The organism is Bacillus sp. 22190 (assembly GCF_052045575.1).
Lineage (GTDB): Bacteria > Bacillota > Bacilli > Bacillales > Bacillaceae > Bacillus > Bacillus altitudinis.
Genome location: NZ_JBQEPF010000001.1, coordinates 344,406 through 402,076, shown reverse-complemented (window position 1 = coordinate 402,076; position 57,671 = coordinate 344,406). Strand labels below are relative to the sequence as shown.

The 57,671-nt window shown below is 41.2% G+C and carries 53 protein-coding genes and 1 other annotated feature (1 of these 54 only partly in view); of the genes, 16 read left to right on the top strand and 37 right to left on the bottom strand.

Annotation, left to right across the window (positions count from 1 at the left end):
* The 8 genes in view from hisIE to ACTJKA_RS02000 are tightly spaced (each overlapping or abutting the next) and all read right to left on the bottom strand, a layout consistent with a single transcriptional unit that may run on beyond the window.
* Window positions 1–34, bottom strand: partial view of a bifunctional phosphoribosyl-AMP cyclohydrolase/phosphoribosyl-ATP diphosphatase HisIE gene (gene hisIE / locus ACTJKA_RS02035; protein WP_079919149.1) — the 5' portion only. Its footprint begins 596 nt before the window's first position; 34 of the gene's 630 nt are visible here — the first part of the coding sequence; it begins with the start codon at window positions 32–34; its stop codon lies off the left edge, out of view.
* Entirely contained in the window at window positions 31–789 is a 759-nt protein-coding gene (hisF, locus tag ACTJKA_RS02030) for an imidazole glycerol phosphate synthase subunit HisF (RefSeq protein ID WP_440607594.1), read from the bottom strand. The genes hisIE and hisF overlap by 4 nt, the downstream gene beginning before the upstream one ends.
* On the bottom strand, window positions 786–1,523 hold the full coding sequence (gene hisA / locus ACTJKA_RS02025) for a 1-(5-phosphoribosyl)-5-[(5-phosphoribosylamino)methylideneamino]imidazole-4-carboxamide isomerase (RefSeq protein WP_017357903.1): 738 nt from the start codon (window positions 1,521–1,523) through the stop codon (window positions 786–788). Before hisA ends, hisF begins: the two co-directional genes overlap by 4 nt.
* Window positions 1,520–2,158: an imidazole glycerol phosphate synthase subunit HisH gene (gene hisH / locus ACTJKA_RS02020; RefSeq protein ID WP_007500077.1), complete on the bottom strand. Its 639-nt coding sequence runs from the start codon at window positions 2,156–2,158 to the stop codon at window positions 1,520–1,522. The genes hisA and hisH overlap by 4 nt, the downstream gene beginning before the upstream one ends.
* Window positions 2,158–2,742, bottom strand: a complete 585-nt coding sequence (hisB, locus tag ACTJKA_RS02015) for an imidazoleglycerol-phosphate dehydratase HisB (RefSeq protein WP_017357901.1) — start codon at window positions 2,740–2,742, stop codon at window positions 2,158–2,160. Before hisB ends, hisH begins: the two co-directional genes overlap by 1 nt.
* Window positions 2,739–4,028 (bottom strand): histidinol dehydrogenase, encoded by a 1,290-nt coding sequence (gene hisD, locus ACTJKA_RS02010; RefSeq protein ID WP_322536046.1) that lies wholly within the window; start codon window positions 4,026–4,028, stop codon window positions 2,739–2,741. The genes hisB and hisD overlap by 4 nt, the downstream gene beginning before the upstream one ends.
* Window positions 4,025–4,672, bottom strand: a complete 648-nt coding sequence (gene hisG, locus ACTJKA_RS02005; protein ID WP_007500071.1) for an ATP phosphoribosyltransferase — start codon at window positions 4,670–4,672, stop codon at window positions 4,025–4,027. The genes hisD and hisG overlap by 4 nt, the downstream gene beginning before the upstream one ends.
* Complete coding sequence (locus tag ACTJKA_RS02000; protein ID WP_017368113.1) at window positions 4,665–5,840, bottom strand: ATP phosphoribosyltransferase regulatory subunit; 1,176 nt, start codon at window positions 5,838–5,840, stop codon at window positions 4,665–4,667. The genes hisG and ACTJKA_RS02000 overlap by 8 nt, the downstream gene beginning before the upstream one ends.
* A 233-nt stretch (window positions 5,841–6,073) precedes the next feature.
* On the opposite strand from ACTJKA_RS02000, the gene ACTJKA_RS01995 reads away from it, so the two are divergent.
* Window positions 6,074–6,865, top strand: coding sequence for a C39 family peptidase (locus ACTJKA_RS01995; protein ID WP_057079009.1), 792 nt, complete (start codon window positions 6,074–6,076; stop codon window positions 6,863–6,865).
* A 31-nt stretch (window positions 6,866–6,896) separates the two neighbouring features.
* Here the strand turns inward: ACTJKA_RS01995 and ACTJKA_RS01990 are convergent, their stop codons facing one another.
* The 7 genes from ACTJKA_RS01990 to hprK form a co-directional block, all read right to left on the bottom strand.
* Window positions 6,897–7,538: an NAD(P)-dependent oxidoreductase gene (locus tag ACTJKA_RS01990; protein WP_045033996.1), complete on the bottom strand. Its 642-nt coding sequence runs from the start codon at window positions 7,536–7,538 to the stop codon at window positions 6,897–6,899.
* Between the two features lie 87 nt (window positions 7,539–7,625).
* On the bottom strand, window positions 7,626–8,054 hold the full coding sequence (locus tag ACTJKA_RS01985) for an Rrf2 family transcriptional regulator (RefSeq protein ID WP_003213266.1): 429 nt from the start codon (window positions 8,052–8,054) through the stop codon (window positions 7,626–7,628).
* A gap of 69 nt (window positions 8,055–8,123) precedes the next feature.
* Window positions 8,124–8,642 (bottom strand): acyltransferase, encoded by a 519-nt coding sequence (locus tag ACTJKA_RS01980; protein WP_440607593.1) that lies wholly within the window; start codon window positions 8,640–8,642, stop codon window positions 8,124–8,126.
* Window position 8,643: 1 nt separating this feature from the next.
* A complete protein-coding gene (gene ppaX, locus ACTJKA_RS01975; RefSeq protein WP_007500058.1) occupies window positions 8,644–9,294 on the bottom strand; it encodes a pyrophosphatase PpaX in 651 nt (216 codons plus the stop codon).
* Window positions 9,291–10,235 carry a nucleoside recognition domain-containing protein gene (locus tag ACTJKA_RS01970; protein WP_007500055.1) on the bottom strand — a complete coding sequence of 315 codons (945 nt, stop codon included), beginning with the start codon at window positions 10,233–10,235 and terminating at the stop codon, window positions 9,291–9,293. The genes ppaX and ACTJKA_RS01970 overlap by 4 nt, the downstream gene beginning before the upstream one ends.
* Window positions 10,236–10,251: 16 nt before the next feature.
* Window positions 10,252–11,076, bottom strand: coding sequence for a prolipoprotein diacylglyceryl transferase (gene lgt / locus ACTJKA_RS01965; protein WP_148779749.1), 825 nt, complete (start codon window positions 11,074–11,076; stop codon window positions 10,252–10,254).
* Between the two features lie 11 nt (window positions 11,077–11,087).
* Window positions 11,088–12,020, bottom strand: coding sequence for an HPr(Ser) kinase/phosphatase (hprK, locus tag ACTJKA_RS01960; protein ID WP_003212943.1), 933 nt, complete (start codon window positions 12,018–12,020; stop codon window positions 11,088–11,090).
* 176 nt (window positions 12,021–12,196) lie between these two features.
* Between hprK and nagA the strand changes: the two genes are divergently transcribed.
* Genes nagA through ACTJKA_RS01945 form a run of 3 tightly spaced genes read left to right on the top strand, consistent with a single transcriptional unit; the run spans window position 12,197 to window position 14,856 of the window.
* Window positions 12,197–13,387 (top strand): N-acetylglucosamine-6-phosphate deacetylase, encoded by a 1,191-nt coding sequence (gene nagA / locus ACTJKA_RS01955; protein WP_035701539.1) that lies wholly within the window; start codon window positions 12,197–12,199, stop codon window positions 13,385–13,387.
* Window positions 13,387–14,112, top strand: a complete 726-nt coding sequence (nagB, locus tag ACTJKA_RS01950; RefSeq protein ID WP_046527618.1) for a glucosamine-6-phosphate deaminase — start codon at window positions 13,387–13,389, stop codon at window positions 14,110–14,112. The genes nagA and nagB overlap by 1 nt, the downstream gene beginning before the upstream one ends.
* A gap of 18 nt (window positions 14,113–14,130) precedes the next feature.
* Complete coding sequence (locus ACTJKA_RS01945; RefSeq protein WP_056702884.1) at window positions 14,131–14,856, top strand: GntR family transcriptional regulator; 726 nt, start codon at window positions 14,131–14,133, stop codon at window positions 14,854–14,856.
* Window positions 14,857–14,882: 26 nt separating this feature from the next.
* Here the strand turns inward: ACTJKA_RS01945 and ACTJKA_RS01940 are convergent, their stop codons facing one another.
* From ACTJKA_RS01940 to ACTJKA_RS01920, 5 genes are all read right to left on the bottom strand, one after another.
* Window positions 14,883–18,737 carry a metallophosphoesterase gene (locus ACTJKA_RS01940; RefSeq protein WP_265153779.1) on the bottom strand — a complete coding sequence of 1,285 codons (3,855 nt, stop codon included), beginning with the start codon at window positions 18,735–18,737 and terminating at the stop codon, window positions 14,883–14,885.
* Between the two features lie 94 nt (window positions 18,738–18,831).
* Window positions 18,832–19,218, bottom strand: coding sequence for a phage holin family protein (locus ACTJKA_RS01935; RefSeq protein ID WP_007500042.1), 387 nt, complete (start codon window positions 19,216–19,218; stop codon window positions 18,832–18,834).
* Window positions 19,219–19,413, bottom strand: coding sequence for a PspC domain-containing protein (locus tag ACTJKA_RS01930; RefSeq protein WP_008348183.1), 195 nt, complete (start codon window positions 19,411–19,413; stop codon window positions 19,219–19,221). It abuts the gene before it with no gap.
* Between the two features lie 6 nt (window positions 19,414–19,419).
* On the bottom strand, window positions 19,420–20,511 hold the full coding sequence (locus ACTJKA_RS01925) for a DUF4097 family beta strand repeat-containing protein (RefSeq protein WP_076821163.1): 1,092 nt from the start codon (window positions 20,509–20,511) through the stop codon (window positions 19,420–19,422).
* Between the two features lie 11 nt (window positions 20,512–20,522).
* Window positions 20,523–20,858, bottom strand: a complete 336-nt coding sequence (locus ACTJKA_RS01920; RefSeq protein ID WP_008348186.1) for a hypothetical protein — start codon at window positions 20,856–20,858, stop codon at window positions 20,523–20,525.
* A gap of 197 nt (window positions 20,859–21,055) precedes the next feature.
* On the opposite strand from ACTJKA_RS01920, the gene ACTJKA_RS01915 reads away from it, so the two are divergent.
* Window positions 21,056–21,286 (top strand): hypothetical protein, encoded by a 231-nt coding sequence (locus tag ACTJKA_RS01915; RefSeq protein ID WP_008348188.1) that lies wholly within the window; start codon window positions 21,056–21,058, stop codon window positions 21,284–21,286.
* Between the two features lie 32 nt (window positions 21,287–21,318).
* Here the strand turns inward: ACTJKA_RS01915 and uvrA are convergent, their stop codons facing one another.
* The 3 genes from uvrA to ACTJKA_RS01900 all read right to left on the bottom strand — a co-directional run bounded on the left by uvrA (window position 21,319) and on the right by ACTJKA_RS01900 (window position 26,724).
* Window positions 21,319–24,195, bottom strand: coding sequence for an excinuclease ABC subunit UvrA (uvrA, locus tag ACTJKA_RS01910; RefSeq protein WP_017357887.1), 2,877 nt, complete (start codon window positions 24,193–24,195; stop codon window positions 21,319–21,321).
* A gap of 7 nt (window positions 24,196–24,202) precedes the next feature.
* Complete coding sequence (gene uvrB / locus ACTJKA_RS01905; RefSeq protein WP_113746940.1) at window positions 24,203–26,188, bottom strand: excinuclease ABC subunit UvrB; 1,986 nt, start codon at window positions 26,186–26,188, stop codon at window positions 24,203–24,205.
* Window positions 26,189–26,478: 290 nt separating this feature from the next.
* Entirely contained in the window at window positions 26,479–26,724 is a 246-nt protein-coding gene (locus ACTJKA_RS01900) for a CsbA family protein (RefSeq protein ID WP_008348197.1), read from the bottom strand.
* A gap of 284 nt (window positions 26,725–27,008) precedes the next feature.
* On the opposite strand from ACTJKA_RS01900, the gene ACTJKA_RS01895 reads away from it, so the two are divergent.
* The 8 genes from ACTJKA_RS01895 to ACTJKA_RS01860 all read left to right on the top strand — a co-directional run bounded on the left by ACTJKA_RS01895 (window position 27,009) and on the right by ACTJKA_RS01860 (window position 38,220).
* On the top strand, window positions 27,009–29,534 hold the full coding sequence (locus ACTJKA_RS01895; RefSeq protein WP_265153777.1) for a PEP/pyruvate-binding domain-containing protein: 2,526 nt from the start codon (window positions 27,009–27,011) through the stop codon (window positions 29,532–29,534).
* A 90-nt stretch (window positions 29,535–29,624) separates the two neighbouring features.
* Window positions 29,625–30,197, top strand: a complete 573-nt coding sequence (locus ACTJKA_RS01890; protein WP_008348201.1) for a TetR/AcrR family transcriptional regulator — start codon at window positions 29,625–29,627, stop codon at window positions 30,195–30,197.
* A gap of 40 nt (window positions 30,198–30,237) precedes the next feature.
* Window positions 30,238–31,572 carry an MFS transporter gene (locus ACTJKA_RS01885; protein ID WP_017357883.1) on the top strand — a complete coding sequence of 445 codons (1,335 nt, stop codon included), beginning with the start codon at window positions 30,238–30,240 and terminating at the stop codon, window positions 31,570–31,572.
* A gap of 268 nt (window positions 31,573–31,840) precedes the next feature.
* The gene (locus tag ACTJKA_RS01880) at window positions 31,841–32,824 is read left to right on the top strand and encodes a YncE family protein (RefSeq protein ID WP_045033991.1); all 984 of its coding nucleotides are present in this window, start codon (window positions 31,841–31,843) and stop codon (window positions 32,822–32,824) included.
* On the top strand, window positions 32,821–33,507 hold the full coding sequence (locus ACTJKA_RS01875) for a response regulator transcription factor (RefSeq protein ID WP_025208049.1): 687 nt from the start codon (window positions 32,821–32,823) through the stop codon (window positions 33,505–33,507). Before ACTJKA_RS01880 ends, ACTJKA_RS01875 begins: the two co-directional genes overlap by 4 nt.
* Entirely contained in the window at window positions 33,504–34,922 is a 1,419-nt protein-coding gene (locus tag ACTJKA_RS01870) for a HAMP domain-containing sensor histidine kinase (RefSeq protein ID WP_108611019.1), read from the top strand. Before ACTJKA_RS01875 ends, ACTJKA_RS01870 begins: the two co-directional genes overlap by 4 nt.
* A 150-nt stretch (window positions 34,923–35,072) precedes the next feature.
* The gene (locus tag ACTJKA_RS01865; protein ID WP_268359070.1) at window positions 35,073–37,196 is read left to right on the top strand and encodes an ArnT family glycosyltransferase; all 2,124 of its coding nucleotides are present in this window, start codon (window positions 35,073–35,075) and stop codon (window positions 37,194–37,196) included.
* A gap of 31 nt (window positions 37,197–37,227) precedes the next feature.
* On the top strand, window positions 37,228–38,220 hold the full coding sequence (locus tag ACTJKA_RS01860) for a glycosyltransferase family 2 protein (protein WP_017368127.1): 993 nt from the start codon (window positions 37,228–37,230) through the stop codon (window positions 38,218–38,220).
* Between the two features lie 48 nt (window positions 38,221–38,268).
* Here ACTJKA_RS01860 and ACTJKA_RS01855 read toward each other — a convergent pair whose 3' ends face one another.
* Window positions 38,269–39,618, bottom strand: coding sequence for an amino acid permease (locus ACTJKA_RS01855; RefSeq protein ID WP_322536050.1), 1,350 nt, complete (start codon window positions 39,616–39,618; stop codon window positions 38,269–38,271).
* 75 nt (window positions 39,619–39,693) lie between these two features.
* Window positions 39,694–39,918 (bottom strand) — a binding site (T-box leader).
* Window positions 39,919–40,009: 91 nt separating this feature from the next.
* Window positions 40,010–40,684, bottom strand: a complete 675-nt coding sequence (locus tag ACTJKA_RS01850; RefSeq protein WP_025208053.1) for an NAD(P)H-dependent oxidoreductase — start codon at window positions 40,682–40,684, stop codon at window positions 40,010–40,012.
* A 221-nt stretch (window positions 40,685–40,905) separates the two neighbouring features.
* Between ACTJKA_RS01850 and ACTJKA_RS01845 the strand changes: the two genes are divergently transcribed.
* Entirely contained in the window at window positions 40,906–41,271 is a 366-nt protein-coding gene (locus tag ACTJKA_RS01845; protein ID WP_017357877.1) for a winged helix-turn-helix transcriptional regulator, read from the top strand.
* A gap of 9 nt (window positions 41,272–41,280) precedes the next feature.
* On the opposite strand, the gene ACTJKA_RS01840 is transcribed toward ACTJKA_RS01845, so the two are convergent.
* From ACTJKA_RS01840 to ctpB, 3 genes are all read right to left on the bottom strand, one after another.
* On the bottom strand, window positions 41,281–42,468 hold the full coding sequence (locus ACTJKA_RS01840) for a PDZ domain-containing protein (RefSeq protein WP_240688361.1): 1,188 nt from the start codon (window positions 42,466–42,468) through the stop codon (window positions 41,281–41,283).
* A gap of 68 nt (window positions 42,469–42,536) precedes the next feature.
* Entirely contained in the window at window positions 42,537–42,890 is a 354-nt protein-coding gene (locus tag ACTJKA_RS01835) for a swarming motility protein SwrAA (protein WP_007500014.1), read from the bottom strand.
* Between the two features lie 344 nt (window positions 42,891–43,234).
* A complete protein-coding gene (gene ctpB / locus ACTJKA_RS01830) occupies window positions 43,235–44,680 on the bottom strand; it encodes a carboxy-terminal processing protease CtpB (protein ID WP_099496867.1) in 1,446 nt (481 codons plus the stop codon).
* Between the two features lie 153 nt (window positions 44,681–44,833).
* Between ctpB and ACTJKA_RS01825 the strand changes: the two genes are divergently transcribed.
* On the top strand, window positions 44,834–45,574 hold the full coding sequence (locus ACTJKA_RS01825; protein ID WP_017368130.1) for a sulfite exporter TauE/SafE family protein: 741 nt from the start codon (window positions 44,834–44,836) through the stop codon (window positions 45,572–45,574).
* 48 nt (window positions 45,575–45,622) lie between these two features.
* Here the strand turns inward: ACTJKA_RS01825 and ACTJKA_RS01820 are convergent, their stop codons facing one another.
* From ACTJKA_RS01820 to ACTJKA_RS01800, 5 genes are all read right to left on the bottom strand, one after another.
* Window positions 45,623–46,885 carry a murein hydrolase activator EnvC family protein gene (locus tag ACTJKA_RS01820; RefSeq protein WP_079919135.1) on the bottom strand — a complete coding sequence of 421 codons (1,263 nt, stop codon included), beginning with the start codon at window positions 46,883–46,885 and terminating at the stop codon, window positions 45,623–45,625.
* 114 nt (window positions 46,886–46,999) lie between these two features.
* Window positions 47,000–47,890, bottom strand: coding sequence for a permease-like cell division protein FtsX (gene ftsX / locus ACTJKA_RS01815; protein WP_017368131.1), 891 nt, complete (start codon window positions 47,888–47,890; stop codon window positions 47,000–47,002).
* On the bottom strand, window positions 47,883–48,569 hold the full coding sequence (gene ftsE, locus ACTJKA_RS01810; protein WP_008348229.1) for a cell division ATP-binding protein FtsE: 687 nt from the start codon (window positions 48,567–48,569) through the stop codon (window positions 47,883–47,885). The genes ftsX and ftsE overlap by 8 nt, the downstream gene beginning before the upstream one ends.
* Before the next feature lie 383 nt (window positions 48,570–48,952).
* Window positions 48,953–49,282, bottom strand: a complete 330-nt coding sequence (gene cccB / locus ACTJKA_RS01805; RefSeq protein WP_007500002.1) for a cytochrome c551 — start codon at window positions 49,280–49,282, stop codon at window positions 48,953–48,955.
* Between the two features lie 48 nt (window positions 49,283–49,330).
* Complete coding sequence (locus tag ACTJKA_RS01800; protein WP_060781471.1) at window positions 49,331–50,179, bottom strand: YitT family protein; 849 nt, start codon at window positions 50,177–50,179, stop codon at window positions 49,331–49,333.
* A 189-nt stretch (window positions 50,180–50,368) separates the two neighbouring features.
* Here ACTJKA_RS01800 and ACTJKA_RS01795 point away from each other — a divergent pair, with 189 nt between their 5' ends.
* Window positions 50,369–51,103 carry an alpha/beta family hydrolase gene (locus ACTJKA_RS01795; RefSeq protein ID WP_072367406.1) on the top strand — a complete coding sequence of 245 codons (735 nt, stop codon included), beginning with the start codon at window positions 50,369–50,371 and terminating at the stop codon, window positions 51,101–51,103.
* Between the two features lie 17 nt (window positions 51,104–51,120).
* Here ACTJKA_RS01795 and ACTJKA_RS01790 read toward each other — a convergent pair whose 3' ends face one another.
* The 4 genes from ACTJKA_RS01790 to hpf all read right to left on the bottom strand — a co-directional run bounded on the left by ACTJKA_RS01790 (window position 51,121) and on the right by hpf (window position 57,495).
* Window positions 51,121–52,914, bottom strand: a complete 1,794-nt coding sequence (locus ACTJKA_RS01790; RefSeq protein ID WP_336750194.1) for a M3 family oligoendopeptidase — start codon at window positions 52,912–52,914, stop codon at window positions 51,121–51,123.
* 124 nt (window positions 52,915–53,038) lie between these two features.
* Window positions 53,039–54,140, bottom strand: a protein-coding gene (gene prfB / locus ACTJKA_RS01785; protein ID WP_098680723.1) for a peptide chain release factor 2 whose coding sequence is annotated in 2 segments (ribosomal slippage) — window positions 53,039–54,067 and window positions 54,069–54,140 — 1,101 coding nt in all. Because the reading frame shifts where the segments join, the coding sequence is not laid out codon by codon here.
* Between the two features lie 67 nt (window positions 54,141–54,207).
* A complete protein-coding gene (gene secA, locus ACTJKA_RS01780; protein ID WP_440607592.1) occupies window positions 54,208–56,733 on the bottom strand; it encodes a preprotein translocase subunit SecA in 2,526 nt (841 codons plus the stop codon).
* Window positions 56,734–56,931: 198 nt separating this feature from the next.
* Complete coding sequence (gene hpf / locus ACTJKA_RS01775; protein WP_268357959.1) at window positions 56,932–57,495, bottom strand: ribosome hibernation-promoting factor, HPF/YfiA family; 564 nt, start codon at window positions 57,493–57,495, stop codon at window positions 56,932–56,934.
* Between the last annotated feature and the right edge of the window lie 176 nt (window positions 57,496–57,671).

Below are 57,671 nucleotides of genomic sequence, written 5' to 3'. Positions count from 1 at the left end.
CATCATTAAAGGTTAATTCGTTTGCCTGTTTCATCTTACCTTCACCCCGTGTTCTCTCAAATATGTCTTCACTTCTTGAACGGAGGTTTCTTTATAATGGAAAATAGAGGCTGCGAGTGCGGCATCAGCTTCACCTTTTGTAAAAGCCTCCAGCATATGCTGCGCATTGCCAGCACCTCCTGAAGCAATAACTGGCACTGTGACTGCTTCTGATACAAGCCTCGTCAAACGATGCTCAAAGCCCGTTTTCTCACCATCGGCATCCATGCTAGTCAGCAAGATCTCGCCTGCTCCTCTTCGCACGGCTTCTTTCGCCCAGTCACTCACTTCTATATCCGTTTGACGGCGTCCTCCGTGCGTATAGACCATGTATGCTTGTTTCTCTTCATCGTATTTCGCATCAATCGCAACAACGATGCACTGTGAACCAAAAAAGTCGGCTCCTTCTGTTATTAGCTCCGGTCTTAAAACAGCCGCTGTGTTCACAGACACCTTGTCTGCCCCCGCTCTTAATATACGCTTCATGTCATCAAGGTGGTTAATCCCGCCGCCCACCGTGAACGGGATAGCGAGAGTGGCTGCCACTTGTTTGACCACATCCACCATCGTTTTTCGGCCTTCATGAGAGGCAGATATATCAAGAAAGACGAGTTCATCCGCACCTTCCTCGTCATAGATCTGCGCTAATTCGACCGGATCACCAGCATCCTTCAAACCTAGAAATTGGATCCCTTTGACAACACGCCCTTCCTTTACATCAAGACATGGAATGATTCGTTTTGTCATCATATGCTGTCAAGCCCTTCAAACGCTTCTGCTAAAGTAAATTGCTTTGTGTACAGCGCCTTGCCAATGATTGCACCAGACACACCTGTCTGCTTTTGTGCTGACAGCTTTTGCAGATCACTCACTGCACTGACACCACCTGAGGCAATGACTTGTTTGCCAGTTGCTTCTGCTAATCGAACCGTACTTTCCACATTTGGACCAGACAGCATGCCATCCATTTGAATATCCGTGAAAATGAAGACCTCTGCGCCTTCCTTTGCCAGTTCCTGACCAAGTTCCTCCGCCTTCACTTCCGACGTTTCAAGCCAACCTTCAGTCGATACAAAACCGTTTCGTGCATCAATGCCAATGGCGATTTTCTCCCCATATTGCGCCAGCATTTTTTTCACAAAAACCGGGTTTGACACCGCTGAACTGCCAAGAATGACTCTTGATACGCCATTGTTTAAATAAAATGCAACATCTTCTTCTGTCCGAATGCCGCCGCCAATTTGGACATTCACATCTAATGAGGAAGCAATCGATAGCACATGCTCGTGATTCACGCGTTTTCCTGCTTTTGCGCCATCTAAATCAACGAGATGTATCCATTTCGCTCCTTCATTTGCAAACCGTCTCGCCATGTCTAACGGTGAATCTCCATAAATGGTTTCTTGGTCATAGTCTCCTTGCACAAGTCGTACACATTTGCCATTTCTCATATCAATTGCTGGATATAATGTAAAATCACTCATTTGCTCACCCTCTGTTCGTTTGCTAATTGAATAAACTGTTTCAACAGTGCCATTCCTGTTGTACTGCTTTTTTCAGGGTGAAACTGCGTTCCAAACACATTCCCCTTCCCAACAACGGCAGGTACTTGAACACCATAGGGCGCACTTGCCAATAGGTCTTCTGGATTCATGCCGCTCACATAATAAGAGTGAACAAAGTATGCAAATCCTTCCGGCACACCGTCAAATAATGGTGACGGCTGGTGAAATGTGAGCTCGTTCCAGCCCATATGAGGCACCTTCAGCCTTTGTCCATCCTGATCACGATCCTTCAAAAGAACGACACGTCCTTTTAAAAGGCCTAGCCCTTTTGTTTTTCCTGCTTCTTCACTTTCTTCAAACAACAACTGCATGCCAAGGCAAATGCCAAATAACAGCTTTCCTTCCTGCACGACTTGGTGGATAAACGCCTCAAGTCCTGTCTGTCTTAACAGCTGCATCGCATCACGAAATGAACCGACTCCTGGCAAAATGTACGCATCTGCCTTTTTCAGCTCCTCTGCTTCAGAAGACACGATATAAGACGCTCCTGCTCGTTCCAGTGCTTTTGATACGCTAAACAAATTTCCCATTCCATAGTCAATGACGCCAATCATTAGAGCATCCCCTTTGTCGACGGAATCCCTTTCACACGCGGATCAATGGTTGTTGCTTCATCTAAGGCGCGTGCCATCGCTTTAAAAATGGCTTCAATCATATGGTGGGTATTGGTTCCATAGTGAACGATCACATGCAGATTGATTCGTGCTTCAAGGGCAAATTTCCAAAGAAACTCATGAACCAGCTCCGTATCAAAGGTGCCGACCTTCTGACTCGGGAAATCCGCTCTCATTTCCAAATGAGGACGATTACTTAAATCCACGACGACTTGGGCGAGAGTTTCATCCATTGGAACAAAACTAGAGCCGTAGCGCTTAATTCCTTTCTTATCACCGAGCGCTTCTTTCAACATCTGCCCAAGCACAATGCCAATATCTTCTGTTGTGTGGTGATCATCGACATCTGTGTCTCCTTTTGCATCTACAGTTAAGTTAAAGTGTCCGTGCTTCGTGAATAAGTCGAGCATGTGCGTCATAAAAGGGACATCTGTCTGAATATCCGCTTTTCCTTCACCATCAATCTCTAGCGCTAACGAAATGTTCGTTTCATTTGTCTGTCTCGCTGTTTCCGCCTGTCTCATTTTGATTCCTCCCGCTTTCTCGCTTCAATCGATCTGGCATGTGCTTCAAGCCCTTCTAATCTTGCAAAAGCCGCAATGCTTTCCCTATGTGTTTCGAAGGCTTCTTTGCTATATGAAATGATACTCGTTTTCTTTTGGAAATCCGTGACACCAAGCGGACTGGAGAATCTTGCCGTCCCGTTTGTTGGCAACACATGGTTTGGTCCTGCGAAGTAATCCCCTACCGGCTCTGGGCTGTAACGCCCTAAGAAAATTGCTCCAGCATGCTTGATTTGACCAAGTAGTGATGCTGGATACGCCGTCAGCACTTCTAAATGCTCTGGGGCTAACTGGTTCACGATATCAACTGCACGATCCAAAGATTCTGTTACGTAAATATAACCATGGTCTTGAATAGATTGTGCTGCAATTGATTTCCTTGGCAAAGTATCAAGCTGCGCTTGCACCTCCGCTTGCACTGCTTCAGCCAATCCTTTAGATGGTGTCACCAAAATACTAGATGCCAATGCATCATGCTCTGCCTGTGAAAGCAAATCAGCTGCCACCTCATGTGCAGCTGCCGTTTCATCTGCTAAAACAGCAATTTCACTTGGGCCCGCAATCATATCAATGTCTACTTGACCAAATACTTCCCGTTTGGCAAGTGCTACATAAATGTTTCCTGGACCGGTGATTTTATCAACAGGCTGGATACTGTCCGTTCCATATGCAAGAGCAGCTATCGCCTGAGCACCACCCATTTTGTACATTTCTGAAATGCCTAGCTCCTTCGCTGCTACTAGTACAGCGTCAGACAGACGACCGTCTTTTCCTGGCGGTGTCACAAGGACAATTCGCTCAACGCCGGCAACAAGTGCCGGGATCACATTCATTAAAACAGATGATGGATAGGCGGCCGTTCCGCCTGGGACATATACACCCACCGCATCGAGCGGCGTTACTTTCTGACCTAGCATTGAGCCGTCCTTTTGGTGATAAAACCAAGAGGAGGTTAGCTGACGCTCGTGGTATGTTCGAATATTCCGGATCGCTTTTTGGATGATCTGGATCATCTCCGGTTCCAAACGTTCGTAGGCTTTTGTCTTTTCCTCCTCCGTCACAAGTGGTTGTTCAATAGAGACACCGTCAAATTGCTTCGTGAAAGACCGTACGGCTTCGTCACCATTTTTTCTCACTTCTTCGATTATTCGCTGAACAGCCAGTCGCTGCTCTTCCGTTCCTGTATCTAGAGAACGCTTGAGTGAGAGAGTGTCTGTCTCACCTTCTTGTATGTAGGTGATGTTCATGATGTTTCCTCCCCTTCTCCTTCGATGATTCTTGCCAGACGCTGCGCCATTTCATCGATTACCGCATCCTTCATTCGATAGCTCACAGGATTGACAATAAAACGTGACGTAATGTCACAAATATGTTCCGTTTCGACAAGTCCATTTTCCTTAAGTGTTTGACCGGTGGAGACAATGTCAACAATTCGATCGGCAAGTCCGATGAGCGGTGCTAATTCAATGGAACCATTTAGCTTAATGATCTCCACCTGCTCACCTTGTTCTCTAAAATAAGAAGAAGCGACATTTGGGTACTTTGTGGCCACACGCGGTGCGACACCGCCCCAGCTGGCTCCCGGCAAGCCCGCTACAGCTAAATGACATTTGCTAATGTTTAAATCGAGCACTTCGTACACATCCCGTGCTTCTTCAAGCATGACGTCTTTCCCTGCAATGCCCACATCTGCTACACCGTGCTCTACATATGTCGTCACATCCATTGGCTTCGCTAAAATAAAGCGAAGATTTTCTTCCGGTACATCAATGATTAATTTTCTTGAATCTTCGAATTCCTCCGGCAGCTGATATCCAGCCTGTCTTAATAGCCCTGCTGCTTCTTCAAATATCCGCCCCTTTGGCATTGCCATTGTCAACACTTTACCCATTTTGCTCTTCCTTTCTAGCGCCGATAAAATAAGTCACTTGCTCAAATGCCTTGGTCATGGCATCGATATTTTCAATACCTGCTAAGTCTTGGAGAACAATCCTTTTGCCCTTTGTCCGCTCTTTTTCTGCAAAATCAAATGCTTCAAGCCGCTGTTCTTTACTAAAAATCACAGCCTCTTGGGGCTCATTTATTTCTTTTGCGTCGAGCGCTTCAAGAAGACGGTCTAATCGAAGTCCGAAGCCTGTAGCGGGTGCGGGTGCATCAAAGTGAGCAAGCAATTGATCATACCTTCCTCCACTTCCGATCACAGACCCAACATGATCTGCAAATACTTCAAACAAAATCCCCGTATAGTAGCTCATATGACTGACCATGCTTAAATCCAAACGGATATATTCTGTACAGCCGTAATCTTCAAGTGTCTCCCACAGCGCCTTTAACTCCGCCAGCACTTCTTTGCCCTCTTGTGAGACCACAATTTCTTCAGCCTGCTGGGTCACTTCTTGACCGCCGCGCAGCTCTAAAAGCTGGAGCAGCCTTGTTTTATCGATGGATGAGAGCGGCAATTGTTTGACATGCTGCCTGTACCCCACATAATTCTTTTCATATAAAAATCGGCGCAATACGTTCGCCCGCTCCGTATTCCCTAGTACATCTAAAAACAAGGTCTCAGCTAAAGCCACATGCCCGATCGCAATTTTGAAGGATTGAAGTCCAGCATTTTTTAATGCAAACACGACAAGCGCTATGACCTCAGCATCTGCACTAATCGAACCATCACCGATCAATTCAATACCGACCTGCTCAAATTCAGAAGGTCTTCCGCCTTCTCTTTCCTGTGCCCGAAACACATTGGCCGCATACCCAACGCGAAGTGGATACGCCTGTTCATGGAGCTTTGATGCCGCTACTCTCGCAATTGGTCCCGTCATATCAGGTCTAAGCACAAGGGTTTGACCATTTTGATCAAGAAGCTTAAACAGCTGCGTATCTGTAATCGCAGATTGAACACCGACTGTATCGTAAAATTCAAGCGTTGGCGTTTCCATTAAACGATAACCCCAACCATTCATGACCTCTGTTAAAGAATGCCTAACTCTTTTCTTCGTCTCATACAATCCTGGTAATGAATCTCGCATACCATATGGTTTTTCAAACATGAACATGTTCTTCCGCACCTCCAACACATTAAAACAAAAAATTCCGAATCCTTTAGTTCGCTAATATGATAATATGCTAACAAAATAAAGTGATTAAATCAATCATTTTTATTTTCCCCTTTTTTTCCTTAATCATTTGTTCATATATTACATTAAAATGACACCTAATCCTTTTTGATCTCTTTGCTTTAGGAACATGCTATAATACTTAAAAATATTGAATAACACAGGAGATTACAGTGAAATTCATCCAGACATTAATCTTAACTTTGTTGTGCGCATGTCTTGTTTATTTCGGCTTTATTTACGTTTCACAATTCGACCAAGTCAAGAAAACAACGTCACCGCAAGAAGCCAAAGAAAAAGAAAATGATACCGCACTAGCAGCAGAAGAAACACGTTCTACGAAGAAAACAGAAACGACACATTCTAGTTTAAAAGGAAATAAAAAAGCCATGGACGTCATCCTCTTTAATCAAATGGATGCACCAAAGCTTTATAACGGATGCGAAGTCACGAGCTTAGCCATGCTTCTTCATTACAGCGGCTATGAGCATATAACGAAAAACGCATTGGCAAACGAGATGAAGCGTATCCCACTCAATTATGAGAATGGCTTAAAAGGAGACCCTCATGACGGGTTTGTAGGCGATATGGAGAATGGGCCAGGTCTTGGTGTGTACCATGAACCCATTTATCAGCTTGCGAAAAAATATGCAGGTAATCAAGCGGTGGACTTGACCGGCAAGCCAGTTAAAAAAGCCATTTACCAATCACTTGAAAAAGGTTATCCTGTCTGGGTCATTACAACTTCGACCTTTGCCAAAACAGATAACATTGAAACATGGAATACACCAAATGGAAAAATAGATATCAGCTTTAATATGCATAGCGTGGTCATCACTGGCTACGACAAAGATCATGTCTACTTAAATAACCCTTACGGAGAGAAGAATCAAAAAGTCGATCGTGAACAGTTTGAGGATTCTTGGAAACAGATGGGTAGCCAGGCGATTATCATTAAAGCATAAAACCCCGCTAAATAGCGGGGTTTTTATATTCTTATTCTGCTTCAGAAACCACAGTAAAACGTTCTCCAACATGAGCAGCTTGTTCTATCTCATCGACAAGTGCAACGGCGTAGTCAGCATAACTCACATAGCTGTCACCCTTTGAATTGACGATAAGATGGTCTTTGCCTTTCACATAAGCACCTGTCCGTTTGCCTGCTGGATTAAAGAAGGCTGCTGGACTTAAAAATGTCCATTTTAATCCTTCGGTCTTTTGAAGATCTATTAAATTTTCTCCTTGGTGTGAAGCAGTAGCAAAGTATTCCTTTGGAAACTCCGGTGTGTCCATCAGTCTAGTTGTTTTGGCCTCATCTACAAATAAACTTCCAGCACCTCCCACAACGATTAAACGCGTTTCTGGTGTCTCTTTTAAGAGATGAATGAGTTTTTTCCCTGCTTCTACATGAAGGTGCTCTTGTCCCGCTGGTGCACCAAATGCGTTTACGATCACATCAAAACCTTTGACGTCTCCTGCCTCTAAGTGAAAAACATCCTTTTCTAAAACAGCTGCTGATGAATTGGTCACTTTTTGTGCATCTCGAACGATTGCCGTTACTTCGTGCCCTCTCGATTGAGCTTCTTTTAAAATGTGTTGTCCTGCTTTACCTGTTGCGCCAATGATTCCAATGTTCATGTAAATTCCTCCTACAATATAAGGTTATTTTGATCACTCAAGATGTAACCACAATAGTTACAACAGAGGTAAAAAAAATTGAATAGATCATCCAATTTTTTTGATTAAAACCTGCGTTAGTTCACTTAATTTAATCTCAGCAAGCACTTGCTCCATCGCACTTTGAGCACGGCACAAAATTAATTCTAGTACAGCTTGAATATTGGCACCGATCGGACAGTCAGGGTTTGGGCTTTCATGAATTTGAAACAACTCTCCCTCATCCACAACTTCAACCGCTTTATACACATCGAGCAGTGTGATGTCATCCTCACTTCGGTTCAATTGAGAACCGCCTTTGCCAAGACTCGTTGAGATTAGGCCTGCTTTTTTGAGCTTACTCATGATACGGCGAATCACCACTGGATTTGTATTGACACTTCCTGCGATATCCTCCGATGTCTGTAAAGAACCTTTTTCAAGTGATAGCAAGGCCAGAATATGGACAGCGACAGTAAATCTGCTGCTGATTTTCATGTTTTCTCACCTCTGTTGTAATCATTATAGTTACACCATGTTAGAATGTCAACAAAAAAGTCTGCCGAGCTACTCAGCAGACGAAGATTGACGTGCTTCCATTTCCTCTTTCGTATAAATCATCCGCATTGGATTACCTCCAACAAAGGAGCCTGCCGGAACATCTTTGTTCACAAGAGTTCCTGCCGATACAATCGCACCATCACCAATTGTCACTCCAGGTAGGATCGTTGAATTTGCTCCAATTAACACTTCATTACCAATATAGACTTCCCCAAGCCTATACTCTTTAATCAAATACTCATGGGACAGAATGGTTGTGTTATAGCCAATCACACTATTTCGACCGACAGTGATTTTCTCAGGAAACATGAGATCGACCATCACCATTAAAGCAAACGCCGTATCCTCCCCGACTTTCATTCGAAGGAAGATGCGATAAATCCAATTTTTCATTCCCATAAAAGGCGTATACCTTGCCAGTTGAATAAAGATAAAGTTTTTTACAACCTTGAGAAAGGGGACCGTTCGATAGACTTGTCTAAGCGAATTGACCCCTTTGACAGGATAACGATCTGTTTTTCTCAACTTAATCAGCTCCAACAATCGCCAAGAGATCACTCATTTTCTGCAGCATATAATCTGGGCGATGCTTTAACAGGGCTTCTTCTCCCTTAATAGACCAAGCAACACCTGCTGTTTTCGTCCCTGCCGCTTGACCAGATAAAATATCGTGATAATTATCACCAACCATGATCGCCTCATGCGGATCACTGCCGAGCTTGGATAATGCCAGTTGAACTGGTTCTGGATGCGGCTTTTCATTTTGTACATCATCAAGTGTGACAATGACCTCAAAAAATGGCTCCAACCCAGTCAGCTTTAATCCCATTAAGACCGTATCACGGATTTTTGTTGTCACAATTCCGAGCTTAAATCCCTGATCCTGAAGAATTTTCAACGTGTCTAACACCGTCTCATACTCTGTCACAAGCAGATCATGCTGTTCATGATTAAACGTTCGATACATCTGGATCATATCATCTGTCAGATTCGGATCCATTGCAGAGAATGTATCAAATAATGATGGACCAATGAAATGAAGGATATCCTCACGGCTGTACTGACCAGGGTAATAATGATCAAGCGTATGTTGAAATGAAGCAATAATTAATTCATTTGTATTGATTAATGTGCCATCTAAATCAAATAGCACTGTGTTAATAGTTGATTGGTTCATATAGCTTCCTTTCTAACAGCTGCATGTTCCCGCCTCCGCCAAATATAGCTGATGGCAGCTGTCAATAAAATAGCAGAAATAAGGCGAATAAGAAGAAGCGGCCATACTGGAATACCTAATGGAATGAAAATGAGTGTATCTTCAACCACCGCATGACACGCCACAAGGAAAATGAAAGCAAGCGTTAAATCCTTTTTGCTGACACCGTCCTCTTCCACTGCCTTCATCATGACGCCTGCCCCGTAGGCAAGACCAATGGTTAAACCAGCCACCATCGTCATAGACGTATTTTCTTTCATTCCAAGCATTCTCGTAAAAGGAGACAGCCACTTAGACAGCGTATGGAGCCACCCTAAGTCTCTCATGAATTGAATGATGATCATGAGAGGAATGACAATACAAGCCAGCTGCAGCACACCAAGAACAGCTTTCTGTAAAGCAAGAAGTACGATCATATACCAGCTAGAAGGCACATCAGCCGACTGAGCAGCTGTCAGCAAACCATATTGCGCCGGCTCCTCGCCTCCCTGCCAAACGAGATGAATGACAATTGCTGACACGACGGCAAGACTGATTCTGACTAGCAAAATGATAGACACCCGCAGCCCAACCTTCGCCGCCACTGTTGATTCGATGATCAAGTTGTGACAAAAAGAGAGCATGACCGCTAAAATGAACACTTCCTTCACAGGCAGCTCTAATGTCAAGATGGCTGCAATACCCGCATACAAGTTCAGCATATTTCCTAAAACAAGCGGAATGGCCGCTTCCCCTGAAAGACCAAACAGACCCATAAATGGACGGATGAATTGTATCATCCAATCCATCACAGGTGTATGCTGCAAGATACTAACGAGAATGGTAACCGGAAAAATGACTTTTCCAAGTGTCCAAGTTGTCGATAACCCTGCTTTCAAGCCGTTTTTCCATGTCTCCCTCATCTTTTATCCCCCTTGCTTAATTTGATGAGTTGTTCTCTTTATACGGTATAGATGCATATCCTTTGATTCTTCTAAACACAATCAACAAGATAGCTACTGCAAATATAGCAATTGAAATCATCTGTGCAATTCGAAGATGCTCAGTCAGCATTAAGCTGTCTGTTCTCATTCCTTCAATGAAGAAACGACCGATTGAATACCAGATTAAATAAGACAAGAACATTTCGCCTCGACGCAATGATGTTCTACGTAATAAGATTAATATCAAAACGCCTGCGATATTCCATAATGATTCATATAAGAACGTAGGGTGATAGTAGGTCCCGTCAATGTACATCTGATTAATAATAAACTCAGGCAGGTGCAAACTTTCTAAAAAGGCTCTTGAAACAGCCTCACCATGCGCTTCCTGATTAATAAAGTTCCCCCAGCGCCCTATGGCTTGCCCTAGTAAAATACTAGGCGCTGCGACATCGGCGATTTTCCAAAAGGACACCTTCCTCACTTTAGTAAATACAATCGCTGTCAGCACCGCCCCTATCAGTCCACCATGTATGGCAATTCCGCCATTCCAAATCTTGATGATTTCATTTGGGTGCTGCTGATAATAATCCCATTCAAAGGATACATAATAAATTCGTGCACAAATAATGGCGATAGGTATGGCAAATAAGATGAGATCAATAAACATATCTTTATTGATGCCTCTTTTTTCACACTCCCTTAATGCGAGCCAGAGTCCAAGCAGCGCTCCGACCCCAATAATCACACCATACCAATGAACCGAAATAGGTCCGAGCTGAAAAGCAATCGGATCAATTGGTTGAATTGCTTCATTCATATAGACAGCTCCTATTCATCCTGGCCATTGTCTTCAATGACATCGGCAAGTTTACTTGTAAATTGTTCCGCTGCATTATGTCCCATTCGTTTCAATCTGAAGTTCATAGCAGCTACCTCGATGATGACCGCTAAATTTCGTCCCGGACGTACAGGGATGGTCAGCTTGGGTACATCTGTATCGATGATCCGCATTTTTTCTTCCTCAAGTCCTAAACGGTCATACTGTTTGCCTTGTTCCCAAAGCTCAAGGTTCATAACAATCGTAATTCTCTTATAGCTTCTGACAGCGCCCGCTCCAAATAAGGTCATCACATTAATAATGCCTAATCCACGGATTTCTAGAAGGTGCTCAATCAGCTCTGGTGCGCTTCCAACTAACGTATCCTGATCCTCTTGCCTGATTTCCACGCAATCGTCTGCAACCAGCCTGTGTCCTCTCTTCACCAATTCTAAAGCCGTTTCACTTTTTCCTACGCCACTTTTTCCAATTAACAGTACACCTACACCATATACATCTACGAGTACGCCATGAATCGCAGTCGTTGGTGCAAGCTTGCTTTCTAAGAAGTTCGTTAATCGACTCGAAAGTCTTGTCGTTTTTAAGCTTGAGCGTAAAACCGGCACTCCATTTTCATTTGAAGCTTCGATCAATTCCTTTGGTACTTCACGATCTCGTGACAAAATGATGGCAGGGGTAATATCTGTACAAAGAGACATCATTCTCTGCTTTCGTTCGCGTTCTGGGAGCTGTTCAAAAAAAGAAAGCTCTGTCTTCCCTAAAAGTTGAACTCTTTCTTTTGGGTAATATGTAAAATATCCAGCCATTTCAATACCTGGTCTGGAAAGGTCACTGATTGTAATGGGACGATTAATCCCTTCTTCCCCACTTACCAGTTCAAGATGAAATTGTTCCATTATGTCCTTCGTACGAACTTTCGGCACGCTTCTTCCTCCTTTTATCACAGGCGTTTCAGAAATACAGCTCTATTTTATCACTTTCAATGATGAACCCAAAACAGTATTTTATCCTGATCCTGTTTCAACACATTTACTGGTATAGACAACTATACTTAAAAAAGGTAAACTGAATCTAACGACGAGAATAAGGGGGCACAATCATGAGCAGTTCTTTATTGCTCTCCAATATTCATATTGTGACAAAGACAGAAATCATTAAAAACGGTTTTGTCGGTTTACGCGATGGCAAGATCGACTATATTTCAACATCACCGCCGACAGGAAATTATGAAAAAGTATATATTTCCCGGGAAAACTTTTATTTACTCCCCGGAATGATTGATATTCACATCCATGGGGGATATGGTGCAGATATGATGGATGCGACACCAGAAGCCATGAATACGCTTGCTGATCACTTACCCGCAGAAGGAACGACAAGCTTTTTAGCAACAACCATTACACAAAATCATCAAGAGATTGAGCAAGCACTTAAAAATGTCGCACAGTGGAGACCCTATAATGAAAAGCAAGCTGGAAGGCAGGCACAATGTTTAGGCATTCATCTAGAAGGTCCTTTTATTTCTAAAGATAAAGCTGGAGCGCAGCCTGCCCAATGGATTACACAGGCTAACCTTCCTCTTTTTGAGAAATGGCTGAGTGCATCTGATCAGCTGATTCGAATTGTCACTTTTGCACCTGAGGAAGATACTGATTTTGCATTTCTTTCCCTGCTAAAAGAAAAAAATATCATTCCTTCTATTGGACATACAAATGCTCCTCATGACATGATTGAACTAGCAGCAAAGCACGGTGCGCGTCATGTCACGCATCTTTATAATGCGATGAGTTCATTTCAGCATCGTGAGCCAAATGTTGCAGGGGCTGCGCTTACAAACGAAAAGCTTTTGACTGAGCTGATTACAGATGGCATTCATTCACATCCTCTTTCCGTAAAGCTTGCGTATTTGGCTAAGGGAAGTGAACGTTTGATCATGATTACAGACTCAATGCGTGCAAAAGGACTTGGAGAGGGAACCTACGAATTTGGCGGACAGACTGTGACAGTCAGCGGTGAAAAAGCATTGCTAGCAGATGGAACACTTGCAGGATCGATTTTACAAATGAAAGATGGGGTCAAACGTATGAGACAGATCACACAATGTGGATGGACAGAAATTGCTCAAATGACCTCAACAAATGCAGCCACTCAGCTCGGGATCGATCATCAGCTCGGTTCGATCGAAGTTGGAAAACTGGCAGACTTGGTCATTTGGGATGAATCTGGCGAACTCATGATGACGATCTGCCATGGACAAATCGTTTATGAAAAAAAGGAGGCCACACACTGATGAACATCATCGAATTTGCAGATAAAGATCAATTAGGAAAAGCAGCAGCTGCTTTCATTGCACGTACCATTGAATCAAAAACAGATGCAGTTCTCGGTCTGGCAACTGGCGGTACACCAATTGACACTTATAAAGAGTTAATTCAGTTGCATCAAACAGAACAATTGTCTTTCAAACAAGCAAGAACAGTGAATCTGGATGAGTACGTGGGAATTGATCCAAATCATGAAAATAGTTATATGACTTACATGAAGCGACATTTATTTGACCATATTGATCTCCCGTCAGATCAATATTTCCTTCCCAATGGTGCTGCTTCTCACTTGGAAGAAGAGTGCTTAAGGTATGATCAGCTCATTGAAGATTTAGGGGGCATTGATCTTCAGCTACTTGGTATCGGACAAAATGGACATATCGGGTTTAATGAACCTGGTACTCCCTTCGACTCAAAGACGCATGTCGTCCAATTAGATGAACACACTCGCCAGGCCAATGCAAGATACTTTTCTTCTATTGATGAGGTACCTACACATGCCATTACAATGGGAATTGCAAGCATTCTTTCAAGCAAAAAAATTCTCCTTCTCGCATCAGGAAAATCAAAAGCGGACGTGATACAATATTTAGAACGAACAGAGATTCACCCAGACTTCCCTGCATCTGCTCTAAAACTTCATGAAGATGTGACGATTTTTATTGATCGAGAAGCTGGTTCACTACGCTAAACACGAGAGGATTTTCACATGTTTATTGATAAGCAGTCACCTATCCCCATGTACCATCAGATTATGGAGAACTTGAAAAAGCAGATTGAGGATGGAACGTTAGCACCTGATACACTCATTCCTTCTGAAAGAGAATATGCCGAACGCTTTGGTATTAGCCGAATGACTGTCAGACAAGCCTTATCGAACCTTGTGAACGAAGGATATTTATACCGGCAAAAAGGAAAAGGAACATTTGTTAGCCGAAAGAAGTTTGAACAACCGCTTCAGGGCTTAACAAGCTTTACAGAAGATATGCGTCAACGTGGGTTCAACGCTTCAAGTCAGTTGATTGATTTCAAAAAAGTCGCATGCCCAGAGCACTTGCTGCAATCATTACAGCTGTCGAACAGTGAAGATGTTTATGAATTAAAACGAATCCGCCTTGCAAACAATGAACCAATGGCTATTGAAACGAGTTATATACCTGAAAAATTTGCTGGCGAGCTCACAAAGGACCATTTAACTGGATCTTTATATGAATATATAGAAACGAACACAGGTCTAACCATTGCCCATGCCAAGCAGGAGCTTGAAGCCAATGTTGCTTCAAAGGAAGAAGCTGACCTGCTGTCTATTTCTTTAGGGGACCCTGTCCTCTCCATTGTAAGAACAACTTATTTTCAAAATGACCTTCCATTCGAGTATGTCATATCCGTTTATAGAGGGGATCGATACAAGCTCACTCACACAATGGAAAGATAAAACTGTGCTCCTGAAAGCACAGTTTTTTATTTCCTAAGAAATGTTGATTGATCATCATTTTTTGTATGAATTTTCCATATAGGCGAGATCGCTTTCCCTTCGAAACGGTCTTTTGCGACAGTGTACCAATAATATTCTTGATTTGGCTTTAACCCTTTCCATTCAAAGGTTGCTTTTTTACCACTTTTCACACCTTTGACTTCTCCAAGAAGAACGTTTGTGTAGACATTCAATTCAAAATAATTGGTTTTAACGGATTTCATTTTAGGTGTTAAATCGACATCAATTGAAAATTCATCTTGATCTCCATACGTTTTTGGATCATAAAAATGTTCTTGATTCAAGTAGGGTGAGTATGTGGTGAAATGAAGCTGATTTTTTTCTTGATCCGCAGTGATCAGCCGCATAAAACCTTGACCGCCTTCAGGACCTGACTGGTAATCTGCAAGGATTTGATATACTTTTCTGTCCACTTTTCCATCATGATCATCGTCAATCTCATCTACTTTTCGACTGGCTCCGTGGTAGTGGCCACTAAATACTGCGACAATATTCGGGTGACGCTTTACCACTTGATGGAAGATCAAATCTCCAATTGGGCTTCGATTGCCGCTCACTAACAAATACTCATGGAAATTTAAAATGACAATGCGATCTGGATGTTCAGAAATGACTCGATTTAACCAGTCAATCTCATTTTGCTTAATCCCCCAGCCCATATACACCATCATATAATCATTGCCACCAGTAGAGATAAGATCATAATGACCTCGATTGTTTTGATAGGATTCACCGTAATACGGCTTGTCTTCAAAGCGTTTCGCTCCAAAGTATCTCCCATATTCCCTATAATGGCCGTCTTTGTGTCTGACATCATGATTACCAGCTAATACACCGTAAGGAATCTGATGCTGATCTAACACACGCATAAATGTATCGGCACGATTCCACTGCTTATCCTTTGAATCATCCACAATATCACCTGTATGGAACACATATTGAATATTTAATGGGTCCCTTTGATCTCTGATCCACTCGACCATTTTTTTGAAGATATGAGGATAACTTCTGGCATAATATTGAGTATCAGACATCCACACCATCTTATAAGGCTTTAACGCCTTACTGATTTCATCTTGTACAAGCAAATCAAACGTTTGATTTTTCATATACTGTCTGACTGACAGCAGCCCTTTCAGGTAAAATTCCTTTTCATCCTTGGCAAAGTGATGAGTGATTTTATCCCACTTTTCTTGCTGATGATTCCAAGCGTACATCGTTACCTTTCTCCCTGATAATGAGCTTCCTTTCCATACAGCCTCGACTACATCCTTTTCACGTACATCGTGATGAACCTTGATTTGAAAGCGATGATAAGGAAAATGCTGTAGATCTTTCGTTTCCACTGATTTACCATCAGCAAATGCAATGCGATTTCTTTCTCGATCAGAAAAAATCATTTCCCCTGTTTCATTTAAATGTTTTGGCGGCTCTGTTTCCGCTGCATATTTGAAAATCTTCATGGACGGATGCAGCGATGTATATTGATAGGCACGGTAAAAGGAGTAATCTAACTGATCATTAGTAGGATCATTGGTTAGCACTGTTTGCTTAGATGATTCCTTTTTTGTCCTATCTGACACTCTCTCTGGCGTTTCAGGGTGTTCATGTACCGTCTTAAAAACCTTTTTCAAAGTTGATTTGTTTCCAGCGGCATCTTTTGCTTTTATCTTCAATGTGTGCTCCCCAGGTTCTAATTCGCTAGAGGACGTCTGATAAGGCAAAGAGATCTGTTTTCCATCTAAATATGCCTTCATCTCCGCTATGTCACTCCAACGATCCGTCACCTTTGCCTTTAACGTAAAGACGCCTTTATATTGGTCATTTGCCTGTATATTACTCTTGATTTTCGGACCCGTGTTATCGACTTTCACACGTACAGATTGAGATTCGTCTGCGGTTTTAGCCTGAACAACATGTACTCCTTCTTTCAGCCTTCTTGTATCCCACTGAATATAGCTTGAAGCATATGCTTGCTTCGGGATTTGAAACTGAAATGCTCTTACCTTCTTAGCGCTGCCACCGTCGCCCATTTTCCATTCCTCATGCTGGCTCGCATTTAGAGGCAGAATTTGAGTTCCATTCGATAAAATCATCTGGACATTTTTCAATTCAAAATCATCGTGATTTTCTCCAGGAAATCGGTCAAACGGCGATGACTTTGTCCCAGCATGGAATGATATCGTTTGTGGATCTGCCTTTTCTAAGTGTTTTTCTGGTATTGGTATCGTATAGGTGCGATACACTTTTGTCGAATCATCAAAAATGGAAAGTAAGTGCTTACCTATAGACACACCATTCTTAAAATATAAATTTGTCCCTTTGACATCAAATGCAAGATATGGATCTGCTTCAAGTGCAGGGAATACTTGTCGAATCGGTTTCCCATCTATCATTAATTGTATGCTTTTTTTCTGATCTGCTGTTGCTTTTAAGTGAAATACGCCAGAAACCGTATCTCCTTCTTCTACATTCAATCGAAGGCCGTGAGCTTTGCTTACTTGTTCTACATCAATTGTTTTTTTCATTGTCATTGCTTGATTTTCGCCGTCAGACGCTTCAATCTGATATTCCAATCGATCTTTACCAATGAGCTCAGGTGAATAAATAATATAGTGAAACAGCCGATCATTATGATCCTTTTGAAGCAACACCTCTTTAAAATCTTCATGACGATTGGTCCGATATCGCAATTTGACCGTTTTGACGGACTGATCATCCTGCACATCTGCCCTCATTTCAATGCCTTCAGTTGGTTTTATCGGTTGATTGTCTGTCATATCTTCGATCACAGGTTTATGAACATCTTGTGATATTTCTTTTTTTTCAGTTGGAATTTGTGCTTTTAACACTTTTCCGGGTGTTGGCTCTTCCTCCACTTTCGAGATCAGCTTCATTTGTGTCGTACCATCCATTGGATACTTGAACAGTAACGATCTGTGCTCGCTAAACAATGAAGGCTTTAAACGATAGGATGCCGACGATACCTCTTCTCCTATATTTGTTGTGATAGAAACAAGACGAGATTTAGAATTGGACAATCCTTTACTCTCAATGACCGATAGATGCTCGCCCTCTTTTAAATGGCTTTTGTACATCGCATTAAAGTCCGCTACCGTTAAATGCTCCTGCCCTTTTTTTCTAAGCCAAAATACGTACGGCTTTCCAGGAGAAATGGTGATAGGACTTGTGTGGAATGAATATATATCATCCATCTCCACGCCTTGTGATGGATTGCGATAGCGAAGCTGGTAATGTCGAAGTGAAATGGGTGCATGAGTTGTGTTATACACCTCGATGAATTCAAAAGCATCCTTGCCTTTGCGGTTTTTTGAATTCACGACGATTTCTGTCATCAATAGCTCAGGAATTTGTGAGAGATCCTCTTCAAATCCGTTTAAGTGAACTGCTTGTTCGGTTGTTTTGATGACAGACTTCTGCGTCAGGAATTCTGTATAGTAATGAACTGTTGGATTCCACAATTGATCTGTCGGGATTTTCGCTGTGAATTCTGGTTTCATCCCCGGCAATCGTTCCATTGGGATCAATCGATATCCTAGTTCATCACTCTGTTTATAGTACAAGTTTGCAGACAAAATTTGCTCTGACTGACTAATAGATGCCCGAAATTGAAGATCACGTTTTTTTCCTTGAACCGGACGGACATCTACTTGAAATTGATCAAAGATAAAAGGTGAAAAGGGCTTATTTCGTATGTTCACTTGTGTTTGTGTTAAAGATCCTGCTGAAGCAGGCTGACTGAAACAAAAAAGAATGCTCAAAAAAAGCAAAAGAATGATTTGTCTGCTCACATTCACCATCGTGCACCGCCTCCCTTCGGATATTGTGTCTCCTGAAGACGGTTTTTATGACAGATGGAACGGGGAAACGATATAAATTCACACAAAAAAACCGTTAGCTTTTTTTCGCTAACGGTTCCACGATTCCTTTTTGTATGAGCAGATGGAAAATGGATAAAATGACAGCCATCCAAATGGCCGTTCCAAACCCATCAATGTTAAAACTATCTCCCATAAAGCTTGAGGTCATCATCAGTGTGATGGCATTAATGACAAAGAGGAACAATCCTAGTGAAAGTACTGTCACTGGCAGCGTTAAAATGATCAAAAACGGCTTCACTAAAATATTGAGCAAGGACAAAATAATACTTGCTACAATCGCAGCGCCAAAACCTTCAATATACACACTACCAAGGCCTGGCAGAATGCCTGAATCAAAATATCCAGCAATGACGATTAAAAGTAATGCATTGACGAAAATACTAACGATCCATCTAAGCATTTAGTTAGTGCCTTCTTCCGGAACAACAAAATACCAGATGAAGTAGATCAAGAATATCGGCATAAATGCTGTCATAAATCCGATGATCACCGTTAAAATACGAAGCAGGGATGCATCGACACTTAAGTATTCAGCAAGTCCACCAACAACACCCGCTATTTTTTTATCTGTCGCTGAACGATAAAGCTTCTTCATGTAGAATCACTCCTTGTCTGATTGGTGCTTTACTTGGATTGAGCCTGTTTTTGTTTCTGCAAAAATGGATATATTGTGCTCCGCCTGTTGATTGGCTTTGATCATTTTCTCTTTTTGCAATGTTTCATTTTTCTCTTTAATCATATTTGCATCAAGCAGTTCATGAGAGATCGATCCGAGATTGCTTTTCAGCTCCGCAGTCACTGCACAAGCACGCGGAATCTGAACGTCCACACTGCCTGTTGTCGTTTTTGCATAGATCGAACGGCATTTCTCATCTGACAGCTGAACAGCAATGTTCCCATTGAAGCTCTGTGCATCAATTGATTCACTTTTCCCGCGCAGGTCAATGAGCCCATTAATGGTTTCTACTTCAATCATACCACACTCGTGATCAGCCAGTTTGATTTGTCCATTTGCTGTTTCAATTCCGACTTTTTCTGCTTGTAAAGAGGCAAAAGAGACGACGCCATTTGTTGTTTTTGCAGCCAGTTCTTTTGTCTTTAGCTTTTCCCCGCGAATCGGTCCATTAAACAGTTTGACTTTGATCTTATCGTATTGGATACGTGGTACATACAGAGTGACATTGACCTTCATGGTCTTCTTTTCAGTTCGGATAAAAAATTTGTCCCCTTCAAGTCCGCAATCCAGATGTTGAAGAAATTGATGTCTTGCCTGCTCTCCATCCTCTGCACGGTAAATTTTCGCATGACATTCTGCTCGAACATCCCCATCATCCCAAGGCATCAAATTGAGACTGCCGTTTGCCAATTGAATATCTAAATGGGACAGTGCCGCGTCTTTGAATTGAAAAATGTGTTCAACGTCAACGGACTGTCCAAAGTTCAAATCAAGATCGACATCTTTGACCTTTTTCACTGCCGAATCTAACCATCCAAACAGCTTTGCACCGAGGTTTTCAGTACCAGTTCCTTTATTCTCTGTTCCAGCTTTTTCTTCATGAAAGGTATGATCAGCCGTTGATTTTTCTAGTGAAATGGACTGATTTTCTTCTAGTTTTTCAAGCAGCGTAATCGCTTCTTTTGCAGATAATGTCCCGTCTTCTACTAATTTTAAAATTCGTTCTTTTTCATTCATACAAAGCCCTCCTACGATTTGATAGATTGAAGCACTTTAATACCTTGAATGATATTCCAAATGACAGAGATCAAAAAGCCAATGGCGACTAAAAAGGACAAGATAAGTACAGTGAACACTGGAACGAGTGAGTCGCTTGCCTGTGTCGTCAATAAAAAGGGGATAGCTCCAAAAACCAGCAGCACACACGCTGCGACTGGCAAAACATGTGACCACAATGCACGCAGCGAATGCCGTTTCGTTTCCTTTTGATCCACTACAAAATATGCCACGATCGGTACAATAAACGGCATGAAAAATACACTAAAATAACAAATAGATGCAATGATCGACTGATCTCTGTTCATATATATTCGCTCCTTCATGATGAAAATTCCTTTCTAACTCATACGTTTATGGCGTATAAAAAGTTTCAAACTCATTCGATTTACATATGACCTTAGACACAAATTATTTCTTTTTGCACCTAAGTGTAGATTCTTCATGGATTACCCTTTAAAATATGTTGAAAAGATGGTGATTATCATTATAGGGGGTAATTATTTTGACAGATCATCATAATGCTAACCACACGGCACAAACGCTTTTAGACCTTATACAGAAACAGAAAAGCATGAACAGCGATATGATCAAGGAGCTAGAGGCCATTCATCCGTCTCATCCGAAGTATGGTGATATCCGTTATTTAAAAGTACTGCTCGATAGTAGCAGCACTCATATTTTAAAGGATTTAACGCACCTCAGTAACTTAATGCCAAAGGAAGATGTGCAATAAAAGGAAAACCCCTCTTTCGGAGGGGTTTTTCTTTATGAGGATGTCACACTTTCTGTTTCTTTGACTAACTGTTTCATTCGCTCACGATCACGCTCTAAAATCGGTTTTAAGTATCGACCGGTGTAAGAAGCTTCTTCTTTAGCAATGTGTTCAGGTGTTCCTGAAGCAATAATCGTTCCTCCACCAGCACCGCCTTCTGGTCCTAGATCAACAAGGTAATCGGCTGCCTTAATAATATCAAGGTTGTGCTCAATGACCAATACCGTATCCCCGTTTTCGACCAAGCGCTGGAGCACTTTTAACAACCTAGCAATATCATCCACATGAAGACCCGTTGTCGGTTCGTCTAAAATATACAAGGATCTTCCGTTTGAACGGCGGTGAAGCTCTGATGCCAATTTCACGCGCTGCGCCTCTCCACCAGACAATGTCGTGGCAGGCTGCCCAAGTGTAATGTATCCTAATCCAACATCAAAGATCGTTTGCAGCTTCCGCTTAATTTTCGGGATATTCTCGAAAAATTGAAGTGCGTCCTCTACCGTCATTTCAAGCACATCGGAAATATTTTTCCCTTTATACGTGACCTCTAACGTCTCGCGGTTATAACGTTTCCCGTGACACACTTCACAAGGCACATATACATCAGGTAAAAAGTGCATTTCAATTTTAATAATGCCATCTCCACGACATGCTTCGCAGCGTCCACCTTTCACGTTAAAGCTGAATCGCCCTTTTTTATAGCCTCGTACCTTCGCTTCATTGGTTTGCGCAAAGACATCCCGCACGTCATCAAATACACCTGTATACGTAGCAGGATTGGATCTTGGTGTACGGCCAATTGGAGATTGATCAATATCAATGACTTTGTCTAAGTGATCCATTCCTTTGATTTCTTTGTGCTGTCCTGGCTTCGCTTTTGCTCTGTGCAGTTTTTGGGCAAGGGATTTCAATAAAATTTCATTCACAAGTGTACTTTTCCCTGATCCTGACACACCCGTCACAGCGGTAAAGACACCTAAAGGAAACTTCGCATTCACGTTTTTAAGATTGTTTTCTTTTGCCCCTTTAATTTCAATGAATCGGCCGTCAGGCTTTCTTCTCTCAATCGGAAGCGGGATGAATTTCTCACCAGATAAATATTGTCCAGTCAACGATTTTGGGTCTTTCATGACTTCTTCTGGCGTTCCAGCTGAAATCACTTCTCCTCCATGAACCCCTGCACCTGGTCCAATATCAATGAGATAATCAGCGGCAAGCATCGTATCTTCATCATGTTCTACGACAATCAGTGTATTTCCGATATCACGCATGTTTTTCAATGTCCCAATCAACCGGTCATTATCCCGTTGGTGCAGACCAATCGATGGTTCATCTAAAATATAAAGAACGCCTGTCAGTCTTGATCCGATTTGTGTCGCCAAACGAATCCGCTGCGCCTCCCCACCTGATAATGTGCCAGCAGACCGGCTTAATGTCAAATAATCTAATCCGACATTATTTAAGAAGGATAAGCGCTCTTTGATTTCACGTAAAATGAGCTGGGCAATCTGCAAATCTTTCTCAGACAACTCAATTTTCTCATAGAAATCAAGGGCATCAGATACAGACAAATCGGTCATTTCTCCGATATGTTTGCCATTGATGAGAACCGCAAGTGTTTCTTTTTTCAGGCGATATCCTTTACAGGTCGGACATGGCTGATTGGCCATATATTTTTCCATCTGCTCCCGAATATAATCGGAGCTCGTTTCCTTGTAGCGCCGTTCAATGTTACGAAGCACACCTTCAAACTCGATTTCATTTTCACGGACCTGGCCAAAATCATTTTCATATTTAAAATAAATCAGCTCAGAGCCGCTGCCATATAAAATTTTATCAAATAAATGCGCCGGAATATCTTTTACTGGAATATCCATGTCAATTCCATAGTGTGTACATACCGCCTCAAGAAGCTGCGGGTAATATTGTGAGCTTTGAGGCTCCCATGGGGCAATGGCATGCTGACGTAAAGTCAAATCCTTATTCGGAATCACAAGCTCTGGATCTACTTCTAGTTTAGAACCAAGCCCATCACAGCTTGAGCAGGCACCGAAAGGGCTATTAAACGAGAACATTCTTGGCTCAAGTTCCCCAATAGAGAATCCGCAGTGTGGACAAGCATGATGCTCACTAAACAACAGCTCCTCTTGTCCAATCACATCAATCATCACGCGGCCTTCCCCAAGTCGAAGTGCCGTTTCAAGAGAATCAGACAACCGTGCAGCCACGCCTTCTTTCACGACAATTCGATCAATCACCACTTCAATGGAATGCTTTTTATTCTTTTCAAGCTCAATCTCTTCTGACAGGTCCTCCATCTCGCCATCAACTCTGACTCGAACGTAGCCCTGCTTCCGAATTTGATCAAGTACTTTCACGTGTGTTCCCTTACGTCCAGATACGATCGGAGCAAGCACTTGCAGTTTCGTTCGTTCTGGATACTCTAAAATACGGTCTGTCATTTGCTCAATCGTCTGTGATGTAATTTCGATCCCATGAATAGGACAAATCGGTTTTCCGACTCGAGCATATAATAGACGCAAGTAATCATAAATTTCTGTAACAGTCCCAACGGTTGATCGAGGGTTCCTGCTTGTCGTTTTCTGGTCAATACTAATCGCTGGAGAAAGCCCTTCAATCGCATCTACATCTGGTTTGTCCATTTGACCGAGAAATTGACGTGCATAGGCTGACAGTGATTCAACATACCTGCGCTGACCTTCTGCATAAATGGTATCGAAGGCAAGCGACGATTTTCCCGAACCAGATAAACCCGTAATGACCACTAGCTGATCGCGCGGGATATTGACATCAATATTTTTAAGGTTGTGGGCTCTTGCCCCTTTCACCTCTATTCGTTCCATAGCCATCTGGCATTCATCCTTCCGCTTTTAGCTCTAGCAATAGATCTCTTAATTCTGCTGCTTTTTCAAAATCAAGCGCTTTTGCTGCATCTTTCATTTCCATCTCGATGTTTTCGATCACTTTTTCTCGTTCTTTTTTGCTCATTTTTGACAACTTTGGTGCTGCTTTTGTTTCGTATTCTTCTGAATCCTCATGTACTTTTGTTGCCTTGATCACATCTCGAATCTTCTTATGGATCGTTTGCGGAGTGATACCAAATTTCTCATTATACGCTTCTTGCTGCTCACGTCTCCGCTTTGTTTCTTGTATGGCAATGTCCATTGATTTCGTCATATTGTCTGCATACATAATAACCCGGCCTTCTGCATTTCTTGCAGCACGGCCAATCGTCTGGATGAGGGATCTTTCTGAACGTAAAAAGCCTTCTTTATCCGCATCTAAAATCGCCACGAGCGACACCTCTGGAATATCCAAACCTTCTCGAAGAAGGTTGATCCCAACAAGCACATCATATTTTCCGAGACGTAAATCACGAATAATCTCAATCCGCTCTAGTGTCTTAATTTCTGAGTGCAGATAATTGACCTTGATTCCGATTTCTTTCAGATAATCTGTCAGATCCTCAGACATTTTCTTCGTTAAAGTCGTCACAAGCACACGCTCATTTTTCTCAACTCTTGCATGAATTTCCCCAATTAAGTCATCGATTTGTCCTTCAATCGGACGAACTTCAATGATTGGATCAAGCAAACCGGTTGGACGAATAATTTGTTCCACGACCTCTGGCGTTTTATCAAGCTCGTATGGGCCCGGTGTTGCGGATACATGCACAATATGGTTAATGTGCTTTTCAAACTCATCAAATGTGAGTGGTCTATTATCAAGTGCTGACGGCAGACGGAATCCGTGATCAACAAGCACTTGTTTTCTTGCCTGGTCCCCATTGTACATGGCGCGAATTTGCGGGATGGTCACGTGTGACTCATCGACAACAATCATAAAATCATCCGGAAAATAATCAAGCAATGTGTAAGGTGTAGAACCAGGCGGACGTAAGGTGAGATGTCTTGAGTAGTTCTCAATCCCTGAACAAAAGCCCATCTCTCTCATCATCTCTAGGTCATACCTTGTCCGCTGCTCAAGACGCTGTGCTTCAAGCAATTTTCCGTTTTCACGAAGCTTTTCCAACTGTTCCTCAAGCTCTTTTTCAATATTAATAATCGCTTTTTCCATCTTTTCTTCTCTTGTGACGAAGTGAGATGCTGGGAAAATAGCAACGTGGTCACGATCACCGAGAATTTCTCCAGTGAGAGCATCTACTTCACGAATACGTTCAATTTCATCACCGAAAAACTCCACTCTGATACAATGCTCATCTCGTGAAGCAGGAAAAATTTCAACGACGTCTCCTCGAACTCTGAAGGTTCCGCGCTGAAAATCTATATCATTACGAGAATACTGAATATCCACCAGCTTACGAAGAAGCTGATTGCGTTCAATTTCCATTTCAGTTCGTAAAGACAGCACAAGCTCTCTGTATTCTTCAGGAGAACCTAAGCCATAAATACAGGACACACTGGCAATGATGATGACATCTCTCCGCTCAAATAATGAGGATGTGGCGGAGTGCCTTAGCTTATCGATCTCATCATTAATGCTGGCATCCTTTTCAATAAATGTATCAGTTTGAGGCACATACGCCTCAGGCTGGTAATAATCATAATAACTCACAAAATATTCAACAGCATTATTTGGAAAAAATTCCTTGAACTCGCTGTATAATTGTCCGGCAAGTGTCTTGTTATGCGCAATGACAAGTGTTGGTTTGTTCACTTCTTTGATCAGGTTGGATACAGTAAAGGTCTTTCCCGTACCTGTAGCACCTAACAGCGTTTGATGCTGTTTCCCCTGATGGATGCCCTCCACAAGCTTTTCAATGGCTTTTGGCTGATCTCCTTGGGGCTGATAGTTAGAAACTAATTCAAAGCGGTCACTCACATCAAAGCCTCCGTTTCGTTACGAAATCTATCTAATGAATATATTATCATAAAAGAACACAAAAATACGAACTAAAGTTCGTGTCTGACTTGATTTTTATTTCCAATACAACCATACCCTCTCTGCCGTGGCTCATAACCCTCTAAAGAAACCTTCCTTTCAGTATGGAACATTTTGGAGCGAGATATTCGATCAGCAGAAAAACCACAAAAAAGAAAGCTGCACTCACTAGAATCGTAAGCACAGCTCCTGCAATCAAAAACATTTTCTTTTCATCAAGAGGGATCACATCAATGATGTTTTTCAGCCTTCTCTCTTTTTTCGACTTCTTTCTTGGCCATAAACAATGCCCCGGCCACTAAAGAAATAATATCTAATCCTACGATAAAGTAGGTTTCTGTATAGCCTTTCATATACGAAGCAAATAAAAGCGCTGCTGTTAATGCAATGCCAACGTAATGATTATAAGTAACCTTTGAAAATAAAATAACGAGCAAGAAAGGAAAAACAAGTGCAAATATGGCTTTTGTAATCACAAAAACCCTCCCTCTACATGGTCTACTCCCTTGATTATAGTAAAGATTGGCATAATGAACAATTCACAGTTTTCAATTTCAGCTTTTTTCTTCTCGGTTGAAGACTTTTGATATAGATGAGGAGGAAAATTAGTGAAAACGTCCCCTTTCTAAAGATAGGTCTTTACGTCTTTGACAGTTACATCCAATAAATTCTATGATGAAAATGATAGTGCGCACTATCATTTTAAAAAACAAAAAGAGACAAATGAAACCATTGGCTATTTGGATAAGGGGGCATTCCCATGTATTCAGTATTATTTCATGCGGCTGAAGAATCCGCATCACTCGCAGGGGCAAAAGGCGTGAATTTAATTAAATTAAACAATCACGGACTGCCAGTTCCAGATGGATTTATTATTAAAACGAACAGCTTTGCAAGCTTTCTTTCATATCACAATTTCCATCCAACTGATCAAAATCTTGCCCGAAAAATCACAGAAGCTTCGTTTCCTTCACAAATGGAGACAGAATTACTTTCATCCTTTCAATCATTGTTGAAAACATATCCATCCGTTGCAGTGCGATCCTCTTCTGTTGCGGAAGATCTCGAAGGCGCCTCCTTTGCAGGTCAATACGAGACCTATTTAAATATCAAAACAAATGAAGAATTCTTGCAAGCCGTCAAAGAATGTTGGTCGTCTTACTTCGCAGCAAGAGTCACAGAATATAAGGAAGAAATGATTGAGAACGAGGAAGAGATGCCGCTCATGGCTGTTGTTGTACAAGGATTGATCCATTCTGACATCTCTGGTGTCATCTTTAGTGAGAATCCTGTATCAGGAAAAACAAACGAAGTCATGATGACTGCAAGCTATGGACTAGGAGAAGCCATCGTCTCCGGCCTTGTGACGCCAGATACATTTATTGTAAACAAAGAAACGTACTCTATTGAAAAATCACTAGGAACAAAAGAAATGCAAATTGTCCCCTGTCAAGAGGGCGTCATTGAACAACCCGTAGGTGAGGAGATGGCTGGCCAATTTTGTCTTCGAGATGATCAATTGATCCAAATCACGAAAATGACAAAACAAGTAGAAGAACTTTATGGACATGGAGTAGATATCGAATTCGGCATGTCAGATGGTACTTTTTATTTACTTCAAGCAAGACCGATTACTGCTTCTTTTTCCAATACAGCAAATGGCTCCTCAGGTGCAGCCTTTCAAATGAAACCTGAAGAGCTGCAAGACTTCTGGATCTCAATGGACGATCATATGCCTGGACCCACAAGTCCTCTTTTTTCAAGTTTGATCATACCTGCTTTAAAAAACGGGATGAAGAAAAACGGAGAGAAGTATCAAGTACCAGACCTTAATATTAAAGATATCAAGCTTTATAGAGGTCATTTGTATTCTTCACCGTCTATGCCAGAAGCGTCAGAGGAACCAGTTTTTGACGAGAGCCTATTCGAAATGTTTCCTCGTTTAAGCGAAAGAATGTATCGCATTTTAAAGCAAAACTTGTTCCCATTATACGAAAAACTTGATCAGCAAATCACTCAACCGCTAACAATTGAGGAAGCCATTAATGGCTTTCAAGAATTAAAGGAGATTTATCTAAGAGCGTATGACGACCATTTTGATATTGTCATACCTCAAGTCATTCTATCAGCGATCATTGAAGACATGCTTGTCACATATACTGGGGATCAAACACAAGTCGTTCTGCTGCATGAAATGATGATAGGTGTGATGAACAAGTCTCTTGAAACAGATCAAAAGCTATCTCACTTGGCAAAAGACGTTCTTCAAGATTCCGAGCTTCTTCAGGCATTTAAACATCATTCAACGAATGCTGAACTATTATTTGCCCTCAATCACACAGATAAAGGAAAAAACTTCATTTCCGACGTAGAAGCTTTTCTCCAAGTCTATGGTTGGCGGTCTGTTAAAAGCCATGATTTTACAGAGGAAACATGGGTGGAAAATCCTGAATTTGTCTTGGACATCATTAGAAACAACATTCGGTATCAATCTGATTTTGATGAAGAATTTGCACAAGCCGTGATCAAAAGGCAAGAAACGTATGAAGAGTTTATCAGTCAAGTGACAGATGAAGCGTTTAAAACAAAATTTGAGGAACTTTATCATTTTGCACTCCATGCAGCCAATATTCGAGATGATCATCACTTTTACATTGATGCCATGTTAGATGCAAAAGCGAGACTCTATCTCTTAAAAATTGGTGAACTTCTTGTTCAAAAAGGAGCGATCCCTCATCAAGAAGACCTTTGGTATCTTTACGATGATGAAGTACTCAATGCGCTCACAACTTCGACCACATACGATTCGATCATTCAGCAAAGAAAAATTGAAATGAAGGAAAATGAATCCATCCAACCACCAGCTTATACAGGAACGCCTTCTGAAGCTGAATTGCAGCAAGTAGAAAGAATGCTTGGTTCGCTAAGGGAAAATGAAAACAACACAGACGATGCAATCTATGGAATTGGTGCATCTAGCGGCATTACTTCCGGAAGAGTCAGAGTCATTACATCTGCTGATGAATTTTCACAATTTGAAAAAGATGACATTTTAGTTTGTAAAACAACGACACCTTTATGGACCAGCTTATTTAGAGACGCAAAAGCAGTCATCACCGATTCTGGCGGCATTTTGTCCCATTCCGCTATTATCGCTAGAGAATATATGATACCTGCTGTCTTAGGTACACGAATCGCAACTGAAAAACTAAAATCTGGTGACCTCGTGACAGTAGATGGAGCCAATGGGCGTATCCAGTTATTAAATCAGCATTCACGGGCATAGTCGTCACCGTTTGGATCATATTGGCGGTCACAGATTTTATCGGTATACTTACTTTGTTGCAAACACATTCATAACCTGAGGTGAGTATGCTTGTTAAAATCAACAAATCAGCGGATCATTCGCGCAACAATGGAATTATTGTCTGAAAAGGGCTATCAAAAAACAACGACAAAAGAAATTGCGACAAAAGCGAATGTAAGTGAAGCGACAATTTTTCGTAACTTTAAAAACAAACGCGGCGTGATTGCTGCCATTATGAAAATGAAATCAACACCGACCAAAACCCTTGAAGCTGAATTTAAAGACGATTTATACACCGATTTAAAATTTCTCGGTAGCTATTTCCTTGAAGATTTGACTTCAAAAAAAGAATTTATCTATATCAGCATGAGAGAACCCGCTATGTTTAAAGATTTAACAGACCATGAAAAAATTTATCCTCAAGAATTGAGAGATATGCTGATTCATTATTTCAAAAAAATGAGTGCTCAGCATCGTGTATTAGAAGGAAAAGAAGACATCTATGCAGATATATTTATTAGCACGTATTTTGGCTTTTTCATTCAACAGCTAGAGCAAGACATTCAGCTTGTTTTAACACAAAAAGAAGACTTTATTGAGACATGCACACACATTTTCATGAGAGGAATTTCCCCCACTTAATTGGGTGAAATTCTTCTTTTTTACAAAGGTGGTAAACACATTGAATCTTAAAAAAGAGAACTTGATCATTTATTCTTTGCTTCTTGGAGCTATTTTAGTTCCAGTCAATTCAACCATGATCGCAGTCGCTCTATCATCCATATCAACTTATTACGATCAATCCATATCAAACATTACTTGGGTGGTCACGATTTATCTAATTGTCATGGCAGTCACTCAACCTATTGCGGGTAAGCTGGGAGATATATACGGCCACCGCAGCATGTATTTAGCTGGTGTGATACTCTTTTTGATTGGCTCCATTGGATGTGCTTTCGCACCTAATCTTGCTTTTCTTATTAGCTTCCGATCAATTCAAGCGGCAGGCGGAGCTATATTAACACCGAACAGCATTGCTTTAATTCGAGCAACAGTATCACATGAAAAGCTTTCTAAAACTATGGGTTTTTTCGGTTTTGGAGCGGGAATTGGTGCCGCACTTGGACCTTTTATCGGCTCTATTCTCATTCAGAGCTTTGACTGGCATTCCATTTTCCTAGTGAATATACCATTTTTAATTCTCACACTTGTGACAGGCGTTTTTATGATTCCGAAGATGAAACATACGCGTTTACAAGCCAATGTAGATATCATCGGTTCGTTATACTTAACAATCGGGATCGCCACACTCATTTTGTTTACTAAAAGCCAATTATTAAACGAATACATGATCTATGGCGTTCTAGCGGTCATTTCCATTCCTTTATTTTTCAAACACGTACGGAAAGTTACAAATCCCATCATTGATTTGACATTATTTAAAAACAGTACCTTTACGAACGCTAACCTTTCTATCATGCTTAGTAATTTTGTGATGTACGCGATTCTTCTCATTATGCCGCTGTTTATGGAGCAAAAACTCGCGCTTTCTCATACACAAAGCGGGATTTTCCTTTCGATCTTTTCACTCTGTATGTCTATTAGTGGATTACTCGGGGCAAAGCTCCATCCAATAAAAGGCGCCAAAAAAATGATTCGATTTTCATTTCTCTGTCTTACTTTATCAGGTGTTATGCTGATCACACTAAGCAGCTACCCAAATTTACCACTCCTTATCATCACATTAGTCGCTGGGGGGATCTCATCAGGTATTGGCATGACTAGCATGCAGATGGCTTCTTTAACATCTGTTGATCAGAGTTTATCCGGCTCTGCATCTGGGATTTTTTCTACCTTTAGATATTTCGGAAGTATCATTTCATCTACTTTAATTGGTATATTAAGTGGTTTTCAATCTTTATTTATCATATTAATGGGCGCAGGTATTCTTGGTTTCCTCCTCTCTCATCGTCTAAAAACGAAACCCACTTCTCATTCATCTGAACACTCTGCTTAACGACTCCCTTCGCTCTATTTAGGGCGGGGGAGCTATGATTATTTGTTACTGTAACCGATTATGGATACAATGATCAAACTGTGAAAATGATCTTTTACTCATGAAAAAATGTCATATAAATAGACGAAAAAGAAATTTCAGCTTTCATTTACCTCTACTTCCCCACCTAAAAACTTCTTTTCATATCTTCCAGCATTCATAACTTCGATTTTTTTTCACAATTTTTGTGTTATGCTTTTTGAAAATAGAGCACCAAAGGAGCAGAAGGATGAAACGAGTGAAATATTTTTTAATATGCTTGTCAGCTCTACTATTTTTCCTAGCAGGCTGCGGAAAAGACCAGCAATTTACGCCCCCTGGCAGCTCTCAATCAATTGCTGTCATTTCTCAACTAAAAAAAGCCTCCTTTTCAATCGTTGATTTACAAAAAAATAAAATTGTCTCTTCCGTTGATTTAAAACATCCTCTCACTGATCTTGTTCACATCAACAAAGACGTGATCATTGCATCAAGTAAGGAAGGACAATCTCTTATAGAAATCAATTTAAAAAAAGGAACAGCAGCGGACTATATGGATGTGAATAAAGGTCTGACTTCACTTGCGTATGATGCGGATACCAACACTTTACTTGTGACCGATTCAGAGAAAAATGTCGTTTATTTTATCGATACAGTGCACAAGAAAATAAAAGCAACTGTGAAGACCGGGACATTACCCTCTTCTATGGCGTTGTCTTCTTCTGGAACGTTGTTTGTTTTAAATGCAAAAAGTCATTCTGTTTCAGTCATTGATATTGAAAAGAAAAAAAAGATACGAACGATTTCCGTTCTAGAACGGCCATCTGGCATTCATTTTGATGGGCATTCCATTTGGGTTGGAGGACACGGTAAACCGGGCACATTAAATAAGAGCATTTTTGCTTACGACCCTAAAACAGGTAAGAAACAGCGAGAAATCAAACTAGGTGTTATGCCAGTCGCATTTTTTTCAGAAAAAAACTCTTCTACTTTATATGTATTATGTCATGGAGACCATACACTATATAAAGTAAATACCGAGAAAAACAAACTGCTTTCCTCTGTTGAGACCGGTCAAAATCCGAATTATATCACTGCTGATTCCTCATCTATATATGTCAGTAACTTAGATGACAATTCAGTATCCGTCATCGACAAACATACATTTATGTTGAAGAACCGACTGAACATCCCAGCAGGACCTTATGCTATCATGTTGGAGGAAAAGAAATGAAAGAACAGATGAATATTTTAATAGTAGATGATGAATTAGATATGCTTGAGTTAATCGGATCCTTTTTGCAGAGACAAGGCTTTCACGTGATAACTGCAAATAATGGCACGGGCGCCTTACATCAGCTTGAAAAAGAGGCCATTGACCTTGTTGTATTGGATATTATGATGCCAGATATGGATGGATTCGAAGTCTGCCAGCGCATTAGGCAAACCTCTCAAATCCCCATTTTATTTTTAACAGCTAGAAGTTATGAAGAGGATCGCATTAAGGGGCTGGAAATTGGAGCAGACGACTACATCATGAAGCCTTTTAGTCTACGTGAGCTTGCAGCTAGAATTGAAACGACATTAAGACGAATTAGAGGTCTTTCTTTAAAGCGCAGTCGAATCATGATTGGTGACTTGGAGATCGATCAAGATGGCAGACAAGTCTATCTCAAGCAAGAGCCCATCAATTTAACAAGAAGAGAATTTGATTTACTTATGTTTCTTCTGCTCAATCAAGGCCAAGTCTTTTCCCGTGAACAGCTCTATCAAAAATTGTGGGAATCACACTCACCTAGTGGCTCTTTAAGAACAGTCGATACACATATTAAAACACTAAGACTGAAATTAAAGGAAGCGGAACGGTATATTAAGACCGTTTGGGGTGTCGGCTATAAGTTTGAGGAGGACAAATGAAGCCATTATCTATTAAAAGGAAAGTGCTTTTCTTAATCCTTTCCGTTATAGGCATCGTTGCTGCCTCAGCTCTTGCCCTGACTTATTACTTATACCAGCACTTATATATAGATAAACAGATTGACTCTTTAAGTTTACAAGGAAAGAAACTGGCAGAAATCTATCACAAACACGGGAAAGACACATATTTTACTGACAGAATGAAGTGGGCAAATGACTCAAGTCAGGCAAGTGTTATTTTTACTGATGATCCTATGGAGCTTTCAAGCGGTATTCCTTTTGATACGAATACAAACGATAACCTCATTACGTTTAAAGAACGCCAAAAGCTTCTTCAGGGGGAAACAGTTGTGTTAATTAGAGAACACCCCCAGTTTCATCAAGATATTCTCGGGATTGCCATCCCTGTGTTCTCAAACAAAAATGATTTATCAGGAACCATTTTCCTCTCTATGCCTTTATCTGATGTGTATGAACCGTTTGTTCAAATTCGATTAACGCTTGGCATCTCTATTTTAATTATCTTGCTTTTGATTTTCTTCATTGGATATAAAAGTTCTAATAAAGTCGTAAGGACGATCAATCAAATGAAAGAAATTGCAATGGAAATGGAATCTGGTGATTTTTCAAAACGCATGGCTGTGACCAAAAAAGGGGATGAGTTAAATCAGCTGAGCCGTTCCTTTAATAAACTGTCCTCTACCTTAGAAAAAGTTGAACAGCATCGCAGAGAGTTCCTTGCTAATGTCTCCCACGAACTGAGAACGCCTTTAAGTTATATGAAAGGCTATGCTGAAGGAATTGAAGAAGGCATTATTGATCAAAAGAAAGGCATGCAGATTATTCAAGACGAATCCACACGATTAAGCCGGCTCGTACATGACCTTCTTGATCTCGCACAGTTAGAGGGGGAATCTTACCCACTAACGATGGAGCCGATCGTCTTTGCGCAGCTTATTCATGATGTTCTTGATCAAATGACATTCATTGCTAGTCAAAAGAGAATCTCGTTCAACCGCGAACTCGAAGAGGATTGTATTATTTATGGTGATAGCGATCGACTTGAGCAAGTCGTTCGTAATTTATTGGACAATGCCATCCATTACACGCCTTCAGGAAAATCGATTTCGATTGAATTATTCGTTCACCAACAAACTGCTGAATTGAGAATTACAGATGAAGGCAGCGGAATTCCAAAAGGAGATCTCCCTCATGTCTCTGAGCGTTTTTATCGAGTGAATAAAGCCCGCACAAGAAAAGATGGCGGCTCTGGTCTTGGACTAGCCATTGTTTATCAAATTATAAAAAAACATCGTGGCACGTTCGTTCTTCAATCTGAACAAGGCTTAGGTACGTCCGCTATTATACAATTACCAAGTGCAGAGACCACTGAAACTCCGCCTGTCTCCTCATAAAATAAGATGACATCTTTTAAACAAAACAGCTCTTTTCTAGAGCTGTTTTTATTCAACAGAAAAATAAAGAATTGGCCTTTTTTTATTAACAATTTATTCATATTTGCTTGTTACACTTTTTTCAAGTTAAGAAAAAGGAGTGACAAGCTTTTGATTAGACGCTTTCAGAAATTTGATCTTTATTTATTTTTCATATTGATTTTATCTGCCATTTTAAACATTTATAACATTTGGAACGACGATACGGTGAACGCTTATTATACAGCGGCGGTCACAAGTATGATGCAAAGCTGGCATAATTTCTTCTTTGCTTCGTTCGATCCCTCAGGTTATGTCACGGTGGATAAACCACCGCTCGCCTTCTGGCTGCAAACGATCAGTGCCAAAATTTTTGGCTTGCATGGCTGGAGTGTGATCTTACCCCAAGCTTTAGCTGGCATTGGATCTGTTTATTTAATCTACCGCCTAGTCAAACCTACATTTGGCCTGGCTGCTGCAAGAGTGTCAGCGCTCATTATGGCGTGTACACCAATCGCAGTTGCTGTATCTCGTACAAATAACATTGATAGCTTACTCGTCTTTATTCTTTTACTCGCAACAGCCATGATGTTCAAGGCTGTGAAACAGCAGAAAGTGCTTTGGGCGATTGCTTCTTTTGCAATGATCGGTGTCGGTTTTAATACAAAAATGCTGCAAGCGTATATGATTGTACCGGCTCTCGTCCTGTTTTACATCATCGCCTATCGAACGACATGGAAGAAAAAGTTGTTATCGCTGATGATTTCGATGATTGTTCTTTTAGGTGTATCTGCTTCATGGTCTATAGCGGTTGATCTCACTTCCAAAGACAATCGTCCTTATATGGGATCAAGTCAATCGAATTCAGCACTAGAATTAGCCTTTGGTTACAATGGTCTTCAGCGGTTGACTGGTCAACAGTCTGGCGGAGGAGGCGGCACAAATCAGGGCGAGGGACAGCCACCTTCACAGCAGGGTGATCAGCAAAATGACAATGATTCATCCACCATGCCTCAGCCGCCATCAAATGGAACTCAAAACAACTCAGACAATTCAAACCAATCATCCAGTCAGGAACAGCCTTCAATGCAAGGACCACCAAGCAATGCAAACGGCACAACACCACCTGATATGCCTTCAGGCGGTAATGGTGATGGACCGCCAAATGGCGGGGGCGGAAAAATGGGAAATGGTTCTGGCATGTTTGGAACAGGAACAAAAGGGCCATTACGTCTGTTCCAATCTGAACTGTCCGATCAAATCAGCTGGCTGCTTCCATTTGCGCTCTTCGGTGCGATTGGTATCTTCTTCTCGACAGCCTTTGAAAGAAGACGCCTCAATACAAAACAAAAAGAAACACTATTTTGGTTAGCTTGGCTTATACCTGTTGCTGCATTCTTCAGTATAGCTGGATTTTTCCATCACTATTATTTAATCATGCTGGCACCGCCAATTGCTGTATTAGCAGGAGCCGGATGGGTTTCTATGACTCAATTGTTCCAAACAGGAACTGGCTTTAAAAAATGGTTGCTTCCAATTGCGATATTCGTCACAACCGCATTTGAAATCTTTATCCTATCCACTTTTACAAGCACGATCGGACTTGGACTAAGCATCGCAGTCGGTATCATTGGTGTTGGAACGATCCTTTCTCTACTTTTGATAAAAGGGAAAGAAAAACTAAAACAATTCATGTCTCTCATTGCCATCCTTGGGATGCTGATCGCACCACTATACTGGGCAAGCACACCTCTTCTTTACGGAGGAAACAGTATGCTGCCAGAGGCTGGTCCTCAGCTTGCAACTTCAAGTGGCAGCATGAGTTCACAAGTCAATGAAAAGCTGATCAGCTATCTTGAGAAAAACAATACGGGAGAAGAATTCCTATTCGGGACAACAGATGCAACCACTGCTTCGCCTTACATTATTAAAACAGGAAAAGCTGTTATGGCATTAGGTGGATTTAGTGGATCTGATAACATTCTCACGCTTAATGAATTCAAACAGCTCGTTAAAGACGGCAAAATCAAATACTTCTATCTTTCTGGTATGAGAGGCGGTAGCTCTGACATTCTCACTTGGATTCAAAAAAATGGCAAAGAAGTATCTGCTTCTAAATGGCAGAACAGCTCTACATCCAAAACGAACCAGCAAACAGACAGCTCTGACAGCCAACAATCAAAACAAAATGATCAGTCAAATGGACGAATGGGTGGAATGGAGAGCGGTACTCTTTATGAACTATCCGTTGATTAATTCATCTATTAAAAGGGAGGAACGATGACTGATGGAAAAGAACATACAATACTCTGTTGTAGTCCCAGTGTATAATGAAGAACTTGTGATCCATGAATCGTATCAGCGCCTCAAGACCGTCATGGATTCGACGGGAGAAGCATATGAGCTTCTCTTCGTCAATGACGGCAGTATGGATCGAACAGCTGAACTGATTAAAGGGTACTGCCAGACTGATCCGCATGTGAGACTTATTGATTTTTCTCGTAACTTTGGGCATCAAATTGCCATTACAGCGGGAATGGATTATGCAAAGGGAGAAGCTGTCGTAGTGATTGATGCGGATTTACAAGATCCACCTGAATTGATTTTAGACATGATTGAAAAATGGAAGGAAGGCTATGAGGTCGTATACGCGGTCCGCACGCAACGAAAAGGCGAAACAGCTTTCAAAAAGTACACGGCTTCCCTTTTCTACCGAGTGCTACGTCAAATCACCGAAGTAGATATTCCTATTGACACCGGCGACTTTAGATTGATGGATCGTAAAGTGTGTCATGAAATGAGAAAAATACGCGAGAAAAACCCATTTGTCCGCGGATTAGTGAGCTGGGTTGGCTTCAAACAGGTTGCGGTAGAATATGTTCGGGATGAGCGGTTGGCAGGAGAAACAAAGTACCCTCTCAAAAAGATGCTCAAGCTCTCGATGGATGGGATCACATCTTTTTCTTACAAACCTTTAAAGCTAGCCAGCGTGGCAGGTATTACCCTTTCAGCTATTGGCTTCATTTCGATGTTTCTAGTTTTATATTTAAAGCTTTTTACAAACAGCACCATCACCGGCTGGAGTTCATTAATTGTCATTCAGCTATTCTTTAGCGGGATCACCCTCTTTATGTTAGGCATGATCGGAGAGTATATCGGCCGAATCTACGATGAAGCCAAGGACCGGCCGCTTTATATCGTCAGGGAGAGCTATGGCCTTCAGGCAAAGCCACATCCCGTTCAATCCCCTGTCCATTTCAAGCAATATAAACAGTATTAAAAAAAGCGTGCGAGACCCTTCAGAAGGTCCTGCACGCTTTTTAATAAATTAGACGGCTGTTTCAAACCGTTTTCTGTTAATAAAGAAAGAAAGTGTAATGATTAAATAAATGCCCATTGTGACCAGCGTTTGAACAATTGGTGTATTGAATACAACGCCGACAAAAATGGCCATGATCGCAATAACGGAAAACCACGTTGTGAAAGGATACAGCTTCACGCGATATCCGCCTGGCTGTGCGACGCTTCGAGATTTCAAATGACCGACGGCAATGATAAACCAGATGAATAGAACTGTGTAACTTAAAGAGCCCATTAAGTAATTAAATGTTTGACTTCCTACAAAAAGAGAAATCAATACAGCTGCATACAAGGTAGATGTACATACAAGGATGGCTCGAACAGGCACCTGCTGTTTTGACAGCTTGGAGAATCCTTTCCATACACGGCCATCCATTGCCTGTGTATAAAGCACCCGTGATGAAGCATACAAGCCAGAGTTCATAGAAGACAAAATCGCTAGTAAGATAATGCCGTTCATGATGTCACTGGCATACGGTACTCCGATCGTTGCAAACACTGTCACAAATGGACTTACTTGCTCATTGTTTACTTGATTCCAAGGGATTAAGCTGACAATGATAAAGAACGGCAGTACATAAAAACCGATGATGCGTACAAACGTACTTTGAATGGCCTTTGGGATGACTTTTTCAGGGTTTTTTGTTTCTGCTAAAGTAACCCCAATCATCTCCGTCCCACCATATGAATACACGACAACCAGCATTGCTGCAATTAATCCGCCAGTACCATTTGGGAAAAATCCACCGTGATCCGTTAAGTTAGACAATCCAGGTGCTGCATGCTGTCCGAATGAGACAAATAGCATGGTTAATCCAATGATAATAAATAAGATGATGACAGCAATTTTAATAGAAGCTAACCAATACTCTGTCTCAGCAAACATTTTGACTGAGCAAACATTAATGATTGTGACTACAAGTGAAATGATTAACACAAGCATCCAGATTGGCACTTGTGGGAACCAGTACTGAATAAAGATGGCCGACACAATCGCTTCTGCTGCAATGTTCAGCACCCACATCTTCCAATAGATCCAGTCTAAGAAATAGGCCGGATATTTTCCTAACACAGGTTCAATCAAGTCACGGAATGTTCTTGCTCCAGGTCGTGCAACGGTCATTTCGGCAAGTCCTTGCATAATAAATAATAAAATAAGACCACCAATCATGTATGCCAAAATGACAGCAGGACCCGCAATATCAATGGCAGAACTGCTTCCTTTAAACAGACCAGCACCGATGGCACCGCCAAGCGCAAGCATCATAATATGCCTTGATGTCATTGTTCGTTTTAACTGCACATGTTCCTTTTCCATTTTCTATAGCTCCTTTAAATTTGAATCTTCAGACAAATATGAGATAAAAGCATATAAAAAGGCCAGCCATCTCCTGGAAGAGACGACTGACCTTGCAACCGCGTTACCACTCTTATTGATTCAGCCATGGCTGAATCCAACTTAAAACCCGATAACGGAGGTCACACGTAAAGACTTACTATTCATTCAGTCTTACCGCTCTTTGAGCGAGTTCAATGATTCGTTTTACTGCGTTGCACCGACCCGCAGCTCTCTTAAAAAACGGATGTTCATTTACTATTCTCAAGTCAAAGCGTTTATAGTCAAATTTGTATATTCGTCAAAGATTTTATTTTTTAAATATACTGACTAACCACGCAATTGTCAACAGCCTTTTTCAGACAAACAGCGATTAACGAATCCAAACAGCTACTTCATCCATCGGGCGACGTGTTTTGCCGCGTTTTGGCTCAGTGACACGATAACCAAAGGCTGCCATGACAGAGATGTCGTATTGACCATCCTCCAGTAACCCTTCTTCTTCTAAGATACGATGGATGTGATCGTAGCTAAATCCTTCAACTGGGCATGAATCAATGCCGATCTGTGCCGCAGCTGTCATCATGTTACCTAAGGCAATATACGTTTGTTTTGAAGCCCAATCAAATAATGTACGGTCATTTTCTAGCAGATGAAGATCGTTCTCTTGGAATTCTCTGTAGCGCCCCTTGACCATTTCAAACGTTTCGTCTGTCATTCCTTTGATTTGCTTGTTGATGTATTCTGCATAATCTGAATCATAGCGGGCATCTGTTCTTGCCAAGATGATCACAAAATGGCTGGCAGTTGGAAGCTGCTTTTGCGCCCCCCATGTATACTCTTTTAATTTTTCTCTGAATGCTTCATTTTGAACAACGAGGAACTTCCAAGGCTCAAACCCTACAGAGCTTGGAGAAAGTCTTCCTGTTTCTAAAATAAATGCAAAATCATCCTCTGGAATCTTTTTCGCTGGGTCAAACTCTTTTGTCGCATGACGGAATTCATACGCCTCAATGATTTCTTTTTTTAACTGCTCTTTGTCTCGCATTTTATTCATCCTTTCTAATGAACAGGTGTGTTCTCACAATCCAATTTCTTTCCATTCCCTCATAGAAATTGTTATGATAGGAAAACAAACAACCCGAATGTGTGATGTCCTATCTCTATGGTAAAAGAAAAGCTTCCATTGATTCAAGTACGCACATTTTTGTTCGTTAGGTACAAACATGTTCGTTTATGACCATTTTCGTTTAAGAAAGGAATGTTGAGATGAGTGCACCATCCAATCCAGTCAGTATTGTGAATCATGGCTGTCCCGTGTCTATCACTACAAATGTCATCGGAGGGAAATGGAAAGGCGTCATCCTTTATCATTTGACTTGCGGTCCAAAGCGTTACAACGAAATACGCCGGCTTCTGCCAAGAATTTCGCAGCGTGTCCTGACGTTGCAATTACGAGAACTTGAACAAGACGGGATTGTTCACCGTGAAGTCTATGAGGAAGTTCCTCCTCGTGTCGAGTATTCACTGACTTCTCTTGGAAATACGTTAAAGCCCATTATCTTTGCCATGCGTGAATGGGGCGAATCCTATGGGAGAGAAACGCGCCCAAAAGAAAAAAGCTGCCATCTCTAGCAGCTTTTTTTAAGATGAAATCGCCGTTGGCTCTTGCTGTGGATCGTCCTTCACAAACAAGATACCAAGCTGGTGATGCTCCCCTTCGTAAGAGGCGCGTTTCTCAAATCTTGTCTGACCATTGAGACCAATGATCTCGAGCTTTGTCAGAGCACGGTTGGTTTGTAGTGCTTCATAAAATTCTGAAACGGTTTTGATCTCGATTCCATTGACCTTTGTAATCATTTCTCCGATCTCAAGCTTTAAATCAGCCGCAGGGGTATTCGGAATGATACCAAGCACCATAAGCCCTTGATTCCGCTTAGAGAAAAAGAATGGTGCAGCGTTGTCATTCACCCTCTGCTTCCATGATAAAAAGGCTCTTCCTGCAATCGCTAGAACAACAGCTCCCCACGCAATCGGCTCAAACCAAATACTTGCCGCACCTACTGCAGCAACAGCTAGACCGAGCATCATAATACGTCGTGACGTAATTTGAATACTCACAATTGGCAGCGATCCTTGAATACGCTGGCCAAAGCCGATGATGTACGGGATCACAATAAATGAAAAGCTTTGATCGTGCACTTGAAGCACAGGCCACCATGGCAGAGAAGAAGTCCATTCACCTGCCGGCATCAGCAAAACAAGTGGTAGAAGCCACAGACGGTTCGCTCGCTGCTGGCCGATCAAAAGTCCTCTCGCACTCATCACCATTGCAGGCGATGTACGTAAATGCGCCGTTCGATAGGCTAAGATGCCTTCGGTCATTAACAGTAGCCCTAACAGGATCACAACGGCTGATGCATTCATCATTGAAAGCTGCGGCAGCCAAGAATGGCTCACTTGAACAGACATCAGTCCAAATGCCGCAATAAAACTGAAACCGAGTGTGTATGCAGACGAAAGCGCACTCGCCTTAAAGAATAAAGAGAAAACGATGGTCATCGCTGCAATCAGCACGATGAATCCAGGCGGAAGGGAAATCCCTAAGCCTACAGATATGATCGATAGACAAATTCCTGGAACCCATCCCTTTGAATATGTAAATTTCAGTTCATCGTAAACATCTTCTATTCTTGTTTGAAACGCTTTTCTCTCCCGCTTTACGCGGATGTAGCCATATAATAGGCTGATTAATATCATAAAATAAAAAAGAGGATGGATTAAAAACAGACCGACCGCTTTTAATCCGGCTCCCATCCACTCCGAGCTCATTATCGTTCACCGCCCAAGTCAAGCATTTTCTCTTATTCTATCAAATAAATCGATGCTTGACATCAGGTTTATTTCTCCTGATTCATCCAAAGTGTGACATTCGACAGTGAAAAATCTTTTAAATAGTGATTTACATCTACATCTAGTATGCCGCCGAGAAGCTGCATGGACCTCTTGATGTCGGTTAAGTTTATACCAAGTCTCTTATGATTATCCATTAAATAATTGAAGTATATCTCAGCACAGTCTTCATCGATCTCGTCGACTGATTCTACCGTTGTGTAATTGACCAAGTACCTGCTTAACAGCATGAGTAGACTTAATGCCTTTGTAGCCGAAAACGTCACATCTTTCGTACGACTCTTAAGCTCCTCTACCAACTCGTAATATTTTTTCTCTCTCACAATACTTGCCCTTTTCAATTGTGTACCCCCATTTACTAGTTCTTTTAAGAAAAGCGCAAACCTCGGTACAGCTCAATGCTTAAGCTGAATATCCGCAAAAAATAAAATATTTAAAATGAGTGCTACTTTTTATTGTAAGAATTATTTATGTAACATACAACTTTCAAAAGTTTCATTTTCATGACATGTTTAAATCAACAGAAAGTCTCTTATATAAATATGTTATCGGGTAAATTCGAAGGAATGTTATGTTTTTTGTAAAATAAATGAATATATTTATAGATATAATATATTTTTAAGAATAAATTATTACATGTTCGTAACACTTATGAACCAAAAAAAAGAGGCATTTATTCGCCTCTTTATTTTTTGAGATATAGTGCTTTTAGTGCAGTTTGCAGCTGAAGATCATTCTTTTCATAAGATTTCACTTCATCTACCATCTTGTTCATCATTTTCGCTGTCTTTAAATCAATCACACCTGATTTTTCGAGATTGTATGTGCTTTGAAATGCGAGTACAGCCTTTTTCGTTTCTTCGTCAAAATATCCATCTACTCTGCCAGGGTCAAATGATAACCCCTTTAACAATGTCTGTGCTTGTCTGACTTCTTCATTGTTCATATCAAGCTGAAGCGGTTCTTTCAGCTGGAGCGGGCCAACGGTGAAGTAATCTGGTTGATGAATCGCAATGGTCGGTACAACGCCTTTTTTGTGAATCCAATTCCCTTTCGGTGTCAGCCACTTATACAGCGTTAATTTAATGTTACTTCCATCTCCCATTGGTACCGCCTGCTGCACAGTTCCTTTACCAAAGGAAACATCACCTACCACTTCATACTTCCCTGCTTCTTTCATGGCACCAGCCAGAATTTCAGAAGCGGATGCACTTCCTTTATCAATTAAGACATTGACCGGGTATGGTTTTTGTTCTTTTCGTTTTGAAAAATATCGTTTTCGATCGCCATTCCGTTCTGCAATTTGAATATATGGCTGATCCTTTGTGATAAAATGTTTCAAAATGTCTTCCACACTTTGTAGATAGCCGCCAGGATTTCCTCTCACGTCCAGCACAAGGCCTTCCATGCCCTTTTTCTCGAGCTTATTCAAGCTTACCGTGAAATCCTTCGCCGTATCTTCAGAGAAGCTAGAGATCGCAATATAGCCTGTTTTATGACCATTGACCTCTTTCATTGAAGCCGTTACGGTTTCAAGCGGGATTTCTTCTCGTTTGATATGGAATGTTAGCTCTTTTTCAATTCCATTTCGTCTGATTTTCAAGGCGACAGACGTTCCTTTTTTTCCTCTTATTTTCAGTACAGCATCGTTTAGGCTTTTTTCTTTCATCGTCTCACCGTCAATGCTGATGATTTCATCTTTCGGTTTCAGACCCGCCTTTGCCGCAGGGGATTTTTTAAAGGCAGAGACAATGATAATCTTTCCTTCATCCATTCCAACTTCTGCCCCAATTCCTTCAAATGAGGAATCAAGTGAATCCGAAAATTGCTTTGCGGTTTGCTTGTCCATGTATACTGAATACGGATCATTTAAGGTTGAAAGCATTCCTTGTATGGCACCTTCAAGCAGCTTTTGACGATCCACTTCCTCTACATATTCATTCGAAATGAGGTCATAGGCTTTCTCAATTTTCTCCATTCCGTTTTCCTTCGCTCGATCACTTGATTGAGCTTGTCCAGCCACTGTAGCCGCTTTCGGTGACTCCGCTTGAGTCGCCTCTTTATGCGTCATAACCCCTGCACTGATAATGAGAATGACACTTGCCATGATGGATGCGATTTGTTTTTTCATATTTGGCCTCCTTCTTCAACTCTTCCTGATGACCTGAGTTATTATATGCCAGAAGAAGGGATTTCATGTAAAGACATTCTCCTAAGGAGGCTTGACTAATCATTTCATTAGGTGTAATTTTTATTTTGTTACGATCGAGAAGGAGTCTTCGCTATGTATATTATATTGACGATGCTTTTATTAGGAATTTTACTAGGGTTTGTAGGAGCTGGCGGGGCTGGTTTTGTCATCGCATTGCTGACGTTAATCTTTGATGTACCAATCCATACTGCACTTGGAACATCTTTAGCTGCTATGGCATTTACGACTTTATCTGGTGCATACAGCCACTACCGGGAAGGAAATATTCAGCTCAAATCAGGTTTGATTGTCGGTGCACTAGCATGTATTGCTTCATTTGCCGGAGCAAAAGTGGCTCCTTTTATTCCAGAGGATAGCCTGCACTATTTAACAGCTGGTATGCTCTTTTTATCTGCTGTTTTTATGATGATCAAATTGTTTGTCCTAAAAGAAGATGCTGAACAGCAGCCGCTTTCTTCACGCCAATTGCTGATCAGGGGCATTATATTAGGCCTTGTATCAGGGATGCTTTCAGGGATGTTCGGTATCGGATCAGCACCATTTATTCAAGTGGGGCTTTTGATTTTGCTGAAGCTGTCTATTAGACAAGCTGTTGGCACAACGATGCTAGTGATTATTCCAATCTCTATTGGCGGTGGAATTGGTTATATTTCAGAAGGCTATGTTGACTTTATCCTGCTCGTTCAGATCTTAATCGGTACCGTATTAGGGGCTTTTATTGGGGCAAAATTTACACGCCTTGCGCCGAAACCTCTCTTAAAATCCGCTGTGCTTTTAACACCTATTATTGCCGGATTACTGCTGTTATTTTAATTTCATCTACATGAAAAAAGCCGATAACATGCTGTTATCGGCTTTTTGTCAGCGGATATATTGCGCTGGATTGACTGCATTTGATTTCGCGCCATTCCATAATCCTTTATGAATTTCAAAATGAAGATGCTGGCCATAAGACTGACCTGTGTTGCCCATATATCCAAGGAATTGACCTTGCTCGACTCTTTGACCTGTTGACACACTTCTTGTTGAAAGATGAGCGTATACCGTTTGATACGTTTGGCCATTGATGTTATGTGTAATGAACACCACGTTCCCATAACTCGACGAGTAGCTTGAGTTCGTGACTGTTCCAGATGCGGCTGCAACGACAGATACAGTGCCTTTTGCAGCGATATCTAATCCGTAATGCTGTCCGCCAGAACGTCCGCCAAAGCCTGATGAGAAACGGCCTGCAGCTGGTTTAATGAAACCTGAGCTACTTGCTGGTGTATCTGACACTTGATCAGATCCTCCACTTGGTGCAGGTGCACTTTTTTCAGCAACTGCTTGTTCTGCTTTCTTCGCTTCTTCTTTTTGACGACGTGCCTCTTCAGACTTTACCGCCGCTTTTTGATTCGCTAAAATTTCTTGTTCATTTTCAAGCTTTCCTAGTTCATCATGTGCATGTTCTTTTTCTTCCGTTACATGACCAAGGACTTTTCCTTTTTCTTTTTGCTGTTTAGATAGGTCCTTTTTCAACGTTTCAAGCTCTTTCAAAGATGTTTCAAGTCCACTTAGCTGTTTATTTAGCTCTGCTTCTTTTTGCTCTACTAGCTCCAAATCATTTTCGTGTTCTGTAATCATGTCTTTATCTGCTTCGACGATGGTTGTGACAGCTCCCACACGACTGACAAAATCACTAAAGCTACGAGCACCTAGCAGCACATCTAAATAGTTGATTGTACCGCCACTTTTTTGCATAGAACGAATTCGATCTTTGAAAATCGCTTTTCTCTTTTCAATTCGCTCGTTGATGACTTCAATCTCTTTTTTTAGTTTTTTGATCTCTTGTTTCGTCTGTTTGACCTCTTTTTCTTTTTCAGCGACTTTTTCAGTTGCGGCACTTACTTTTTGGTCAATTTTTTCAATTTCTTGCTTTAGCTTTGATTCTTTCTTTTCAAGCTTTGCCAGTTCTGATTTCTTTTTCTTCAAGGTTGATTCAGTCTTCGATGTTTTCTCTTCAATTTGTTGACGTTTTTGATCTAGGTCTTCGTATGCGAATGCACGATTTTCGTTCCCTGGAATGTATAGCCACGTTGTTCCAATAAACGCTGCCATTCCAGCCATCATCAGCTTTCTTTTCAAAACGATATTCCCCTCCCATGACAACTGCCTGCATGAAGAGTCGACCGGATGATTTGGATCAACCGGTCACATCTTCTATAGAATCCTCGAGTGCTGCCATCAATATAAATAGATTTATACTTTCAAGAATTTACGGATGGACGTTAAACTTCCCCACACACCGATAATGGCACCGATCAATAGAAGGACCAGTGATACTTGATAGACAAACGGATTGTATGGAAGCATTGAAATAAATGAACCTTGTACCCTTGGCGCCACCCAGCCGACAGCATATTGATACGTGCCAAGCAATACAGCGATTGGTATAATCGAGCCAAATACACCAAGTAGTAATCCTTCGATGAAGAACGGCCAGCGGATAAACCAGTTCGTTGCACCTACTAGTTTCATAATCTCAATTTCTTTACGTCTAGCAAAAATCGTAATTTTGATCGTATTGGAAATCAAGAACATCGCTGTAAATAAAAGCCCAATAATAAGTGCGATGCCGACATTACGCGCCACTCCGACAACATTAAAGAGTCGGCTGACCTCTTCTTTTCCATAAGTGACTTTATACGTCCCTTTTAGGTTTTCTAATTTCTTCGCTACTTTTGGTGTATCGTGGGGATCTGTTGTTTTCACAATAAACGCATCATTCAATGGATTTTCTTGATCAACCAATCCCATAGATTGTCCATTTTCACCAAAGCTTTTAATCAGTGCTTTTAGTTCATCATCCTTGGATGAATATTTCACATCACTGATTTCAGGAATCTTCTCAATTTCTGCCTTTAATTCATCCTGCTGCTTTTGATTCGCAGTTAAATCGATGAGAACTTTTACTTCTACTTCTTTCTCAGCGTTCGATGCCATGTTATTCAAGTTGAGCATAATAACAAGAAAAACCCCAACTAAAATCAATGTGACAGTGACCGCACTAATTGATGCAAATGTCATCCACGTGTTTCTTCCAAGTGAACGGAAGCTCTCACGTAAATGCCGCGAGAGAGTTTTAATCATAAATTCCGTACTCCCCTCTTGCTTCGTCACGCACAATCATTCCATCTTCGATTGCGATGACGCGTTTCTTCATGCTGTTTACAATCTCTTTGTTGTGTGTCGCCATGACGACTGTTGTTCCGCGGTTATTAATCTCTTCGAGTGTCTTCATGATTTCCCATGAAGTATCTGGATCAAGGTTTCCTGTCGGTTCGTCTGCAATGACAACCTCAGGATGATTGACGATCGAACGAGCGATCGATACACGCTGCTGTTCACCGCCGGAAAGCTGATCTGGAAATTGACGAGCTTTGTGCTTTAATTGCACCAAATCAAGTACTTCAAGCACTTTTTTCTTAATAATACTTGGCTGTTCACCAATGACTTCAAGAGCAAATGCCACGTTCTCAAAGACCGTGAGACTTGGAAGCAGTTTGAAATCTTGGAATACTACGCCAATTTCTCTTCTCACATAAGGAATTTCTTTTTCCTTCATCGAGCCTAAATCTTTGTTATTAATTAAGATTTTCCCTTTGGTTGGCTTCTCTTCACGATACATCATTTTAATGAACGTGGATTTACCAGCGCCACTGGGACCAACAACATACACAAACTCTCCTGGATGGATAGAGACATTGATTCCATTGATCGCCTTTACACCATTAGGATAGATCTTATAGACTTCCTTCATTTCAATCATGTAATCACCTAATCTTTTCTTATTCGCTGTCAAACAGCTTATCATGATGTTCTGACACTTCTCGTCAAAAAACGTTATGTATGGTCACGCACATACCCTTCGATACGCACAAGCAATTTATGTCCTTTTCATCCAAAAAGATGAAAAAATTGAATCATCTAAATTTCAACAACTCCAATTATACGTCATGAATCGACGCAATGGTATTACATTTATATTTCAAAACTTATAAATAAAAGGTAAATAGAGCAACCAAAACCAAAAAACGTGTCTTTTTACCCTTATTTTTTTAAATAAAATTTAATATAATACGTTTTCATACTATCTAAAAGTCTATTTCTACAAATAGAAAATAAAAAAACCTTGTCGATTAGACAAAGGTTTTATTTTTTCTCTGCAAGCCACTTGGCGACTTCTTTTGCTTGTTTTTCATCTACCATTCCGCTTGGCATAGATCCTTTACCGTTCTGGGCAATATCTGCAATTTGGCTTTCATTATATTTCTTCCCGACTTCTTTCAGGCTTGGGCCGCCTCCGCCAGATAAGTCTTTTCCATGACAGCCAATACAGTTTTGCTGATAAATCTCTTCACCACTACTCACATTTGAAGCACTTTTACTGCCTTCTTTGTCACTGCTGCTTGAATTTCCTCCACAGGCCGCAAGTACAAAAAGCATAGCGACAAAAAGAAGCGTTAATCCGCTCTTTTTCATGTATTTCCCTCCCTTACAATCATTTGGTCAACGTTATTATATCCTTGTTTATGCCCTTTTAAAACCCTCACCAAGCACCTCTTTTGCATCCATGACGATGACAAACGCTGATGCATCGATCGCTTTTACCACTTGTTTCAACTTTGTGAATTGTGACTGCCCTACAACACACATTAAAATAGGCCGGTCATGGTCGGTGTACCCACCTACTGCTGAAATCTTCGTTACACCACGATCAATTTGATCAAACACCGCCTGTCTGACCTCATCCTCATGACCCGTAATAATCATGGCCATCTTCGAGTGACTAAAGCCTGCCTGAACCACATCAATCGTCTTACTAGAAATGAACACTCCGATCACAGCGTACAGTCCTTCTTCAATCCCAAAAACAGTCATGGCCGCCAAAACAATCAAACCGTCCATCATCGCTAAACAAGTACCTAACGTCAGCCCTGTATATTTATTGATGATTTTGGCCGCAAGTGCCGTTCCTCCCGTTGAACCATTGCCGAGGAAAACGAGCCCAATTCCGATCCCAATCACTACACCGCCAAATATTGCGGCGAGCAGTGCTTCATGGGTGACAGGAGCAATGTGTCTTGTTAAGAACACCATTAAAGGTAAAAAGACAGAACCAACGAGCGTTTTTATCCCAAATGTTCCACCTAATAAATAAAAGCCTGCGATAAAGAGCGGAATATTGAGACCCCATTGTACATATGCAGCTTCAAAACCGAATGACTGCATAATGGTACTGATTCCACTCACACCGCCAGCAGCAATCTGATTTGGTAATAATAACGTATTAAAGCCAACCGCCACGATGGCTGATCCTATTAAAATAAGTACATAATTTTTCACTTCAATCCAAAGTTGAGAATGTTCCTGCTTCATGTCTTTCTTCCTCCGTTACTTCTGAATGCACACCTATTTTAAGCCCTCTCATTCAGATTGTAAATAACAGCCAAATGCAGTGCTAATGGATTAATACTTTATCACACAGCCGGATCAGCGTACTTGCCGTTTGGCAGAAGAGTAAATGATGGTATATTTAATATGTACATGAGAAAGAAGGGACATACGATGAAGAAAATACTGAAGATCACCGGTATTACATTACTTGCACTCATCATCTTAGCTTTTGGTGCTTTCTATACATGGAGCCGCTTTACATATGGACCATCGGAAGCGTTAAAAAAGCAGATGAAGATTGAGCAAGTCGATCATAAAAATGGGGTATATTCATTTGAAGCATCAAAAAGCGATACTGGCATCATTCTCTATCCTGGGGCAAAAGTTGAACCTCTTGCGTATGCCTATCTTGGGAATGCGCTGATGAAGAAAGGCTATTCAGTCTTTATCCCAGACATGCCATTTTCCTTCGCGATTTTTAATACGAAGAAGGCAGAGGAGATCCTCAAAAGTCATCCGGCCATCAAGCATTGGTACATTGGCGGACATTCACTAGGCGGGACAGCTGCCGCTATGTATGCAGAGAAAAATCAAAGCAAGCTGGACGGCCTCTTTTTCCTTGCCTCCTATCCTGCATCAGATGATTTGAAACAGGCTTCCTTGCAAGTATTATCTATTTCAGGCGAAAAAGATGGGCTGGCGACACAAGAAAAAATCAAAAAATCGAAAAAGCAGCTACCTTCTCAAACGGTGTACCATGAGATAAAAGGCGGTAATCATGCTCAATTTGGCATGTATGGCAAACAAAAAGGGGATCAGCCTGCAGACATTCCAGTCCTCACGCAACAAAAAGACATCGTTCAGACGATGCTGGAATGGTTAAAACCAGCAAAAAAGCTCCCGTAATGGGAGCTTTTCATTTTTTATGCCTTCGTCGCTTCTAAAAACTCTTCAGCATCTGCCACAGCCAGTGAAATGGCCTCTTCCCAAAATGCTTTTTGAGTCAGGTCGACACCTAGGTGCTTATATGCCAAATCTTCTACAGTCATTGACGCTGTATCTTTTAATAGCGCAATATATTTCTCTTCAAATGATGCCCCAGCCTGCAATGCTTTCGCGTAAATACCTAGCGAGAACATGTACCCGAAGGTGTAAGGGAAGTTATAAAACGGGACACCTGTAATATGGAAATGCAGTTTAGACGCCCAGAAATGCGGATGGTATTCATCTAAAGAGTCGCCAAAGGCTTCCTTCTGTGCTTCTACCATCAACTCATTCAAGCGGTCAGCTGGCACTTCTCCTTGTTTGCGCTCTTCATAAAAGCGTTGTTCAAATAAGAAGCGTGATTGAATATTCATAAAGAATGCCACACTACGCTGCAGCTTATCCTCTAGCAAACTGAGACGCTCTTCTTCATTGGCCGCCTCTTTTAATGAAGCATCTGCCACAATCATTTCAGCGAATGTCGACGCAGTTTCAGCTACATTCATCGCATATTTACGATTCAACATCCGAACATCCTGCATGACTTCCTGATGGAACGAATGACCAAGCTCATGCGCTAGTGTCGCTACATTGGATGGAGTCCCTGAGAAGGTCATAAAAATACGTGATTCTCCGCTATCAGGGAAATTCGTACAAAAACCGCCCACTCGTTTGTTTGGGCGATTCTCAGCTTCTACCCAGCGTTCATTAAAAGCTTTTTCAGTAAAAGCAGCAAGCTCTTTTCCAAACCCTGCGAAATGCTTGATAATAAAAGCGGCTGCATCTTGATAAGAATAGGTTTTTGTCTCAATTCCAATAGGCGCTCCCACATCAAACCAGCTTAGTTTATCAACCCCAAGCATGTCAGCTTTACGTTGTAAATAATCAATGAATGGCTGCTTATGTTCATCAATGACAGACCACATTGTATCGAGCGTCTCTTGTTTCATCCGGCAAATATCAAGGGGCTCTTTTAATATATGATCCCATCCTCTTGCTTCATATACTTGTAGACGAAAACCAGCGAGATGATTGAGTGTGCTTGCAAACAAATGTTCATCCTGTGTCCATGCATGTTCTAAATTATGATACACGGCTTTTCTTACTTCACGATCTGAATCATCCATCGCATTTTCTGCTTGGCCTACAGAGATCATTTGTGTTTCACCATTTTGCTCAAATGGAATGGTAATTTTGTTCACCAAGCTAGAATAAAGTTCATCCCACGCATGATACCCATCTACTGCTAGTTTTTGAATGAGTGTTTCCTGTTCAACAGGCAGTTGATCTTTTACATGTTCTCTTCGTTCATTTAATATGTAACGAACATCTGAAAAAGCGGCTGAATCCATTAATTCTTCCCACTGGCTAGTAGGAATCTCAGCAAGTGATTGATCAAACCCTGCTAGAATGGTTCCTAATTCAGCTTCCAGCTTGGCAATAGACCCTCGGAGACTGCCCGCCTTCATATCCTTTGTATTTTGAGATTGTAGACAGGATACAAATGAACCTGCTTGCGCTAGTTTTTTATATGTGATTTCATACGTTTCAAGGACAGCTGTTAACTTTTTTTCAATTTGTGTATCTTCTTTTGAAAAGGCATCTACCTTTTGTCGTAACTCATCTAATAGCTGCTGTATGTGCTGTAAGTATGTGATAAATTCTGATGAAGAACTGCCTCCTTTAAAAAAGGCATCTAAATCCCACGTCTCTTGTAATGGTTTTAATCCCAAATTATTTCCCCCTTTAATTGCTAATTTCATCATACAAAGGATATAGAGTCAGTATGGCATATGTATTCCTTTATATTCATTATATTTTCTCACAATTAAAAAAACCCGGCAAGAAGCCGAGTTTTTATGATAATTTTGAACGTAAATACGCATCGATAAAGGAATCTAAATCTCCATCCATCACCGCTTGAACATTTCCCATCTCCGTGTTGGTACGATGGTCTTTCACAAGAGAATATGGGTGGAAAACATACGAGCGAATTTGGCTTCCCCAGCCAATTTCTTTCTGTTCTCCTCTGATTTCATCCAATTCCGCCTGTTGTTCTTCGATCCGTTTTTGATAAAGCTTAGACTTCAGCATTTTCATTGCACGTTCTCTGTTTTTGATTTGGGATCTTTCCGTTTGGCACGTCACGACGACATTTGTTGGGATGTGTGTGATACGAACCGCAGAGTCCGTCGTATTGACGTGCTGACCCCCTGCACCACTTGCACGATACGTATCCACCTTAATATCCTCTGTACGAATATCGATATCAATTTCTTCATTAAATTCTGGCATGACATCACAGGAAACGAAAGAGGTGTGTCTACGGCCAGATGAATCAAATGGAGAAATACGGACTAAACGATGAACACCTTTTTCTGCTTTTAAGTAACCGTAAGCGTTATGTCCTTTAATCAGTAATGTCACAGACTTAATTCCGGCTTCATCCCCTGGAAGATAATCAAGGGTTTCAACCTTAAAGCCTCTGCGCTCTGCCCAGCGGGTATACATTCTGAGGAGCATCGATCCCCAGTCCTGTGATTCCGTTCCACCTGCACCTGGGTGAAGCTCAAGAATGGCATTGTTTTTGTCATACGGTTCACTTAAAAGAAGCTGCAATTCAAACTCGTTAAATTGTTTTGTTAAGTTCTTCAGCTCTTTTTCAAGCTCTGCATGAAGATCCTCATCGTAGTCTTCTTTTAATAAATCATGCGTCATTTGCAGCTCATCATGAGATTCACTGAGCTCATGATATGTATTCACATAATCCTTCAGTGCATTGGCTTCATTAATGACACCTTGCGCTTTTTGCTGGTCATTCCAAAAGTCAGCCTCTGACATCGTGGCCTCAAGCTCTGCAATTTTCGCTTCTTTTGTATCGAGGTCAAAGAGACCCCCTAAAATCAGCTAGCCTGCTAGCCATATTTTCAAGCTCTTGTCTAATTTCTACTAATTCCATATCCTTCACCTCATAGATGTATGGGGGCTGACATGAATAGAAAGAGGTTTTCACCTCTTTCCATTACTTATTCTGTCTTCCCATGACAATTTTTATATTTCTTGCCGCTTCCGCAGTGACATGGTGAGTTTCTTCCGATATCCACTACTTTACGCACTGGCTTTTTCTTCACTGTTTTCTCCTCATCGCCTTCTTGAGGCTGATGAGCAGTTGTTTGTCCTTGAACGACTTCTTCACGTTCTAGGTTGTTTTGGATTTCTGATTTTAGCACATATTTAGCGACGTCATCTTCAATTGAAGCGACCATATGCTCAAACATCGCAAATCCTTCCATTTGATACTCACGAAGCGGATTGGTTTGTGCATATGCACGTAAATGGATTCCTTGACGCAGCTGATCCATTGCATCGATATGATCCATCCACTTCGAATCTACTGCACGAAGAACGATGACTTTTTCAAATTCACGCATTTGTTCATCGCCAAATGTCTCTTCTTTTGCATCATATTTCTCTTTAATCCGCTCCATGATGAATTCGGTGATCTCATCTGCTTCTTTATCGAAGATATCTTTGACCGAAATGGCACCTTCATCTAAATAGTTCGTGTTGATTAATTCAACAAGACCATCTAGTTTCCATTCTTCTGGAAGTTCTTCTTTCGGCGTGTAAGATCCAACAGCCCGCTCAATAGACGATTGAATCATATTGATCACAATCGATTTCAAGTTATCAGAATCGATGACTTCAAAACGCTGTTTGTAAATGACTTCACGCTGTTGACGAAGAACATCATCATATTGCAGAAGCTGCTTACGGGAATCAAAGTTATTCCCCTCAACACGTTTTTGAGAAGATTCAACAGCTTTTGAGACCATTTTACTTTGAATTGGAGTAGAGTCATCCATGCCGAAACGATCAAGCATCGCCATTGTCCGCTCTGCACCAAATCGGCGCATCAATTCATCTTCCATCGAGAGATAGAATTGAGTAATCCCTGGGTCTCCTTGACGACCAGAACGACCACGGAGCTGGTTATCAATACGGCGTGATTCATGACGCTCTGTCCCAATAACAGCAAGACCGCCTAGTTCTTTCACACCTTCGCCAAGCTTGATGTCTGTTCCACGTCCCGCCATGTTTGTCGCAATTGTGACGGCACCTTTTTGTCCAGCTTCCTCAATAATTTGTGCTTCACGCTCATGGTTTTTCGCGTTTAACACTTGATGAGGGATGCCTTTATTTTTAAGCAGTTTTGAAATCAATTCAGATGTCTCAACCGCAACAGTTCCGACAAGGACCGGCTGTCCTGTCATATAACGCTGTGCGACGTCTTCAGCTACTGCTTTAAATTTGCCATCCATTGTACGGTAAATTAAATCAGGTCTGTCATCACGCACAACCGGTTTATTGGTTGGGATTGTGACAACCTGCATATTGTAAATGTTACGGAATTCCTCTTCTTCCGTTTTCGCTGTACCTGTCATACCAGATAGCTTTTCATACATACGGAAGTAGTTCTGGAACGTAATGGTTGCAAGTGTCATGCTTTCATTCTGCACTTCAAGACCTTCTTTTGCTTCAATGGCTTGATGCAGACCTTCACTATAGCGACGTCCTTTCATTAAACGTCCTGTGAAGGAGTCAACGATGACGACTTGACCATCTTCCACAACATAATCAACGTCTTTTTGCATCGCAACATGCGCCTTAAGAGCCTGCGCGATATGGTGGTTAAGAGCAACATGTTTGACATCAAACAAGTTCTCGATGCCAAATGCTTTTTCCGCCTTCGTCATTCCGCTTTCAGTCAGCTGTACACTTTTTGTTTTAATATCATAAGTGAAATCGTCTTCTATTTTTAACGTACGAACAAAGGCATTTGCTTGTACGTAAAGTTTCGTCGATTTTGCAGCTTGTCCAGAAATAATAAGAGGTGTTCTCGCTTCATCAATTAAGATGGAGTCAACTTCATCGATGACGGCATAATGAAGTGGTCTTTGAACCATTTGCTCTTTATACAGCACCATGTTATCTCGTAAATAATCAAAGCCAAGCTCATTGTTTGTTGAATACGTGATATCAGCAGCGTACGCTTCTCTTTTTTCATCTTTGTCTAGACTGTTTAAGTTCAAGCCAACCGTTAATCCAAGAAATTCGAAAATCTTGCCCATTTCCTCTGCATCACGGCTTGCCAAATATTCGTTGACTGTTACAATGTGGACGCCTTTTCCAGAAAGAGCATTCAAATAAACAGGCATCGTTGATGTCAACGTTTTACCTTCACCTGTTTTCATCTCAGAGATATTCCCTTCATGTAGGGCAATCCCCCCCATGAGCTGCACCTTAAATGGGAACATTCCTGTCACGCGGCGGGAAGCCTCACGAACCGTTGCAAATGCTTCAACCAAAAGGTCGTCTACAGATTGTCCTTTTTCAAGTTTTTCTTTAAATTCGATCGTTTTATTTCGTAAAGCCTCGTCAGATAATTTCTCAAAATCTTGAGCGAGAGCTTCGATTTCATTTGCCTTTTTTTCATATCGGCTGATCGTACGTTTCGTAGGATCAAACACTTTGTTTAAGATTCCAAGCATATAATAACGCTCCTCTATTTCATGCAATTTTTCGGCATGTCCAAAAGTTTGACAGGTCCATATTTACCTGCATTTATCATACCATACCTTCCTTGATTTCCAAAGAATTTGCAATGATTTAGCACAAAAAACCCGCCCCTAATGAAGGGAACGGGTTTACTTTTTTTAGGTCATTTTCGGATCAAAAGGAACGAATGATTAAGCGTTCGGCTCAATGAGTCCGTATTTACCGTCATTTCGGCGGTATACCACATTGGTCAAATTTGTCTCAGCATTTGTGAAGACAAAGAAACTGTGACCTAACATGTTCATTTGGAGAATGGCCTCTTCGCTATCCATTGGTTTTAGATTGAAGCGTTTTTGTCTGACGATTTCTGTTTCATCAATTTCTTCGTCATCTTGAACTGCTATTTCGGAAGCACCGTTTCCTCCAGCAAATAAATGCTTTTTCGCACCTTGCTCACGGAATTTACGGTTCACTTTCGTTTTATGTTTTCTAATTTGACGTTCTAATTTACTGGTTGCTAGGTCTACTGCATTGTACATATCCTCATTATGCACCTCTGCTCGAAGTGCTAGATCAGTCATTGGAATGGTAACCTCAACTTTAGATTCTTGATCGTTGTAAAATTTCAAGTTCACGTTGACTGAAGCATCAACATCTGACTCAAAATAACGCTCCAACTTTCCAATTTTTTTCTCGACATGATCTCTTAGTGCAGGTGTTACTTCGATGTTTTCTCCTCGGACATTGTAATTCATGTAAAGAACGCCTCCTTTAAAATTAAGGATATGTAAACTTATTTCTACTTTTCCCTCCTTTTCTCCTGCTCAAACGTAAAAAAAATGTGAATTTTTATTGAAATTTGTCGAATCCTGCGGTGCTTCAGCTTTTACTTGATAGGTGATGAATATATATTCGATTGATTCTTGAAAAA

What these genes read in the sequence shown, in the direction of transcription:
- hisF (WP_440607594.1), bottom strand. Translation starts at nt 789, where the DNA reads ATGATGACAAAACGAATCATTCCATGTCTTGATGTAAAGGAAGGGCGT.
- hisA (WP_017357903.1), bottom strand. Translation starts at nt 1,523, where the DNA reads ATGAGTGATTTTACATTATATCCAGCAATTGATATGAGAAATGGCAAA.
- hisH (WP_007500077.1), bottom strand. Translation starts at nt 2,158, where the DNA reads ATGATTGGCGTCATTGACTATGGAATGGGAAATTTGTTTAGCGTATCA.
- hisB (WP_017357901.1), bottom strand. Translation starts at nt 2,742, where the DNA reads ATGAGACAGGCGGAAACAGCGAGACAGACAAATGAAACGAACATTTCG.
- hisD (WP_322536046.1), bottom strand. Translation starts at nt 4,028, where the DNA reads ATGAACATCACCTACATACAAGAAGGTGAGACAGACACTCTCTCACTC.
- hisG (WP_007500071.1), bottom strand. Translation starts at nt 4,672, where the DNA reads ATGGGTAAAGTGTTGACAATGGCAATGCCAAAGGGGCGGATATTTGAA.
- ACTJKA_RS02000 (WP_017368113.1), bottom strand. Translation starts at nt 5,840, where the DNA reads ATGTTCATGTTTGAAAAACCATATGGTATGCGAGATTCATTACCAGGA.
- ACTJKA_RS01990 (WP_045033996.1), bottom strand. Translation starts at nt 7,538, where the DNA reads ATGAACATTGGAATCATTGGCGCAACAGGTAAAGCAGGACAACACATT.
- ACTJKA_RS01985 (WP_003213266.1), bottom strand. Translation starts at nt 8,054, where the DNA reads ATGAAAATCAGCAGCAGATTTACTGTCGCTGTCCATATTCTGGCCTTG.
- ppaX (WP_007500058.1), bottom strand. Translation starts at nt 9,294, where the DNA reads ATGAACCAATCAACTATTAACACAGTGCTATTTGATTTAGATGGCACA.
- ACTJKA_RS01970 (WP_007500055.1), bottom strand. Translation starts at nt 10,235, where the DNA reads ATGAGGGAGACATGGAAAAACGGCTTGAAAGCAGGGTTATCGACAACT.
- lgt (WP_148779749.1), bottom strand. Translation starts at nt 11,076, where the DNA reads ATGAATGAAGCAATTCAACCAATTGATCCGATTGCTTTTCAGCTCGGA.
- nagA (WP_035701539.1), top strand. Translation starts at nt 12,197, where the DNA reads ATGAGCAGTTCTTTATTGCTCTCCAATATTCATATTGTGACAAAGACA.
- nagB (WP_046527618.1), top strand. Translation starts at nt 13,387, where the DNA reads ATGAACATCATCGAATTTGCAGATAAAGATCAATTAGGAAAAGCAGCA.
- ACTJKA_RS01945 (WP_056702884.1), top strand. Translation starts at nt 14,131, where the DNA reads ATGTTTATTGATAAGCAGTCACCTATCCCCATGTACCATCAGATTATG.
- ACTJKA_RS01940 (WP_265153779.1), bottom strand. Translation starts at nt 18,737, where the DNA reads ATGGTGAATGTGAGCAGACAAATCATTCTTTTGCTTTTTTTGAGCATT.
- ACTJKA_RS01935 (WP_007500042.1), bottom strand. Translation starts at nt 19,218, where the DNA reads ATGCTTAGATGGATCGTTAGTATTTTCGTCAATGCATTACTTTTAATC.
- ACTJKA_RS01930 (WP_008348183.1), bottom strand. Translation starts at nt 19,413, where the DNA reads ATGAAGAAGCTTTATCGTTCAGCGACAGATAAAAAAATAGCGGGTGTT.
- ACTJKA_RS01925 (WP_076821163.1), bottom strand. Translation starts at nt 20,511, where the DNA reads ATGAATGAAAAAGAACGAATTTTAAAATTAGTAGAAGACGGGACATTA.
- ACTJKA_RS01920 (WP_008348186.1), bottom strand. Translation starts at nt 20,858, where the DNA reads ATGAACAGAGATCAGTCGATCATTGCATCTATTTGTTATTTTAGTGTA.
- uvrA (WP_017357887.1), bottom strand. Translation starts at nt 24,195, where the DNA reads ATGGCTATGGAACGAATAGAGGTGAAAGGGGCAAGAGCCCACAACCTT.
- ACTJKA_RS01895 (WP_265153777.1), top strand. Translation starts at nt 27,009, where the DNA reads ATGTATTCAGTATTATTTCATGCGGCTGAAGAATCCGCATCACTCGCA.
- ACTJKA_RS01880 (WP_045033991.1), top strand. Translation starts at nt 31,841, where the DNA reads ATGAAACGAGTGAAATATTTTTTAATATGCTTGTCAGCTCTACTATTT.
- ACTJKA_RS01875 (WP_025208049.1), top strand. Translation starts at nt 32,821, where the DNA reads ATGAAAGAACAGATGAATATTTTAATAGTAGATGATGAATTAGATATG.
- ACTJKA_RS01870 (WP_108611019.1), top strand. Translation starts at nt 33,504, where the DNA reads ATGAAGCCATTATCTATTAAAAGGAAAGTGCTTTTCTTAATCCTTTCC.
- ACTJKA_RS01860 (WP_017368127.1), top strand. Translation starts at nt 37,228, where the DNA reads ATGGAAAAGAACATACAATACTCTGTTGTAGTCCCAGTGTATAATGAA.
- ACTJKA_RS01855 (WP_322536050.1), bottom strand. Translation starts at nt 39,618, where the DNA reads ATGGAAAAGGAACATGTGCAGTTAAAACGAACAATGACATCAAGGCAT.
- ACTJKA_RS01850 (WP_025208053.1), bottom strand. Translation starts at nt 40,684, where the DNA reads ATGCGAGACAAAGAGCAGTTAAAAAAAGAAATCATTGAGGCGTATGAA.
- ACTJKA_RS01845 (WP_017357877.1), top strand. Translation starts at nt 40,906, where the DNA reads ATGAGTGCACCATCCAATCCAGTCAGTATTGTGAATCATGGCTGTCCC.
- ACTJKA_RS01840 (WP_240688361.1), bottom strand. Translation starts at nt 42,468, where the DNA reads ATGAGCTCGGAGTGGATGGGAGCCGGATTAAAAGCGGTCGGTCTGTTT.
- ctpB (WP_099496867.1), bottom strand. Translation starts at nt 44,680, where the DNA reads ATGAAAAAACAAATCGCATCCATCATGGCAAGTGTCATTCTCATTATC.
- ACTJKA_RS01825 (WP_017368130.1), top strand. Translation starts at nt 44,834, where the DNA reads ATGTATATTATATTGACGATGCTTTTATTAGGAATTTTACTAGGGTTT.
- ftsX (WP_017368131.1), bottom strand. Translation starts at nt 47,890, where the DNA reads ATGATTAAAACTCTCTCGCGGCATTTACGTGAGAGCTTCCGTTCACTT.
- ftsE (WP_008348229.1), bottom strand. Translation starts at nt 48,569, where the DNA reads ATGATTGAAATGAAGGAAGTCTATAAGATCTATCCTAATGGTGTAAAG.
- cccB (WP_007500002.1), bottom strand. Translation starts at nt 49,282, where the DNA reads ATGAAAAAGAGCGGATTAACGCTTCTTTTTGTCGCTATGCTTTTTGTA.
- ACTJKA_RS01800 (WP_060781471.1), bottom strand. Translation starts at nt 50,179, where the DNA reads ATGAAGCAGGAACATTCTCAACTTTGGATTGAAGTGAAAAATTATGTA.
- ACTJKA_RS01795 (WP_072367406.1), top strand. Translation starts at nt 50,369, where the DNA reads ATGAAGAAAATACTGAAGATCACCGGTATTACATTACTTGCACTCATC.
- secA (WP_440607592.1), bottom strand. Translation starts at nt 56,733, where the DNA reads ATGCTTGGAATCTTAAACAAAGTGTTTGATCCTACGAAACGTACGATC.
- hpf (WP_268357959.1), bottom strand. Translation starts at nt 57,495, where the DNA reads ATGAATTACAATGTCCGAGGAGAAAACATCGAAGTAACACCTGCACTA.